Source organism: Actinomadura rubteroloni, from assembly GCF_002911665.1.
GTDB lineage: Bacteria > Actinomycetota > Actinomycetes > Streptosporangiales > Streptosporangiaceae > Spirillospora > Spirillospora rubteroloni.
In genome coordinates this window covers 1530911-1588341 of sequence record NZ_MTBP01000002.1, presented here as the reverse complement: position 1 = coordinate 1588341, position 57431 = coordinate 1530911, and the positions used below count along the sequence as shown (strand labels likewise).

At 73.8% G+C, this 57431-nt stretch carries 51 protein-coding genes and 1 riboswitch (2 of these 52 running past the window's edge); of the genes, 36 read left to right on the top strand and 15 right to left on the bottom strand.

Translation table 11 applies throughout. The features are described from left to right. Together BTM25_RS18720 and BTM25_RS18715 are read left to right on the top strand one after the other, a co-directional pair. A protein-coding gene (locus tag BTM25_RS18720; RefSeq protein ID WP_103564144.1) for a TetR/AcrR family transcriptional regulator crosses the window boundary here: on the top strand, positions 1-608 show its 3' portion. It extends 34 nt beyond the left edge of the window; the window shows 608 of its 642 coding nt (coding positions 35-642); its start codon lies beyond the left edge, outside the window; the stop codon is at positions 606-608. 20 nt (positions 609-628) lie between these two features. Continuing rightward, a complete protein-coding gene (locus tag BTM25_RS18715) occupies positions 629-1234 on the top strand; it encodes a DUF4245 domain-containing protein (RefSeq protein ID WP_235828475.1) in 606 nt (201 codons plus the stop codon). On the opposite strand, the gene BTM25_RS18710 is transcribed toward BTM25_RS18715, so the two are convergent. Both BTM25_RS18710 and xseA read right to left on the bottom strand, forming a co-directional pair. After that, positions 1231-1455, bottom strand: a complete 225-nt coding sequence (locus BTM25_RS18710; RefSeq protein WP_103564724.1) for an exodeoxyribonuclease VII small subunit — start codon at positions 1453-1455, stop codon at positions 1231-1233. The genes BTM25_RS18715 and BTM25_RS18710 overlap by 4 nt on opposite strands. A 10-nt stretch (positions 1456-1465) precedes the next feature. After that, positions 1466-2677, bottom strand: a complete 1212-nt coding sequence (xseA, locus tag BTM25_RS18705; RefSeq protein ID WP_103564142.1) for an exodeoxyribonuclease VII large subunit — start codon at positions 2675-2677, stop codon at positions 1466-1468. Between the two features lie 75 nt (positions 2678-2752). Here xseA and BTM25_RS18700 point away from each other — a divergent pair, with 75 nt between their 5' ends. Both BTM25_RS18700 and BTM25_RS18695 read left to right on the top strand, forming a co-directional pair. Beyond that, positions 2753-3169 carry a MarR family winged helix-turn-helix transcriptional regulator gene (locus BTM25_RS18700; protein WP_235828474.1) on the top strand — a complete coding sequence of 139 codons (417 nt, stop codon included), beginning with the start codon at positions 2753-2755 and terminating at the stop codon, positions 3167-3169. 13 nt (positions 3170-3182) lie between these two features. Continuing rightward, positions 3183-4394, top strand: coding sequence for an MFS transporter (locus BTM25_RS18695; protein ID WP_103564141.1), 1212 nt, complete (start codon positions 3183-3185; stop codon positions 4392-4394). On the opposite strand, the gene BTM25_RS18690 is transcribed toward BTM25_RS18695, so the two are convergent. Beyond that, positions 4378-5082 (bottom strand): hypothetical protein, encoded by a 705-nt coding sequence (locus tag BTM25_RS18690; protein WP_103564140.1) that lies wholly within the window; start codon positions 5080-5082, stop codon positions 4378-4380. The genes BTM25_RS18695 and BTM25_RS18690 overlap by 17 nt on opposite strands. A gap of 240 nt (positions 5083-5322) precedes the next feature. Between BTM25_RS18690 and BTM25_RS18685 the strand changes: the two genes are divergently transcribed. Further along, positions 5323-6303 (top strand): 4-hydroxy-3-methylbut-2-enyl diphosphate reductase, encoded by a 981-nt coding sequence (locus tag BTM25_RS18685; protein WP_103564139.1) that lies wholly within the window; start codon positions 5323-5325, stop codon positions 6301-6303. 4 nt (positions 6304-6307) lie between these two features. Here BTM25_RS18685 and BTM25_RS18680 read toward each other — a convergent pair whose 3' ends face one another. Then, complete coding sequence (locus tag BTM25_RS18680) at positions 6308-6823, bottom strand: DUF6542 domain-containing protein (protein WP_103564138.1); 516 nt, start codon at positions 6821-6823, stop codon at positions 6308-6310. A 56-nt stretch (positions 6824-6879) separates the two neighbouring features. After that, positions 6880-8157, bottom strand: a complete 1278-nt coding sequence (locus BTM25_RS18675) for a DNA recombination protein RmuC (protein ID WP_103564137.1) — start codon at positions 8155-8157, stop codon at positions 6880-6882. 137 nt (positions 8158-8294) lie between these two features. On the opposite strand from BTM25_RS18675, the gene BTM25_RS18670 reads away from it, so the two are divergent. The 11 genes from BTM25_RS18670 to BTM25_RS18620 all read left to right on the top strand — a co-directional run bounded on the left by BTM25_RS18670 (position 8295) and on the right by BTM25_RS18620 (position 24559). Continuing rightward, a complete protein-coding gene (locus BTM25_RS18670; protein WP_103564136.1) occupies positions 8295-9302 on the top strand; it encodes an alpha/beta hydrolase in 1008 nt (335 codons plus the stop codon). 32 nt (positions 9303-9334) lie between these two features. Further along, a complete protein-coding gene (ychF, locus tag BTM25_RS18665) occupies positions 9335-10426 on the top strand; it encodes a redox-regulated ATPase YchF (protein WP_103564135.1) in 1092 nt (363 codons plus the stop codon). Between the two features lie 438 nt (positions 10427-10864). Further along, a complete protein-coding gene (locus BTM25_RS18660) occupies positions 10865-11872 on the top strand; it encodes a conjugal transfer protein (protein ID WP_103564134.1) in 1008 nt (335 codons plus the stop codon). A gap of 162 nt (positions 11873-12034) precedes the next feature. Next, positions 12035-12298 carry a hypothetical protein gene (locus tag BTM25_RS18655; protein WP_235828543.1) on the top strand — a complete coding sequence of 88 codons (264 nt, stop codon included), beginning with the start codon at positions 12035-12037 and terminating at the stop codon, positions 12296-12298. Positions 12299-12380: 82 nt separating this feature from the next. Then, complete coding sequence (locus BTM25_RS18650) at positions 12381-16373, top strand: TcpE family conjugal transfer membrane protein (RefSeq protein WP_103564132.1); 3993 nt, start codon at positions 12381-12383, stop codon at positions 16371-16373. A 112-nt stretch (positions 16374-16485) separates the two neighbouring features. Then, positions 16486-18987 (top strand): ATP-binding protein, encoded by a 2502-nt coding sequence (locus tag BTM25_RS18645; RefSeq protein WP_103564131.1) that lies wholly within the window; start codon positions 16486-16488, stop codon positions 18985-18987. Further along, positions 18987-21380, top strand: coding sequence for a type IV secretion system protein (locus tag BTM25_RS30725; RefSeq protein WP_103564130.1), 2394 nt, complete (start codon positions 18987-18989; stop codon positions 21378-21380). The genes BTM25_RS18645 and BTM25_RS30725 overlap by 1 nt, the downstream gene beginning before the upstream one ends. Then, positions 21377-22006 (top strand): hypothetical protein, encoded by a 630-nt coding sequence (locus tag BTM25_RS18635; protein WP_103564129.1) that lies wholly within the window; start codon positions 21377-21379, stop codon positions 22004-22006. Before BTM25_RS30725 ends, BTM25_RS18635 begins: the two co-directional genes overlap by 4 nt. Then, positions 22003-23064 carry a C40 family peptidase gene (locus BTM25_RS18630; protein WP_103564128.1) on the top strand — a complete coding sequence of 354 codons (1062 nt, stop codon included), beginning with the start codon at positions 22003-22005 and terminating at the stop codon, positions 23062-23064. The genes BTM25_RS18635 and BTM25_RS18630 overlap by 4 nt, the downstream gene beginning before the upstream one ends. 86 nt (positions 23065-23150) lie before the next feature. Continuing rightward, on the top strand, positions 23151-23849 hold the full coding sequence (locus BTM25_RS18625) for a Mut7-C RNAse domain-containing protein (RefSeq protein WP_103564722.1): 699 nt from the start codon (positions 23151-23153) through the stop codon (positions 23847-23849). Between the two features lie 332 nt (positions 23850-24181). Beyond that, complete coding sequence (locus BTM25_RS18620) at positions 24182-24559, top strand: (deoxy)nucleoside triphosphate pyrophosphohydrolase (protein ID WP_103564127.1); 378 nt, start codon at positions 24182-24184, stop codon at positions 24557-24559. Here BTM25_RS18620 and BTM25_RS18615 read toward each other — a convergent pair. Beyond that, a complete protein-coding gene (locus BTM25_RS18615) occupies positions 24547-24981 on the bottom strand; it encodes a hypothetical protein (RefSeq protein ID WP_103564126.1) in 435 nt (144 codons plus the stop codon). The two genes, BTM25_RS18620 and BTM25_RS18615, sit on opposite strands and share 13 nt — an antisense overlap. A 114-nt stretch (positions 24982-25095) precedes the next feature. After that, a complete protein-coding gene (locus tag BTM25_RS18610; RefSeq protein WP_103564125.1) occupies positions 25096-26088 on the bottom strand; it encodes a C40 family peptidase in 993 nt (330 codons plus the stop codon). 7 nt (positions 26089-26095) lie between these two features. Further along, a riboswitch (cyclic di-AMP (ydaO/yuaA leader) is annotated at positions 26096-26233 on the bottom strand. 203 nt (positions 26234-26436) lie between these two features. Between BTM25_RS18610 and typA the strand changes: the two genes are divergently transcribed. Beyond that, positions 26437-28290 (top strand): translational GTPase TypA, encoded by a 1854-nt coding sequence (gene typA / locus BTM25_RS18605; protein WP_103564124.1) that lies wholly within the window; start codon positions 26437-26439, stop codon positions 28288-28290. A gap of 49 nt (positions 28291-28339) precedes the next feature. Here the strand turns inward: typA and BTM25_RS18600 are convergent, their stop codons facing one another. Next, the gene (locus tag BTM25_RS18600; protein WP_103564123.1) at positions 28340-29041 is read right to left on the bottom strand and encodes a hypothetical protein; all 702 of its coding nucleotides are present in this window, start codon (positions 29039-29041) and stop codon (positions 28340-28342) included. Between the two features lie 141 nt (positions 29042-29182). After that, entirely contained in the window at positions 29183-29593 is a 411-nt protein-coding gene (locus tag BTM25_RS30960; RefSeq protein WP_146059082.1) for an FHA domain-containing protein, read from the bottom strand. On the opposite strand from BTM25_RS30960, the gene BTM25_RS30955 reads away from it, so the two are divergent. Next, complete coding sequence (locus tag BTM25_RS30955) at positions 29507-30478, top strand: pentapeptide repeat-containing protein (protein ID WP_146059081.1); 972 nt, start codon at positions 29507-29509, stop codon at positions 30476-30478. The two genes, BTM25_RS30960 and BTM25_RS30955, sit on opposite strands and share 87 nt — an antisense overlap. Here the strand turns inward: BTM25_RS30955 and BTM25_RS18590 are convergent. From BTM25_RS18590 to BTM25_RS18570, 5 genes are read right to left on the bottom strand one after another with little or no spacing between them, the layout of a single operon-like run. Further along, on the bottom strand, positions 30382-31110 hold the full coding sequence (locus tag BTM25_RS18590; RefSeq protein WP_103564121.1) for a 4Fe-4S single cluster domain-containing protein: 729 nt from the start codon (positions 31108-31110) through the stop codon (positions 30382-30384). The two genes, BTM25_RS30955 and BTM25_RS18590, sit on opposite strands and share 97 nt — an antisense overlap. Beyond that, a complete protein-coding gene (locus BTM25_RS18585; protein WP_103564120.1) occupies positions 31107-32993 on the bottom strand; it encodes an AAA family ATPase in 1887 nt (628 codons plus the stop codon). The genes BTM25_RS18590 and BTM25_RS18585 overlap by 4 nt, the downstream gene beginning before the upstream one ends. Positions 32994-33003: 10 nt before the next feature. Further along, positions 33004-34113 carry a response regulator receiver protein gene (locus BTM25_RS18580; RefSeq protein WP_103564119.1) on the bottom strand — a complete coding sequence of 370 codons (1110 nt, stop codon included), beginning with the start codon at positions 34111-34113 and terminating at the stop codon, positions 33004-33006. Then, entirely contained in the window at positions 34110-36452 is a 2343-nt protein-coding gene (locus BTM25_RS18575) for a serine/threonine-protein kinase (protein WP_103564118.1), read from the bottom strand. Before BTM25_RS18575 ends, BTM25_RS18580 begins: the two co-directional genes overlap by 4 nt. A 2-nt stretch (positions 36453-36454) precedes the next feature. Beyond that, entirely contained in the window at positions 36455-36958 is a 504-nt protein-coding gene (locus BTM25_RS18570; protein ID WP_103564117.1) for a DUF4282 domain-containing protein, read from the bottom strand. Between the two features lie 766 nt (positions 36959-37724). On the opposite strand from BTM25_RS18570, the gene BTM25_RS18565 reads away from it, so the two are divergent. The 18 genes from BTM25_RS18565 (at position 37725) to BTM25_RS18480 (ending at position 56980) form a co-directional block, all read left to right on the top strand. Then, positions 37725-38825 carry a hypothetical protein gene (locus tag BTM25_RS18565; RefSeq protein ID WP_103564116.1) on the top strand — a complete coding sequence of 367 codons (1101 nt, stop codon included), beginning with the start codon at positions 37725-37727 and terminating at the stop codon, positions 38823-38825. Positions 38826-38850: 25 nt separating this feature from the next. Then, positions 38851-39567 (top strand): Flp pilus assembly protein CpaB, encoded by a 717-nt coding sequence (gene cpaB, locus BTM25_RS18560; protein WP_103564115.1) that lies wholly within the window; start codon positions 38851-38853, stop codon positions 39565-39567. 5 nt (positions 39568-39572) lie between these two features. Further along, positions 39573-41105: an AAA family ATPase gene (locus BTM25_RS18555; RefSeq protein ID WP_103564114.1), complete on the top strand. Its 1533-nt coding sequence runs from the start codon at positions 39573-39575 to the stop codon at positions 41103-41105. Positions 41106-41107: 2 nt separating this feature from the next. Then, positions 41108-41476 (top strand): TadE/TadG family type IV pilus assembly protein, encoded by a 369-nt coding sequence (locus BTM25_RS18550; protein WP_168212153.1) that lies wholly within the window; start codon positions 41108-41110, stop codon positions 41474-41476. A gap of 3 nt (positions 41477-41479) precedes the next feature. After that, positions 41480-42808 carry a CpaF family protein gene (locus tag BTM25_RS18545; protein WP_103564112.1) on the top strand — a complete coding sequence of 443 codons (1329 nt, stop codon included), beginning with the start codon at positions 41480-41482 and terminating at the stop codon, positions 42806-42808. Next, entirely contained in the window at positions 42805-43734 is a 930-nt protein-coding gene (locus BTM25_RS18540) for a type II secretion system F family protein (protein WP_103564111.1), read from the top strand. Before BTM25_RS18545 ends, BTM25_RS18540 begins: the two co-directional genes overlap by 4 nt. A 9-nt stretch (positions 43735-43743) precedes the next feature. Continuing rightward, positions 43744-44634: a type II secretion system F family protein gene (locus BTM25_RS18535; protein ID WP_235828473.1), complete on the top strand. Its 891-nt coding sequence runs from the start codon at positions 43744-43746 to the stop codon at positions 44632-44634. Beyond that, positions 44615-45841, top strand: a complete 1227-nt coding sequence (locus BTM25_RS18530; RefSeq protein ID WP_103564110.1) for a sensor histidine kinase — start codon at positions 44615-44617, stop codon at positions 45839-45841. The genes BTM25_RS18535 and BTM25_RS18530 overlap by 20 nt, the downstream gene beginning before the upstream one ends. Beyond that, complete coding sequence (locus tag BTM25_RS18525) at positions 45842-46510, top strand: response regulator (protein ID WP_103564109.1); 669 nt, start codon at positions 45842-45844, stop codon at positions 46508-46510. Positions 46511-46639: 129 nt separating this feature from the next. After that, on the top strand, positions 46640-46912 hold the full coding sequence (locus BTM25_RS18520) for a hypothetical protein (protein ID WP_103564108.1): 273 nt from the start codon (positions 46640-46642) through the stop codon (positions 46910-46912). A gap of 160 nt (positions 46913-47072) precedes the next feature. Next, on the top strand, positions 47073-48581 hold the full coding sequence (locus BTM25_RS18515) for an OmpA family protein (RefSeq protein ID WP_235828472.1): 1509 nt from the start codon (positions 47073-47075) through the stop codon (positions 48579-48581). 66 nt (positions 48582-48647) lie between these two features. Further along, positions 48648-50123, top strand: a complete 1476-nt coding sequence (locus BTM25_RS18510) for a hypothetical protein (protein ID WP_146059080.1) — start codon at positions 48648-48650, stop codon at positions 50121-50123. A 130-nt stretch (positions 50124-50253) separates the two neighbouring features. After that, positions 50254-51441: an NlpC/P60 family protein gene (locus BTM25_RS18505; protein WP_103564106.1), complete on the top strand. Its 1188-nt coding sequence runs from the start codon at positions 50254-50256 to the stop codon at positions 51439-51441. 69 nt (positions 51442-51510) lie between these two features. Then, positions 51511-52119 (top strand): hypothetical protein, encoded by a 609-nt coding sequence (locus BTM25_RS18500; RefSeq protein ID WP_103564105.1) that lies wholly within the window; start codon positions 51511-51513, stop codon positions 52117-52119. Positions 52120-52229: 110 nt separating this feature from the next. After that, positions 52230-53693, top strand: a complete 1464-nt coding sequence (locus tag BTM25_RS18495; protein ID WP_103564104.1) for a hypothetical protein — start codon at positions 52230-52232, stop codon at positions 53691-53693. Position 53694: 1 nt separating this feature from the next. After that, positions 53695-54195, top strand: a complete 501-nt coding sequence (locus tag BTM25_RS18490; RefSeq protein WP_103564103.1) for a hypothetical protein — start codon at positions 53695-53697, stop codon at positions 54193-54195. Then, entirely contained in the window at positions 54195-54590 is a 396-nt protein-coding gene (locus tag BTM25_RS18485; RefSeq protein WP_103564102.1) for a hypothetical protein, read from the top strand. The genes BTM25_RS18490 and BTM25_RS18485 overlap by 1 nt, the downstream gene beginning before the upstream one ends. A gap of 497 nt (positions 54591-55087) precedes the next feature. After that, a complete protein-coding gene (locus tag BTM25_RS18480) occupies positions 55088-56980 on the top strand; it encodes a substrate-binding domain-containing protein (protein WP_168212152.1) in 1893 nt (630 codons plus the stop codon). Positions 56981-57057: 77 nt separating this feature from the next. On the opposite strand, the gene BTM25_RS18475 is transcribed toward BTM25_RS18480, so the two are convergent. After that, positions 57058-57431, bottom strand: partial view of a TetR/AcrR family transcriptional regulator gene (locus BTM25_RS18475; protein WP_103564100.1) — the 3' portion only. 232 nt of this gene lie beyond the right edge of the window; only the last 374 of its 606 coding nucleotides appear in the window; the start codon falls outside the window, past its right edge; its stop codon occupies positions 57058-57060.

Here is a 57431-nt window from a genome sequence, read left to right as displayed (position 1 = left end):
TGGACGAGCCCGCGCAGCGCACCTCCGACCGGGGCGCCGCCACCCGGACCGCCCTGCTGAACGCGGCACGCGAGGTGTTCTGCGAGGCCGGCTTCGCGCAGGCCGCCGTCACCGACATCGTGGCACGCGCGGGCGCCAGCGTCGGCAGCCTCTACCACCACTTCAACGGCAAGGCCGACCTGTACCTCACGCTGTTCGACGAGTTCCAGGCGCGCCAGCAGGAGCGCACCCGCGAGGCGATCACGACCGTCCGGGACGCGGGCGAGACCGACCCCATGCGCCAGTTCCTCGCCGGGGCCAACGCCTACCTCGACGGGTCGCTCGCCGAACGCGACGTCGCGCGGCTGTTCATCTCCGGCGACGGCCCGCCCGGCTTCGACCGCGTCATGCGCAGGCGCCTCAACCGGTGGGCGCGCCGCAACGCCGCGCTGTTCCACACCGAGGACGGCGGCGTGGACGAGGCGCTCGTCATCGTCTTGACCGGCGCGATGGCGGGCGCGGTGTCGGAGGTCGTGCAGGGCGACGACGAGGACGCGTCCCGGCGGCTCGCCGACGAGATCATGGCGATCGTCGCGACGATCCGGAACCCGCGTACCGAGCAGCGCTGACCGTGCGCGATGCTGGAGACGTGAGCGACACGACCGAGAAGCCCGCCCCGGCCCCCGAACGGCCCGTCGTGGAGGTCAACCCCGGCGTCTACAAGCGGCTGACCACCGGGCTCGGCGGCTTCACGCTGGCGATGGCCTGCTGCCTGGTGCTCGTCGGGGCGATCTACCTGATCACGCCGCGCAGCGACAAGGAGGTGCTGCCGACCGTCGACTACTCCGGCCAGCTCCTCGCGATGCGCAGCGGCGCCCCGTTCACCCCGTACGCGCCGCAGGGGCTTCCCTCGGCGTGGCGGCCGACGAGTTCCCGCGTCAACGGGCTCGGCGTCCACGGCAAGCCCGTCGCGTGGCACCTCGGGTTCGTGACGCCGTCCGACGAGTACGCGGCGGTCGAGCAGAGCAACGAGAACGCGGGCGCGTACGTCCCGCGCATGACCAACAGCAAGACCCCGACGGGCTCGCGCACGGTCGCGGGCGCGACGTGGCAGACGTACTACCGCAAGGACAAGAAGGCGAACTCGCTCGCCCGGACGCTCCCCGGCGGCGTCAGCATCGTCGTCACCGGCACCGCCGGCCTGGACGAGCTGGCCGTCCTCGCCGCCGCGCTGAAGCCCCAGCCCCGCACCTAGAACGGCGCTTGGCCGGAGCTCTCGGGCTCGGGCGAGGCCATCGCGGCGGCCAGCCGGGCGCGGGCGCCCTCCAGCCACTCCTCGCAGATCGCCGCCAGGCGCTCGCCGCGCTCCCAGAGGCCGAGGGAGTCCTCCAGCGTCAGCCCGCCCGCCTCCAGCTTCCGGACGACGTCGGTGAGCTGGTCGCGCGCCTGCTCGTAGGTGAGTTTCTCGTCGGCCACGTGCCCCACCCTAGGGCGTGTCCGGCGCGACGGTGACCGCGATGCGCCCGTCCGCGAGCCGGACCAGCAGCCGGTCGCCCGCCGCCACGTCCGACGCGGCCCGGACGATCCCGTCGTCGTCGCGCTGCACGATCGCATAGCCCCGGCGCAGCGTCGCGGCGGGGGAGAGGGCCAGCAGGCGCGCCCGGGTGTGGGACAGTTCGTCGGACGCGCGGTGCAGCGCCCCGTCCAGGCACCGCCGCGTCCGGTCGCGCAGCGCCGCGACCTGCTCGGACTGCCGCTCGATCTCCCGCACCGGGTCGGCCAGCGCGGGCCGCGACCGCATCCCGCGCAGCCATGCCGTCTCCCGCTCCAGCCCGCCCGCGATGACCCGGCGGCCCCGGTCGCGGAGCTGGCGGACGAGCTGGATCTGCTCGCGCACGTCCGGGACCGTCCGCTTGGCCGCGTCGGTCGGGGTGGACGCCCGGACGTCCGCGACGAGGTCCAGCAGCGGGCTGTCCTGCTCGTGCCCGATCGCGCTGACCACCGGCGTCCGCGCCGCCGCGACCGCGCGGACCAGGGCCTCGTCGGAGAACGCCAGCAGATCCTCCATCGAGCCGCCGCCCCGCGCGATGACGATCACCTCGATCTCGGGGTCGGCGTCCAGCTCGCGCAGCGCCTCCAGGACCTCCCGGACGGCGTGCGTCCCCTGGACGGCCGTGTTCCGCACCGCGAACGCCACGGCCGGCCAGCGCCGCCGCGCGTTGCGCAGGACGTCGTGCTCGGCGTCGGAGTCGCGCCCGCAGATGAGCCCGATCTTGCCCGGCAGGAACGGCAGCGGCCGTTTGCGCTCCGGACGGAACAGTCCCTCGGCCGCGAGCACCTGCTTGAGCCGTTCCAGCCGGGCCAGCAGCTCGCCGACGCCGACCGGCCGCACCTCGATCGCGCTGAGCGAGAACGTCCCCCGGTTGATCCAGAAGTCCGGCTTGGCGTGGACGACGACGCGCGCCCCGTCCGCCACCGCCGGGCCCGCCGCCTCGAACACCGCGCGCGGCCCGACGACCCGGACGGACATGTTCGCGACCGGGTCCCGCAAGGTCACGTAGACCGTCCCGCCCCGGGCGTTGAGGTCGGTGATCTGGCCTTCGACCCAGATGCGGCCGAGCCGTCCGATCCAGCCGCCGACCGCCTGGAGGACCGTCCGGACGGGCACCGGCGACTCCGCCGTCGTCTCCATCGCCATGCGCCCCACCCTAGGTCGTTTGGAAAGTTAGTCGAGCTAAGTTAGTATGGCTAAGTAAATGACGAGGAGAGGCCCGTGACCGACCGCGAGATCGCCGAGACCCTCAACCGGCGCCTGCGCGACATGGTGCTCACGCTCCGGCGCATCACCGCCGACCAGGAGATCACCAGCCAGCAGACGTCGGTGCTCGGGTCCCTGGCGGACGGTCCGCGCCGGATGACCGATCTGGCCGCCGAGCACGGCGTCCGCCTCCCGACCATGACCGCGCAGGTCAACCGGCTCGAACGCGACGGCCGGGTCGTCCGGGGCCGCGACGGCGCCGACGCCCGCGTCGTCACCGTCGAGCTGACCCCCCGCGGCCGGGACGGCCTGCGCGACGCCCGCGAGCGGCGCGTCGCCCTCCTCGCCGAGCGCGTCGCGGCCCTCTCCGCCGCCGACCGGGACGCCCTCGCGGCGGCCCTGCCCGCGCTCGGCCGCCTGTTCACCCCCTGAAAGGACGGTTTCCATGCACGTCCAGTCGTCCCTGCTGCGCCAGCCGCTGTCGGTGTGGGCCACCGCGTTCGCGGCCGTCGTCGCGTTCATGGGCATCGGCCTGGTCGATCCCATCCTCCCGGCGATCGCCAAGAACCTGGAAGCGTCGCCCAACCAGGTGTCGCTGCTGTTCACCAGCTACTTCCTGATCACGGCCGTCGCGATGCTCGTCACCGGCTGGGTGTCCAGCCGCATCGGCGGCAAGCGGACGCTGCTGATCGGGCTCGCGCTCGTCGTCGTGTTCGCCGCGCTCGCCGGGACGTCCGACACGGTCGGCCAGCTCGTCGGCTTCCGCGCGGGCTGGGGCCTCGGCAACGCGCTGTTCGTCGCCACCGCGCTCGCGGTGATCGTCGGCGCGGCCAGCGGCGGCGCCGAGTCGGCGATCATCCTCTACGAGGCCGCGCTCGGGCTCGGGATCTCGCTCGGCCCGCTCGCCGGCGCCCTGCTCGGCGACATGAACTGGCGGTACCCGTTCTTCGGCACCGCCGCGCTCATGGCGATCGGCTTCCTGCTGATCACGACGCTGCTGCGCCGGATGCCGCGCCCGGCGGAGAAGACGTCGCTGACGGCGCCGATCCGCGCGCTGCGGCACGGCGGGCTGTCCACGACGGCCTTCAGCGCCCTGTTCTACAACTATGCGTTCTTCACGGTGCTGGCGTTCACGCCGTTCGTCCTGGACATGGACGCGCACGGCATCGGCCTGGTCTTCTTCGGCTGGGGCGTGCTGGTGGCGCTGTCGTCGGTGTTCGTCGCGCCCCGGCTCCAGCGGCGGCTTGGAACGATCCATGTCATGTACGCGGCGCTCGTCCTGCTCGCCGTGTTCCAGCTCGGGCTCGCCGTCTTCGGGCACGGCGGGATCGTCGCCTGCACGATCCTGTCCGGGATCCCGATCGGCATGAACAACACCGCGTACACCGAGGCCGCGATGGAGGTGTCCGACAGCCCCCGGCCCGTCGCGTCGGCCGGGTACAACTTCGTCCGCTGGCTCGGCGGCGCCGTCGCGCCCTACGCCGCGACCAAGCTCGCCGAGCACCTGAACGCCTCGGTGCCCTACGTGGTGGGCGCGACGTGCTGTGCGGCGGCGATCGGTGTCCTGGCCGTCCGGCGGCACCACCTGACGGCGCTGGAACGCGTGGACGTGGACCACGCGTTCCGCGACGTCCCGGCCGTCAGCCCTGGCCGTTGAGCTTGATGATCCGGTTCTCGTACATGCGGACGACGTCCGGCCGGGCCGCGTGCGTGCGCTCGTACTCGCGCAGCAGCTTCACCTGCTCCACCGACAGGCCGCGCAGCCGGGCGCGGAGCTGCGGGATCGTCGCCGCATCGTAGTCGGGCACCGGCAGGTCGGCGGAGGCGATGCCCCGGCCCGACTCCTCGACGGCGGCCGGCGGCGCGGGCTCCACCTCGGCGGACGGGGCGGGCTCCACCTCCGTCCCCGGCTCGGGAACCGGGCTCGGCGACGGCGTCGGCTTGGGAGCCGGACGCGGCGCGGCCTCGTTCCCCGGTTCCGGGGCGGGCTTGGCGGCGGGCGCGGCGCCGGGCTTGCCGACGGCGATCTCCCGCTCGTCGGGGCGGGGCGCCGGACGGCGGGCCGGGGCGGGCTCGCTCTCGTCCTCGCCGCCGCGCACCCGCTGCGTCACCTGCCCGACGACCTTCCCGGCCGTGTGCTGCACGTCCCCGCGCAGCCGGCCGAGCACCGGGCGGACGCCGCCGCCCTCGGTGATCTCCTTGTAGTCCTGCGTGACACGGTCGCTGAGGAGCAGGGCGCGGCCGACGCCGAACATCGCCAGCCGGACCGCGTGCAGGGGCAGGTCACGGAACTGCTCGCCCACGGTGTCGCGCACCTGCTTGATGCGACGCGGCGATCTCGTCATCGGTCTTCCCTCCTCGCCGTCCCGTCGGTACCGGGCTGTACGGACGACGTCATCTCTCCGTCCACAACTCTGCCTCATCGGCGGGAGCATGGTCACCCCGGGTCAACGGGTTTCTGGCCGGACTGTACGTGCGCTGGGTCACATATGCGGGCTTCACCTGTGCTTTGCCCGCGTCGCGCGGCGGGTCCGGGACGGCGTCGCCCGCACGGGCGCCGCAGGGCGTTCCGTACGATGGGGGGCATGACCTCCACGACCGAGCGCCGTGTCCTTCTCGCCAAGCCGCGCGGCTACTGCGCCGGCGTCGACCGGGCCGTCCAGACGGTCGAGGTCGCGCTGGAGAAGTACGGCGCGCCGATCTACGTCCGCAAGCAGATCGTCCACAACGTCCACGTCGTCCGGACGCTGGAGGAGCAGGGCGCGATCTTCGTGGACGAGACCGAGGAGGTCCCCGAGGGTGCCATCGTCGTGTTCTCCGCGCACGGGGTCGCGCCGGTCGTCCACGAGGAGGCCGCCGGGCTGAGCCTGCGCACGATCGACGCGACGTGCCCGCTCGTCACCAAGGTCCACAAGGAGGCCGTCCGGTTCGCCGAGCAGGACTACGACATCCTGCTCATCGGGCACGAGGGCCACGAGGAGGTCATCGGGACGACCGGCGAGGCGCCCGACCACATCCACCTGGTGGACGGCCCCGGCGACGTCGCCAACGTCCAGGTCCGCGACCCCGACAAGGTGGCGTGGCTGTCGCAGACCACGCTGTCGGTCAGCGAGACCATCGCGACCGTCGAGAAGCTGCGCGAGCGGTTCCCGAACCTGCTCGACCCGCCGTCCGACGACATCTGCTACGCCACCCAGAACCGGCAGGTCGCGGTGAAGGAGATGGCGGCGCAGGCCCAGTTCGTCATCGTGGTGGGCTCGCGGAACTCGTCCAACTCGGTGCGGCTGGTCGAGGTCGCCAAGGAGCACGGCGCCGACGACGCCCGCCTGGTGGACTACGCCGACCAGATCGACCCGGCCTGGCTGGAGGGCGTCACCACGGTCGGCGTGACGAGCGGCGCGTCCGTGCCGGACGAGTTGGTCCAGGACGTCCTGGCCTGGCTGCGCGACCGCGGCTTCGGGACGGTCGAGGAGGTCGAGCCCGTCCAGGAGCACGTGCGGTTCTCGCTGCCCAAGGAGCTGCGCCGCGACCTGCGCGCCCCGCTCCCGATCGTCTCGACGGGCTGACCGCTCAGTCGACCTCGGCGTGGTGGGACGGCGGCTCGCGGCGGCGGGAGTCGTCCCAGCGCACCGGGTCGGCGTTCTCCTCCTCGTGGAACAGCCGCAGCCCGGCCAGCCGCTTGCGCAGCTCGCGGAACTGGAGCAGCAGGCCGCGCGGCACCCCGACGGCGAGGACGAGCACCGTCCCGGCGAACAGCCACGGCGCCGTCGCCGCCAGCGCGGTCAGCAGCGCCACCGCGATCGCGCGCAGCGGCGCGTCCTCGCCCGCGTTCAGCACGACCGCCGCCGTCGCCGTCGCCGCGAGGAACACCACGGGCGGGCTCACCGCCAGCGTCAGCAGGTCCGCCGGACGCGTCAGCAGCGCCGCCAGCGCGCAGCCCAGCAGGAAGCCGAGGCCCGCGAGCAGGCCCGTCCCGTCGGCGAGCAGCGCGCCGGCCAGCGCCGCCGCGTAGATCGCCACGATGCCGCCGCGCCCGGTGAGCGCGACCGCCCGGCGCGCGGGACTCCCGCCGTCGCTCGCCCGCACGCGTCCTCCTCCGGTCGCCCCGGAGTCGCCGGAGGCGCGGTCCGCCGTCGGTGCCGTCATCCTCGATTCTCCCGCCGATCGCCTTGCTCGGGAATGGTCCGTCCGGTGGAGACCGCCGGGTCCCCGGTCAGCTCGGCGGCCGACAGGGCGCGCGGGGCGTCCTCGACCGGTGCGGGGCCGTCCAGGGGGGCGTCCACCACGCCGAGGTCGTTGAGGCGCCGCGCGGTGACGAGCACCCGCGTCTCCAGCGAGCCGACCGTCCGGTTGTAGGACTTGATGGCGGTGGTGAGGCCGCGTCCCAGCTCGTCCATGCTGCGGCCCATCGCGCCCAGCCGGTCGTACAGTTCGCGGCCCAGCTCGAACACCGCGCGGGCGTTGCGGGACAGCGCGGCCTGCTGCCACGCGTAGGACGCCGTCCGCAGCATCGTGATGAGCGTCGTCGGCGTCGCGAGGTGGACGCGGCGGCGCAGCGCGTACTCCAGCAGCCCGGGGTCGCGGTCCAGCGCGGGCGCCAGGAACGCCTCGCCGGGGACGAACAGCACGACGAACTCCGGCGTCGGGCTGAACGCCCGCCAGTACTCCTTGGCGGCGAGCCGGTCGACGTGGTCGCGGATGTGGCGGGCGTGGGCGTCGAGGCGGTCGCGCTCGCGGGCGGGGTCGTCGGACGCGGCGGCGTCCAGGTAGGCGGCCAGCGACACCTTGGAGTCGACCACGATGTTCTTGCCGCCCGCCAGCCGGACGACCAGGTCGGGGCGGACGACGCCGTCGGCGGTCCGCGCGCTCGCCTGCTCGTCGAAGTCGCAGTGGTGCGCCATCCCGGCCAGCTCGACGACGCGGCGGAGCTGGAGTTCGCCCCACCGGCCGCGCGCCTCGGGGCGTTGCAGCGCCCGGACGAGCGTCCGGGTCTCCCCGCGCAGTTCCTCGGAGCTGCGGCGGACGAACTCGACCTGCTTGGCCAGCATCGCGTGGGACTCGCGGCGGCCCGTCTCGACCTCGCGCAACTGCTCCTCGACGCGGGCGAGCGTGTCGCGCAGCGGCGCCACCAGGTGCTCGACGGCCGTGCGGCGCCGGTCCAGGTCGCCCGCCGCCTCGGCCCCGGCCGCCTTCAGCCGCGTGTCGGCCAGCTCCAGGAACCGCTGGTTGCTCGCGTCCAGGGCCTTGGCCGACAGCGCCTCGAAGCGCTCGGCCAGCCGCTCCTCGGCGTAGGCGAGCTTCTCCTCGGCGCTGCGGGCGCGGGCGATCAACGGCCCCTGGCGCCCGGTCGCGACGGCGTAGCCGAGCGCCGTGCCGAAGGCGGCCCCGACGAGCAGCGCGACGAACAGCCCGACATCCATCCGCTCATCGTGACAGCGGGCGCGGGACGGGACGGACGCGACGCGCCGGGATGTGACGGAGGCGGTTCATGAGACCTGGCGTCCAATTGGCTCGCATAGAGTACAGAATGCCGTTCAGTTTCTCGGTTGGAGGCGCCATGGCCGTCACGTCGTCCCGGATCCGTCCCGTCGCGACCACGCCCGCCCAGCGGCGCGTCGCGCGGACGCTCGCGCTGGAGCCGGGCATGCCGCCCACGGCCCGCGCCCGCGCCGCCGCCCGCGCGATCCGCGTCGGGCTGCGCACGGTCTGGGAGTACGGGCCGCCCGGCGACGCCGGGATGCTGCTCGTCCAGCGCGCCACCGCGCTCGCCGCCTGGTTCCAGCTCGTCCCGCGCGGCGTGACGTTCACCCCGCAGGACTTCGGGCGCGGCGCGAGCGAGTGGGTGCGGGCCGGGGCGCCGGACGAGCGCAAGGTCCTGCTCTACCTGCACGGTGGCGGCTACTTCTTCGGCGGCCCGCGCCTGTACCGGCCGTTCGCGTGGCGGCTCGCGGCGGCGACGGCCCGGCCCGTCCTCATGCTCGACTACCGGCTCGCGCCCCGGCACACGCCCGCCGACGCGCTCGACGACGCCCTCGGCGCGTACGAGCACCTGCTCGACCAGGGGTATGCGGCGTCCGACATCGTCGTCGGCGGCGACTCGGCGGGCGGGCACCTCGCGCTCGCCCTGCTGCTCGCGCTCCGCGACCGGGACCGCCGGCTGTCCGGCGCCGCGTTCTTCATCTCGCCGTGGGCGGATCTGCTGTGCGAGGCGGAGTCCCACCGCGGCAACGCCCGCACCGACGCGCTCATCCCGGCCGCGCGCCTGGCGTCGGCCGGACGGTCCTACTGCGAGGCGCACGGCGGCGTCGCCGACAGCCCGCTGCTGGCGCCCGGCCGCGCCGACCTGACGGGCCTGCCGCCGTCCCTGTTCATGGCCAGCACGACCGAGATCCTGCGCGACGACGCCCGCACCGCCGTGTCGCGCGCCCGCGCCGCCGGGGTCGACGTCGTCCACCAGGAGTGGGACGGGCTGGTGCACGTCTTCCCGGTCTTCGCCGACTACATCCCGGAGGGCAAGGCCGCCTTCCGCCACATCGCCGAGTTCCTGCGGGGCGCGGGGGCCTGAGCCTCGCCCGGCGGACCCTAAACTGGTCCGCCGTGAGCCTCTCCATCGGAATCGTCGGACTGCCCAACGTCGGCAAGTCCACGCTGTTCAACGCGCTGACCAAGAACGACGCGCTGGCCGCGAACTACCCGTTCGCGACCATCGAGCCCAACGTCGGCGTCGTCGGCGTGCCCGACCCCCGGCTGGACGGCCTGGCGAAGCTGTTCGACTCGCAGAAGATCCTTCCGGCGACGATGGAGTTCGTGGACATCGCGGGCATCGTCAAGGGCGCGTCCGAGGGGCAGGGGCTCGGCAACAAGTTCCTCGCCAACATCCGCGAGACGGCCGCGATCTGCCAGGTCATCCGCGTGTTCGACGACCCCGACGTCACCCATGTCGACGGCGACGTGGCGCCCTCGCGCGACATCGAGACGATCAACACCGAGCTGATCCTCGCCGACCTCCAGACCATCGACCGCGCCCTGCCGCGTCTGGAGAAGGAGGCGCGCACCAAGAAGGACAAGGACCAGCTCGCCGTCGTGGACGCGGTCGTCGCGGCGCGCAAGCTGCTGGACGGCGGGACGACCCTGTTCGCGGGCGCCGCCGACGCCGGGATCGACCTCGCGCTGCTGCGCGAGCTGCACCTGCTCACCGCCAAGCCCTTCCTCTACGTCTTCAACCTGGACGAGGACGAGCTGACCGACGACGCCGTGCGGGCGCGGCTGCGCGACCTCGTCCACCCCGCCGAGGCGATCTTCCTGGACGCCAAGATCGAGGCGGAGCTGATCGAGCTGCCCGACGCCGAGGCGCTGGAGCTGCTGCAGAGCCTCGGGCAGGAGGAGTCGGGGCTGTCGCAGCTCGTCCGGGTGGGGTTCGCGACGCTGGGCCTGCAGACCTACCTGACGGCCGGGCCGAAGGAGGCGCGGGCCTGGACGATCCGCACGGGCGCCACGGCCCCCGAGGCGGCGGGCGTGATCCACACCGACTTCCAGCGCGGCTTCATCAAGGCCGAGATCGTGTCCTACGACGACCTGGTCGAGGCCGGGTCGATGGCGGCGGCGCGGACGGCGGGCAAGGTCCGCATGGAGGGCAAGGAGTACGTGATGCGCGACGGCGACGTGGTCGAGTTCCGCTTCAACGTCTAGCGGTCGTTGCGGCCGTGCCTTGAATCCGGTTTCGGTTTCCGGTTTTCGTGCCGTCCGGAAATGGCGCTGACCTGCGTCGATGCCATTCCGGGGCGGTATACGGCTTGTCCGGAATGTCCTCTAGAGGGCTCGGTGTTCGGTTGCGGCGGCGCGCCGTCCCGGCCGGGGCGCGGGCGCTCCGCGCCGTTCGTCTCCGGACCGCCCCGGCACGTCGTTCGGAGTCCGGGGAAGGGGTTCGTCACCGTTTGGCACTCCTCCCTGTTCAGAGCGGAATCGAATGCGTTATCCACAACCGCGCGGCGGGGCTGTGCTTTGCCGCGATGCGCTGGAAGAATTGACGTTCGTGGTTAGTCTGGCCCGAGATGGGGTCGGACGAACCGTTCCAACGGAAGCGGGCATCGGGGACGCGCCGGCCCGGGGCGAGGTGCGAGCGGAGGCATGATGGCGCGCAGGTCGGCCGTGCGGGACGGCCGCAGGACCGCCGAGGCGGACGAGTCCCGGACGGACGGGTTCGACCCGTCCGACGGCGTCTTCGATCCGCCCGAACCGCGCCGGGACCGGAACCGGGGCGGCCGGTGGGGCGGCTCGGGCGGCCGGTGGTGGGTGTGGCTCGGCCGCGCCGTGCTGTGGGCGCTGATCATCGTCATCGTGGTGAACGGGGTCCGGGCGCCGTTCGAGCGGTTCACCGCGTCCGACACGCCGTCGGCCGAGCGCACGGCCGCGCCCGGCAAGGGCACGGGCTTCCCGGCGAGCGCGGCGGGCGCGTTCGCGCTCCAGTTCGCGGGCGTCTACCTGAACTACGACCAGAAGTCCGGGCCCGCCCGCGAGGCGCAGTTGCGCGGCTTCCTGCCGGACGGCGGCGACGGGCAGTTCGGGTGGAACGGGATCGGGAAGCTGCAGGTCCAGTCCGTCCAGGTCGCCGGGGTGGACTCGCGCGACGCCCACAACGGCACCGTCACCCTGCTGGCGCGCAGCCAGGACAAGTGGTTCCGGCTCGCCGTGCCCGTCTACGCCGCGAGCGCCGACGCGATGGTCGTGTCCGCCCGGCCCGCGCTGCTGCCGCCGCCCGCCCGCGCCGCGCTGCCGGCCGGCGGCGTCCGCGACCGCGACACCGCCCTGGAGGACGAGCTGACGCCCGTCCTCGCCAAGTTCTTCCCCGCCTACGCCCAGAGCGACCAGGCGTCCCTGTCGCGGTTCGCGGCCGGGCCCGCCCTCACCGGGCTCAACGGCTCGGTCACGTTCGTGCAGGTCCGGGGCGTCATCGCGCCCAAGGGCCAGCCGGGGGAGCGCGTCGTCACCGCGACCGTGGCCTGGCAGGTCCCGGCGACCGGCGGCGGCGCGGGCGGCGGCGAGCTGGAGCAGGACTACCGGCTCGACATGATCAAGAAATCCGGCAACTGGTACGTCCGGGACGTCCGGGGCGTGACCGAACCGAGCACGCCGTGACCGCGCCCGCGACCCGCCCCCCGGCCGGTCCGCGCCGCGCTGAGCGGCGCGATTCCCGTCACCGGGCGCCGGTCCGGCACCATAAGGCACGTCCCCCGCGGGGCACCGTCCTCCCGACCACCGGCGACCCAGGAAGGTAGGCAGTCGATGCTGCACCACATCATGGCGTCGATTCCCCATGAGGTTCTGGCGGAGCCGAACGACGAACTGAAGACCGACCAGCTCGCCGACTGGCTGCGGGGCATCTTCGGCCCGCTGTTCCTCGTCATCGTCTCGATCGTCGCGATCTTCTTCCTCTTCACCCGGGAGATCACGCGGTTCGTCCAGTTCATCGTCCTCGCGATCGGCATCGGAGTGGTCTTCTATGTGCCCAACATCATCGAGACGACGGCCAAGGCGATCGCCAAGGCCCTCGGTGTCGACTGACCCGAGCTGACCGGCGGGGTCCCGGCGGGCGGGACGCGGCCGGACGGCCGGACCCGGCGGGCACAGTGAGGGGAGAAGACGCGTGGACCTGCCCACGTACACGAGCATCTGGCGCATCGAGCGCCGGATCTACAAGCTGTACGACCTGCGGCTCCCGATGCCGTTGCCGCTGGTCCAGATCGGCGTCTTCATCGGTGTGTTCGTCCCGTGGATCGTGCTGCTCACCGTCATCGGGATCCCGTTCCACCAGCCGTGGCACGTTCTCTACATCGTCCCGCCCGGCGTCCTGACCTGGCTCGCGACGCGTCCGGTCATCGAGGGCAAGCGGCTCACCGAACTGCTGCTGTCGCAGACGCGGTTCCTCGCCGAGCCGCGCACCTGGTGCCGTCTGACGCCGATCCGGGAGCCGCGCGAGGTCGTCATCGTCGCGCGCGTGTGGAGCCGCCCCGACCTGCCCGCGCAGGCCGTCGCGCCCGAACGCGCGGCCGTCAAGGAACGCCGCCGGTCCCGCCGCCGGACGACGGTCGAAGAGGCGCCCGAAGCCCCCGCGCTCGTGCCCGCCGCCGCCGGCACATCCGGCCCGCCGCCCCTGCCGCGCAGCGCGCCGCGCCCGGTCGTTTTCACCGAACCGGAGCCGCCCGCGCTCGAACCCGCCGAGCCGGAGCCCGTCCAGCGGCCCACGCCCGCGGCCGCCGCGCAGCAGCGTCGTCCGTCCGCGCCGAAGCCGTGGCGGCGGACCGACCGCGACATCTCCCACGAGGACGACGTACCGTCGCCCGCCTCGCACTCCGCGCCGCCAGCGCCGCCCGCGCCGGAGCCGCAGCCCGTCCGCGAGACCGAGACGGAGACCCGAAGCGGCACGCCCGCGCGCCCGTCCGGCCCGACGGGCAAGCGCGCGTTCGCGTCCGGAGTGCGCCGTCCGGGCGGCCACCCCGAGTTCTGGAAGGCGGCGGACCCGGGCGACGACGAGGACCCCGCGCGGCGCGCCCCCGAACCCTTGACGAACGAAGACCGCCGCCCGGCCGAGCCCGTCCAACGCCCACGCCCCGGCCTGGCCCGCAACCCCGCCGCGCCGGATCGCCAACCCTCGCCCGTCCCCGAGCCCCCCGTCCCCACCGCCCGCCGCCCACTCCCGCCCGAGCCGCCCGTTCCGGGCGAGCAGCGCCCGCTCGCGTCCGAGTCGTCGGGGCACGGTGGGCGGAGCTCGGCCGTGTCCGAACCGCCCGTTCCGGGCGAACAGCGTTCGGCCGCGCCTCAGTCGCCCATGCCGGGAGAGGGGCGCCCACTCGCGTCCGAGCCGCCCGTCCCGAGCGGGCAGCGCCCGCTCGCGTCCGCGCACGGTGGGCGGAGCTCGGCCGTGTCTGAGTCGCCCGTTCCGGGCGAGGGGCGCCCGGCCGTGCCTGAACCGCCGGTGCCGGGCGAGGAGCGCCCGCTCGTGTCCGAGTCGTCCGGACACGGTGGGCGGCGCTCGGCCGTGTCTGAGCCGCCCGTTCCGGGCGAGGGGCGTTCGGCTGCGCCCGAACCGCCGATGCCGGGGGAGGGACGCCCGGTCGCGTCTGAGTCGCCCGTTTCGGGCGGGCAGCGCTCGGCCTTGCCTGAGTCGCCTGTCTCGGGGGAGCGGCAGCCGGGCGTGTCTGAGTCGCCTGTGCCGGGTGAGGAGCGTCCTGACGGGGCGGAGGCGGGCGGGCCGGGGGACGAGTGGCGTCCTGCTCGGGCTGAGTCGCCTGTGCCGGTCGCGCGTGCGGAGGAACCTGTCGCTTCGCCTGGATCTCTGGAAAGCGCCGGTGGTCGGGTGGACGAGCCGGAGGTCGCGGCTTCAAGCGATGGGGACGAGCCGTCCAGTGCTTGGGCGGGTCGGGTGCGGCTTCCCCGGCCTACGCGTCCGGACATTCCGCAGCAGCCGCTGCCGCCGCCCGCGCCTGCGCCCGCGGAGGAGCTGGCGTTCAACGGCGAGCCCGGCGACGTCGTCGTCGCGGGTCAGCGCAAACCCGGGTCGGGGCGGAAGAAGCCGCCGGCGACGCGTCCGGACATTCCGCAGGTGCGACGGTCCGTCCCGCCGCAGCCGCCGGTCACGCGGCCGGACATCCCGCAGGTGCCCGGGGCGTTCGGCGGTGCCCGCACGCCCGCTGAGCCGTCCGCGCCGCTGGAGCCCTCCGCCGGTCCGGGCCCGGCGCGGCGTGAGCCGCCGCGGCCGTGGTCTGACGGGCTCTCGCGGCCCCGCCCGGCGCCCGCCGGGCCGCCGCAGGCGGCCGAGGACGACGACCCGCGCGTGTGGCCGCCCGGGCAGCGCGGCCCGCAGAGTCCGGGCCGTCCGGCCGCTCAGCAGCCGTCCGCGCCGCAGGGGCCGGGGACGCAGTACGGGCCGCAGGCCCCCGGGCAGGAGCCGGGGACGCAGTACGGTCCGGTGCCGCAGCCGTCCGCGCCGCAGCGCGCAGGGGAGCGGCGGCCCGAGCCGCCGCAGCCCCCGGCGACGCGTCCGGGGCAGCAGCCCGCGCCCGCGTCGAGCAGCGCGCCGCAGGCCGGTGCTCAGCGGCCTCCGCAGGACGACGGAGGGCGCTCCGGGCCGCAGCAAGGCCGTTCGCGGCCGGGCCAGGTGCAGCGGGGCGGAGGCCAGCAGAGCGGTGCGCCGCAGAGCGGGATGCCGCAGAGCGGTGTGCCCCAGGCGGGCGCGCAGCAGCCAGCGGAGGCCGGTGCTCAGCAGAGCGGGACTCAGCAGAGCGGTATCCCGCAGGTAGGCGCGCAGCAGCCCGCGCAGGCAGGGACGCGCCAAGGCGGCCCGCAGCAGGGCGGCCCGCAGCAGGACGGCCCGCAGCAGGACGGGACGCACCAGGGCGGGACTCAGCACGGCGGGACCCAGCACGGCGGGACGCGCCAGGGCGGGGCGCAGCAGGGTGCGCAGCGGCCTGGGCGGGGTGGGGCGCCGCAGGACGTGTCCGGGCAGGGCGGGGAGCCGTTGGAGGTTCCGCCGCCGTTGCCCTCGGTACCGATGCCGCAGCCGCCGCAGGAGCGGCGGGAGGCGCCGTCCGGGCCGCCGGGGCGGTGGGACGCGGACGGGGACCAGGAGGCCGGGGACGGGCAGGCGCCGCCGCGTGAGGGGCGGTCCGGGCCGGTGTCGCCGGTGCGGAGCCGGCCGTTGCCGCCGCCGCCCGAGCCGCCCGCGTCCGAGCCCGCGATCACGCCGCCGGGGCCCGAGCACGAGGTCACGCCGGGCGGGCTGCGGCGGCTCGTCCAGGCCGTCGGCGGCGGGCACGGCGAGGCCGACGCCGAGTACCAGCAGCGCATCCAGCAGACGTTCCACGGGACCCGGCACATCGTCGTGCTCGGGTGCACCGGCGGCGCGGGGCAGACGGTCACGTCGCTGATGCTCGGGCACACGTTCGCGCACCACAACGGCGAGCCGATCGTCGCGGTGGACGTCAACCCCGGGCCCGGCGCGCTCGCCCGCCGCACTCGCAGCGAGACCAACGAGACGCTGACCGGCCTGATCGCGCACGCCGACCAGGTGGGGAGCCTCACCGCGATGCGGCGGTACACGTCCCAGGCCAAGTCCGGCCTCGACGTCATCGCGGCGGGCAAGAACCCGTTGCAGGCGCTGGACGACCGCGACTACGCCACCGCGATCCGCACCATCGACCGCTTCTACTCGGTGACGCTGCTGGACGCGGCGGCCGCCGTCGTCGCGCGCGTCCTCCCGCACGCCGACCAGATCGTGCTGGTCGCGCCCGCCAGCGCCGACGCGCCCCGCGCCGTCGCGATGACGTTCGAGTGGCTGGACGGGCACGGATACGCCGAGTTGCGCTCCCGGGCCGTCACCGTCATCAACGGGGTCAGCCGGCGCAGCATGGGCGACGTCGAGCACGCCGAGTCGGTGGCGCGCGGACGCTGCCGGGCGCTCGTCCGGATCCCGTGGGACGATCACCTCAGCATGGACCGCGCGCCGAGGAACGAGCTGAAGTCGTTGCGCGCCCCGACGCGCCGCGCCTATCTTGCCCTCGCCGGCGTGGTCGCCGGCGGGTTCAGCGTCGTGCCCGAGCGTTACCAGGAGCTGCAGCAGGAGCAGGAGGCCACGCGATGACCGCCCCCCCACGCCCGCCTCGTCCCGGATGGTACGAGCCGGGACGGAGCGGTAGAGATACGTTGCGCGTCCGATATGGGAATGTGGCGTCCGCGCGCGACGGGGCGGCCCGATGAGCCGGGCGGCCAAGGCCCGGTCGAGCCGACTCGCCGTACGCTACTTCGACGACCGCGTCCTGCTCACCGACACCGCCGCGTGGGTCTACTTCCGGCTGCCGACCGTGTCGTACGAGTTCACGACGGGCGAGGAACGCGAAGCCCTCGCCACCAACATCACGATCGCGCTCGCCGGGATCCGGATGCAGGACGCCGAGATCCATCTGCGGATCGCGCACCGCACCTACCCGGCGGCCGAGTGGGCGCTCGCGCTGGACCGCACGTCCGACGGCGGGCCGGGCTGGCGCGAGTACCTGGAGGAGTCCTACGCGCACGTGTGGGCGAAGGACTTCTGGACGAAGGAGGTCTACCTCGGCGTCCGGCTCGGGCCGCGCGGGATGGGCGCCCAGCTCGGCGGCGGCGTGATCCCGCAGCTCCTCGGCCTCTACAAGCGGAGCGAGAACGTCCTCGGCATCGAGGACGACGCGATCGACGCCAAGGAGATCGCCCGCTGGCGCGACCAGGCCGAACGCGTCGGCCGGGCGCTCGGCGGGTCCGCGCTGTACGCCAGGCACGCGACGTCCACCGAGGTCGCGTGGCTGTTCCAGCACGCGGTGACGGCGTCGCTCGCCGATCCGCCGCCGTCGGCCGTCCCGCGCCGGACGTGGGGCAAGGGCGAGATCGAGGCGCTGGTCGAGGGCGCCATCCACAACGGCCGCTCCTACTTGCGCGTCGAGCAGCCGAACTTCACCGGCGCGGGCGGCGGCGCGACCGCGCAGTCGTACGTCGCGTACCTGTCGTTCGCCCGGTTCCCCGAGCTGATGCCGTTCCCGGACGGCGAGCCGTGGATGCACTACGCCGACGCGCTGCCGTTCCCGGTGGAGATCAGCTCGCGGATGAAGCTCGTCCCGCCCGCCAAGGCGTCCAAGGACGTGTCGCGCAAGCTCGCGCACGCCCGCGACATGGACCAGCACATCCGGGAGGCCGGGCAGGAGGCGCCGATCGCGCTCGCCGAGCAGATCGAGGCCGCCCGGATGCTGGAGCACGGCATCACCAAGGAACGCCTGCCGTTCGTGTACGGGTGGCACCGGCTCATCGTGTCCGCGCCCACCGAGGACCTGCTCGCCCAGCGCGTGGACGCCGTCGTCGAGCACTACCGCGACATCGGCATCGACGTCGTCAACTCCACCGGCGACCAGTTCTCGCTGTTCTGCGAGTCGCTGCCCGGCGACCGGATCCGGCTGAACGCCTACGTCCAGCGCCAGCACCTGCGGACGATCGCGGGCGGGATGCCGGTCGCGACCGTCGACCTCGGGGACCGTCCCGACGACGCGGCCGAGGGCTGGATCGGCCCGTACGTGGGGGAGACGCTGGGGCGGGCGCGGTCGATCGTCCACTTCGACCCGCTGGTCGCGGCGGCGCGGAACCGTCCGACGGCCGTCGCGATCACCGGGGAGCCCGGCGGCGGCAAGACCACGCTCGCGCTGCTGCTGCTCTACCAGATGGCGCTGCGCGGCGTGACGATCGCCGCGATCGACCCCAAGGGCGACGCCGAATCGCTCGTCCGGCTGCTCCAGGCGCGCGGACGCCGGGCGCGCATCCTGCCGCTCGGCTCGGCCGCGCCCGGCCTGCTCGACCCATTCTCGTTCGGCGACGACCTCGCGGCGCGCAAGACGATGGCGACCGAGACGCTGCGGCTGCTGCTGCCGCGCATGTCGGAGGAGCGCGAGTCGGCGATGATCCAGGCCGTCGGCGCCGTCGCCAACGCCGAACGGCCCTCCCTCGGCCGCGTCGTGGACTACCTGGAGGCCGCGGCGGACCCGGCGTCCAAGAACCTCGGCGCGGTGCTGCGGTCGATGTCGGAGATGCGGCTCGCGCGGCTGTGCTTCGACCCGTCCGGCGGGGAACGGATCGACACCGCGGGCTGGACGACCGTGTTCACGCTCGGCGGCCTCACCCTCCCCGACGTCGCGATCGGCCGCGAGGACTACTCCTACGAGCAGCGGCTGTCGGTCGCGCTCATGTACCTGGTGTCGCAGTTCGCCCGGCGGCTCATGCACGGGCTGGACCGGCGGCTGCCCAAGGCGATCTTCCTGGACGAGGCGTGGGCGATCACCTCGACGCCCGAGGGGGCCAAGCTCGTCCCCGAGGTCTCCCGGATGGGGCGGTCGCGCAACACCGCGCTGATCCTCGTCTCGCAGAACGCGGGCGACCTGTTGAACGAGCAGGTGACGAACTGTCTGTCCTCGGTGTTCTCCTTCCGCTCGTCCGAACGGGTGGAGGTGGGGAACGTGATGTCTCTGCTGGGGGTGGAGGCGTCCGACGAGCACAAGACCGTGCTGCGCAACCTCGGGAACGGCGAGTGCGTGTTCCGCGACCTGGACGGACGGGCCGGGCGGATCGGCGTCGACCTGATCTCGGCGGAGCTGCGGCGCTGGCTGGACACCAACCCGACCCGGTCCCATCCCGGACCGGCCGATCTGACGACCGCGGGGGCCGACGTCGAGGAGGTCCACTGATGAACCGGCCCCATGCCGCGCTCGCCGGCGCGGCGGCTCTCGCGCGCCGCGCGGGCCGCGGCCCGGCGGGCTTCCAGACGTCGCCCGGCGCCGGCCTGGACCCGCGCCGCATCGACCGAGCCCGCCGTCCGGCCCGCCGCCGTCCGCGCACCCGCCGGTCGGCGCTGCTGCTCACGCTGATGGCGCTGTTCCTGCTGAGCCCGCTCACGCCCGCGTCCGCGTCGATCCCGCTGCCCAGCGTGGGGGACGCGTGCCGTCCGGCGGACAATCCGTCGCCGGAGCAGTACGGGTCGGGGACGGACGGGCTGATCAAGCCGCCCGACTACCCGAACGCGAAGCTGCAGAAGACGCCCGCCCAGAACCTTACGTACTACGACCGGTACGGGACGGCCGGGCAGAGCTGGTACGCGGTCGACATGGGCTGCTCGGACGCGATGGCGATGATGGGCAACGCCCTCGCCAACACGACGTTCACGCTCGTCCGCGCCATCGACCGGACGACGATCAGCGTCTACCAGGCGGCGGCGTCGGAGTCGCTGCTCGGCTGGCTCAAGGGCACGATCGACGACGTCATCAGCAGCATCGGCAAGACGTTCAACACCCGCTACTGGTCCTGGGTCGTGATCGTCGGCGCGATCACGCTGGCGTGGTGGGGGCTCGTCCGGCGGCGCGCGAGCAAGGTCGTGGAGGGCGTCGTCTGGATGGTCGCGGCGATGGTCGCGCTGATCTGGCTCGTCTCCCGTCCGGCGGACTTCACGACGCTCGGGACGAAGGTGTCGGAGGCGACGAGCGCGGCGTTCAACGCGGCGCTACCGCAGAGCAGTACCAAGGGCGGGACGTGCGTTCCGACACCGGACGGTAAACCGGACCCGTCCACGTCCGCGAACACCGATCCGACGACCCGCAACGCCAACGGCCTGTGGGTGGCGCTGGTGTGCAAGCCGTGGCTGATGGGCGAGTTCGGGACGACCGATCCGAACGCCGCGATCGTCAAGGACAACGCGGACAAACTGCTCTGGTCGCAGGCCGTGGACCTCCCCGAGACCTACGGCGGGCAGAAGGTCGACCTGGCGAAGAAGGCGGACGCGTACAAGGACGTCACCAAGAACATCAAGGATCAGCACGCCGGCGCCTACCCGCTGTTCCAGGGCAAGAACTGGACGAGCCGGCTCGCCGTGGCGTTCGGCGCGCTGTTCGCCGCGCTGGTCGCGGGGCTGCTGATCCTCGTCATCGCGATCGCGCTGATCGTCGTGAAGATCTCGTTCCTGCTGCTGCTGGTGGCCGGGCCGATCTTCCTCGGCATCGGCATCCAACCGGGCATCGGCCGCGTCATAGCCATGCGCTGGCTGGAACTGCTGCTGTCGATGCTGCTCAAACAGGCGGCGCTGATCGGTGTGCTCGCGCTGCTGCTGTGGGCGTACGGGCTGATCCTCGGCGAGACGCTGCCGTGGGGCCTGCAGATCCTGCTCATCGCGCTGGTGACGTTCGCGGCGTTCGTGTACCGCAAGCCGTTCCAGCACCTGTTCTCGGCGGTCGGGTACTCGGCGGTCGGCGGGCGGGAGAAGAGCGAGGCGCTGCTCGACCGGTCGGCGTCCGAGGCGCGCAAGAACACGGCCGGCGTGGTGACGGCGGTGGTGCCGGGCGCGGCCGGATACCGGCTCGGCCGGGCCGGGAAGCGGGACGGCGCCGTCGAGCCCGCCACGACGGACGCGGCGGACCGGCGGACCGGCGTCGCGGCGGCCGGCGCGGGCGACCCGCAGTCGCCGGACGCCGCGCCCGTGCTCGCCGCCAAGCCGAAGGGCGGCGCGGCGGGGCAGGGGCGTCCGCGCAAGTCGGCGCCGCCGCTCAACCTGCCGTCCCGCGCGACGACCGCGCCGGACGGGGGCGGCACGACGGCGCCGCGCACGACCGGCGGCGGGACGAACGGCAGCGGCGGCGGGATCGGCGGGATCGTGACCGGCGGACGGTCGTCCGGCGCGGGCGGCGGATCCGGCGACGGCGGCTCGGGCGGGTCGGGGAGCGGTTCGCCGCGCCCGCCGTCCTGGGGACGCGGCGGCGGCGACGGGAACTCCGGCGGTGGCGGCAAGAGCGGCTCCGGGAGCGGCGGCGGCGGTCGCGGCGGGCGCAACGGCTCGTCCCCGGCGCGCGGCGGCGGCAAGGACCCGGCCTCCGGCGTCCCCCGGCAGCGCGGCGGCTCCGGCGGCGGCAAGAGCGGCGGCGGCTCGGGTGGCGGCAACAGCGGCCGCAACGGTGGCGGGAACAGTGGTGGCTCGGGCGGCGGTAACGGTGCCGCTCCGCCACCGTTGTGGGCGTCGCGGCGGACGGGCGGGGGCGGTGACGGTGCGCCGCCGATGCCGTTCTGGCTGCGTCCGGTCGACGGCGACGAGCCATGAACCTGAACGACCGGCAGCGCAGGATGCTGTTCGGCGGGCTGGTGGTCGTCCTGGCGGCGATCGGCGTGTACCTGACGGTCGCGCCGTCCGGCCACGACGACGAGGCCGAGCCCCGGCCGACGGTGTCGTCGGCGCCGACGGGCCCCGCGTCGCCGCCGCCCGGGATCTCCGGGACGGTCGGGTCGGGCCCGTTCGACATCTACCGGCTGCTGCCGTTCTCCCAGCAGGAGTTCGGCACGGCCGCCGACGCCGCGCAGCGGTTCGTCGCCGCGTACGGCACGTACCGCTATGACGAGCCCGCCGACGCCTACCTGCGGCGCCTGGCCGGGCTCGTCACCGACGACCTCGGGAACCAGCTCCGGCAGGGCGCCGCGTCGCCCGGCCTCCAGCAGGAGCGGACGGCGCACAAGGTCGTCGCGACGAGCGGCGCCACCCTGGACCGCATCAACGACATCGGCGATAACTCGCTCATCTTCCTGGTGACGGCGAAGCAGGAGGTCACCCGCGACGGCCACACGGCGCGGACCAGCCAGCAGTACGCCGTGACGGTCTCCCGCGACGGCGACGCGCTCAGGGTCTACGCGTTCGAGCCCGCGGGCACCGGGCAGCAGGGGGACACCGGATGAGCCGGCGGCGGCTCGCGGTGACGGCGGCGCTCGTCGCGGTCGCCGGACTGTTCTCGGCGCTCCTGGTCGTCCCGACGCTGTTCGGCGCGAGCCAGTTCCTGTTCGGCGGGAGCGGCGCGGGCAGCGGCGACTGCACCGACACCTCGTCCGCCGGCGCGCAGCCCGCCGCCGCGACGGAGGCCCGCGCGATCCCCGCCAACTATCTCGACCTGTACAAGAAGGCGGGCCGGGAGTACGGGCTGCCGTGGAACCTGCTCGCAGGGATCGGAAAGGTCGAGACCGACCACGGCCAGTCGCGGTCGCCGGGCGTGTCGTCCGGAGAGAACTACGCGGGCGCGGGCGGCCCGATGCAGTTCCTGAAGCCGACGTTCGACGAGTTCGCGGTGGACGGCGACAAGGACGGCAAGAAAGACCGCTACAACCCTGCCGACGCCATTCCCACGGCCGCCAAATACCTCAAGCACAACGGCGCCCCCACCCGGACCCGCACGGCCGTGTTCATGTACAACCACTCGTGGGACTACGTGAACCTCGTCCTTTCCTGGGCGAAGAAGTACGCGAACGGGAACTACACGCCCGTCCAGTCCGGCGGCGTGGACTGCAAGGACGACGACCTGCCGCCCGAGGCCACCGCGCTCGTCCAGCGCATCCTGGCGTTCGCGCTGGCGCAGCGCGGCAAGCGGTACATCTTCGGCGCGACCGGCCCGGACGCGTGGGACTGCTCCAGCCTCATCCAGGCCGCCTACCGCAGCGTCGGGCTGAGCATTCCCCGGACGACGTTCGAGCAGTGGCCGTTCGGCGTGAAGGTCAAGAAGGGCGAGGAACAACCCGGCGACCTGGTGTTCTTCAATTCCGGACCGGGCACGTCGTCCGACAATCCCGGGCACGTCGGAATGGTACTGCGCAAGGGCATGATGGTCGTGGCGAGCTGCTCGACGTGCAGCCCGAACATCGGCGTGAAGTCCTACCGCAGGCCGGACTGGGTCGGGGCGACGCGTCCCCTGGCCCGCAAGGACTTCCAGCAGAAGGTCACCCAGTTCGTCGCGCAGGGCGGCTGAAAACCAGGACGGACCGCGCGGCGCCGCATGGCATCCTGGGCGCCGTGGCCGAAGAGATCACGGTGTCGGTGTCGGGCGCGCTGCTGATGTTCCTGCCGTCGTCGCGGCGGGCCGCCGAGACGCGGCTCGCGCACGACGGGACCGCGTCGCTGGGACACGTGGTGGAGGCGCTGGGCGTGCCGCTGCCGGAGGTCGGGGAACTGGTCGTGGACGGCGTCCCGGCAAGTGGGAGACACCGGCCCGCGCCCGGCACACGCGTCGAGGTGCGTCCGGTGGCGCGTCCGCAACGTGTGCCACTGGCCGAGGGTGAGGACGCGCCGAGCTTCCTGCTGGACGTCCACCTCGGCACGCTCGCCCGCCGGATGCGCCTGCTAGGGCTGGACACGGCCTACGACAACGACTGCGACGACCCGTCGCTCGTCCGGTGGGCGAGCGCCGAGCGCCGCGTGCTGCTGACACAGGACCGGGGCCTGCTGCGCCGCCGGGCGCTGTGGTTCGGCGCGTACGTGCGCGGCTCGCGCCCCGACGACCAGCTCGACGACGTCCTGGACCGGTTCGCGCCCATCCTGCGCCCATGGACGCGCTGCACAGCCTGCAACGGCCCCCTCGTCCCGGTGGACGCGGCGGACGTCGCGGACGCGCTCGAGGAGGGCACCCGCCGCACCCAGACCGCCTACGGCCGCTGCGCGGCCTGCGGTCGGATCTACTGGCGCGGCGCCCACGGCGAGCACCTCGCCGCGATAGTCGCCCGAGCCGAACGCATCGTCGCCACCCGAACCCCGTGACTGCACCCCCCACGCCCACGCGCCCCACGCCCCCACGGGTGCCACGGGTCTGGTGTCTTCAAGTGTTACGCGTCACATGTTCCTGCGCGCCCGGTGGGTCGCGTGTTGCCACGCGTTCTCACGCGGGCGAGCGCCAGCGAGTCCGCGGGAGAACGCGAGCGCGCAGGCTGCACCGCAGCGAGCTCTGCGAGCGAGGATGCTGCGTGCGCGCCCGGCGGGGGGTTCCAGGGGGGTCGCTCCCCCTGGGCGAAGGAGCCGCTCCCCCTGGGCAGACGAGCTGCTGCCCCTGGGGGACACGACATGATGGCGGCGAGGAAAGTGGGTGACGCGGGGTGATAGTGGTCGGTGCGGCGATCATCGCGGACGGGCGGTTGCTGGCGGCGCAGCGGGCGGAGCCGCCCGCGCTGGCGGGCGGCTGGGAGTTCCCGGGCGGCAAGGTCGATCCGGGGGAGAGCGACGAGCAGGCGCTCGTGCGCGAGTGCCGGGAGGAGCTGGGCGTCGGCGTCGTGCTCGGCGACCGGGTCGGCGGGGACTGGCCGCTCGTGCTCGGCGGCGTCCTGCGGGTCTGGACGGCGCGGCTGGAGGACGGCGAGCCGCGCGCCCTGGAGCACCGGGAGCTGCGCTGGCTCACCGCCGGCGAGCTGCACGACGTCCCGTGGCTGCCGGGCGACCGGCCGATCGTCGACCTGCTCGCCCCCTACTTGGACTGAAGGCGGGGCGCGAGGGCCGCGGTGATCGCCGCGGTCAGCGCCTCGTCGTGGGACAGGCCCTGGGAGAGCTGTGCGCCGAACAGGCTCCCGAGGTCGGTCGGCAGCAGCTTGAGCAACTTGAGCAGCTTGGCGGCGATGTCCTGGAGCTGCGCGGACGTGAGCTTCTGGACGTCCGCGACGAGCTTCTGCAGCCCGTTCATGTAGTCCCCGGCGAGGATCAGCCGCGCGTCGGCCTGGATGTTCGCGGGGAACGCGGTGAGGACGAGCGCGAGCAACTGGTCCGCGGAGGGCAGCGGCGCGGCCTGGACGGCGATCCGTCCGGCGGGCGGCGGTACGGCGCCCGCCGGGGCGGCGACGGCCGCGACCGGCAGCAGGGCGGCGGCGGCCGTGGCCGCGACGAGGACGGGCTTGCGGAACCTCACCGGAACTCCTTCGGGCGGAGGGACGAACACCGGTGCGCCGGAACGGCGTTCACGGACTGCGCCGGAGCGTACTCCCCACCCGGGGCGTTGCGGAATAGATCCCGACAAAGAGGACTAGCCGATGCGGTTGGCCCCCGCGAAGTCGGACCGGTCCGAGAGCTCCGAGATCTTGACGACGTCGCCGGTCGACGGCGCGTGCAGGAACTTCCCGCCGCCGAGGTAGATCCCCATGTGGTGGAGGTTGGACCCGAAGTAGACGAGGTCGCCGGACTGGAGCGAGCCCCGGCTCACCTTCGTCCCCAGCTCGAAGAGGTCCCCGGTGTAGTGCGGCAGTCCCGGCTTGCCGACCTGCGCGTAAGCCCACACGACGAGCCCGGAGCAGTCGAAGGTGCTCGGCCCGGCGGCGCCCCACACGTACGGGCGGCCGATCTTGGTCAGCGCCTTGCGGGCCATCCGCGCGGGCAGGCCCGAGCCGGTGACGGTCGCCGACAGCCCGGTGTGCGGGTCCTTGACGTGCGTGGTGGTGAGCTTGTCGAGCTGCTTCTGCACTTCCGCGATCTTGTTGCGGGCGGTGGTGCGGGCGTTCTCGACCTGCTTCTTGGCCTGCGCGACCTGCGCGGTGCGCTGCTCGGCGGCCAGCTTGGCCTTGTTGGCCTTGTCGATCTCCGCCTGGACGGACGCGACGACCGTCGCCTGGTTCTGGGCGAGGTAGGCGGTGTCGGACAGGCCGTCCGCGCCGCCGGAGCCGAACAGGACGTCCGGTCCGCCGCTCATGTAGTTCGCGGCGGCGAGCGCGGCGAGCTGCCGGCGGGCGGGCGCGACCTTGGCCTCCAGGTCCGCCGAGATGCGGGCGGCGGCGGCCTCGGCGCGCTGCGCGCGGTCCAGGTCGACGCGGGCCTTGTTGAACTTCTCGGTGAGGATCTCGGCCTGGGTGTTGAGGTCGTCGAGCTGCTTGCGCAGCTCCTTCTCGGTGGGCTTGGGAGCCGCGAGGACGGTCAGCGGCGACGCGGCGTGCGCGACGGCCGGTCCGGTGAGCCCGAGGCCGACGAGCGCGGCCACCGCGACTGCGGGCGCCGTCCAGCGGCGCCGCCGGGAATCCGGTGCCAAAACCGGTCTCTCCTCTCCTCGCCGCCTGCCGGGTTAGCTGACGGGTTCGGGCCGGAGAAGCCCTACGACGCCGTGCGTCGATTCACCCCGAGAAGCCCGGTTGGGTCCCCGGCTCCCCCTCCGGGGGACTCGGCGGATCCGGACGCGGCCCCGAGAGCAGGGGCGAGGGAACGCCCGGATGACGAAAGACCTTACAAAGAATGCGCATAGATGACCAATTGGCCGCCGGGGCCGGGTCGCGACGCCGAGTCGGAAAGGGCGCCGCGCGGGCCGAGTAGACTGGTAGTGGCCGCTCGTCCGCGGCGTCACGAAATCCCCACGCCCAACCCTCACCCAAGGCGAGCCTGCATGCCCTTCTCCACGCGCGACGACCTCCGCAACGTCGCCATCGTCGCCCATGTCGACCACGGCAAGACGACGCTGGTCGACGCCATGCTCTGGCAGTCCGGAGCGTTCCGGGAGAACCAGGACGTGAACGACCGCGTCATGGACTCCGACGACCTGGAGCGCGAGAAGGGCATCACGATCCTCGCGAAGAACACGGCCGTCCTGCACAACGGGATGACGATCAACATCATCGACACCCCGGGCCACGCCGACTTCGGCGGCGAGGTCGAGCGCGGCCTGTCGATGGTGGACGGCGTCGTCCTGCTGGTGGACGCCAGCGAGGGCCCGCTGCCGCAGACCCGGTTCGTGCTGCGCAAGGCGCTGGAGGCCAAGCTTCCGGTGATCCTGGTCGTCAACAAGACCGACCGGCCGGACGCCCGCATCGACGAGGTCGTGGACGAGACCTACGAGCTGTTCATGGACCTCGACGCCGCCGAGGACCAGATCGAGTTCCCGATCGTCTACGCCTCGGGCCGCGCGGGCCGCGCGTCGCTGGACAAGCCCGGCGACGGCGAGATGCCCGCCGCCGAGGACCTGGAGCCGCTGTTCCAGGTGATCAAGGAGACGATCCCGGCGCCGTCCTACGTCCCGGACGCGCCGCTCCAGGCGCACGTGACGAACCTGGACGCGTCCAGCTACCTCGGCCGGATCGCGCTCTGCCGCGTCCACGCCGGCGTGATCAAGAAGGGCCAGCAGGTCGCGTGGTGCCGCCACGACGGCAGCGTCGAGAAGGTCCGGATCACCGAGCTGCTGATGACCGAGGCGCTGACCCGCAAGCCCGCCGACGAGGCGGGCCCCGGCGACATCATCGCGATCGCGGGCATCCCGGAGATCATGATCGGCGACACGATCGCCGACCCCGACGACCCGCGCCCGCTGCCGCTCATCACGGTGGACGAGCCCGCGATCTCCATGACCATCGGCACGAACACGAGCCCGATGTCCGGCCGCGAGAAGGGCACCAAGGTCACCGCCCGCATGGTGAAGGACCGCCTGGACCGCGAGCTGGTCGGCAATGTGTCGATCAAGGTGCTGCCGACCGAGCGTCCCGACGCCTGGGAGGTGCAGGGCCGCGGCGAGCTGGCGCTGGCGATCCTGGTCGAGAACATGCGCCGCGAGGGCTACGAGCTGACGGTCGGCAAGCCGCAGGTCGTCGCGCGGACCATCGACGGCAAGAAGCACGAGCCGGTCGAGCGTCTCACCGTGGACATCCCCGAGGAGCACCTCGGCGCGGTCACCCAGCTCATGGCGGTCCGCAAGGGCCGGATGGAGCAGATGACCAACCACGGCACCGGCTGGATCCGGATGGAGTTCCTGGTGCCGGCCCGCGGCCTCATCGGGTTCCGCACCGAGTTCCTCACCGAGACGCGCGGCACCGGCATGGCGCACCACGTCTTCGAGAGCTACGAGCCGTGGTTCGGCGAGCTGCGCATGCGTCCGGCGGGGTCGCTGGTCGCCGACCGGTCCGGCGTGGCGACCGCGTACGCGATCACGAACCTGCAGGAGCGCGGCACCTTCTTCGTCGGGCCGACCACCGAGGTGTACGAGGGCATGATCGTCGGCGTGAACTCCCGCGCCGACGACATGGACGTCAACATCACCAAGGAGAAGAAGCTCACGAACATGCGCTCGTCCACCGGCGACGAGCTGGAGCGCCTCACCCCGCCGACGATCCTCAGCCTGGAGGAGGCGCTGGAGTTCTGCCGCGAGGACGAGTGCGTCGAGGTCACGCCGACCGCCGTCCGCATCCGCAAGGTCGTGCTGTCGGCCAAGGACCGCGAGCGGACCCGCGCCCGCACCAAGCGCGCGGTCTGACGTCCGTCCGATCGGCCCCCGGCGTTGCGCGCCGGGGGCCGTCGTCGTCTCAGCGGACGTTGACGAACGTCTCGACGGTCGGCACCTCGGTGTAGTGCGTCCGGTCGCCGTAGTACTGGAACGTGAAGTAGGTGTCGCGCGCGACGCGGAACCGGGCCTTGAACACGCCCTTGCCGTTCGTCTTCGGACGCGCGTACCAGTACCACGTCTTCCTGCCGCGCATCCGGCCGATGATGTAGACGCGCTGGTTCTTGAGCGGCGTCCAGGACGTCCCGGACTTCTGGAGCAGCGTGCCGCCGAACGTGACCCGCGAGCCCTTGCGGATCTTGTGCCGGGACGCCGACCAGCCCCGGACGCGCGTGTCGGCGCGCGTGTCGCGGGCCTCGCCGCTGAGCGCGGCGCCCACGGTGTCGTCCCCGGCGAACCGGGCGCGGTAGTAGCCGTGCGGGTAGGCGATGAAGTCGTAGGACGCGGTGAACGAGCCATCGGCCTTCGTCACGGGCGCTTTCGGCAGCGACACGATGTGCCAGGCGCCGTGGGACGCGTCCGCCGCCTCCAGCACCAGGTGCTTCCCGGCGACCGGGGCGCCCGGCGCGGCCAGCCAGCCGGAGATCCGGAGCGTTCCGAGGGCCGTCGTGGCGACGGTGAAACCGGTGATGACGCTCGGTGCGGCGACGGTCCCGGCACGGGCGACACCGGCGGGGGCGAGCAGCGTGACCGTCGCGACGGACACGACGAGAATGCGGCGCATGCGTGGTTCTCCGTCAGGAAACGGCCCGCCGTGCCCCCCGATGGACAGGACGTGCCGTTGTGACCCGACGGTAGCGCGTCGTGATCACGAAAAAGCAACGACGGACGGCCCGGCGGCGGGCCGTCCGTCGTCGCGCGCGCCTCAGGTGAGCTGGACGGTGCCGGTCACGTCGGCGGCCAGCCGGAGCTGGTCCCCGTCGCGCAGCGGCGCCTCCACGCCGCGCGGCAGCCGCTCGCCGTTGACGAACGTGCCGTTGGTCGAGCCCTCGTCGCGCACCCACGCCGTGCCGGACGGGTCCAGCCAGACAGTCGAGTGCCGCCGGGACACGTTGTCGTACTGGGTGAAGGTGTTCGCCACGGGGGACTGGCCCGCGTCGCGGCCGAGCACGAGGTGCTGCCCGGCGGCCACCTTCACGTCCCCGCTCGGGAACTGGACGCGCAGCGTCGGCGCGGCCTGCGGCGCCCCGTGCGGCTTGGACGTCAGCGGACGCAGGCACGACTCGCACTGCGCGGCGGCCGGGTTGGTCAGCACCGCCTCGCAGTACGGGCACATGGCCGCGGTGCTGTCGGGAACGCGTCCGCCGCGCTGCGGGCCGGGGCCGTAACCCTGGTCGGGACGGCCGTACTGCTGCTGGCCGCCGCCCTGCTGCTGCGGGGGGTAGCCCTGCTGCTGGTAGCCGCCGCCCTGGCCGTACTGCTGGCCACCCTGCTGCTGGCCCTGCTGGTCGTACGGGTCGTAGCCCGGACGTCCCTGCTGCTCGTACGGGCTCTGCGGGCCGGGGTTCTGGCTCGGCGGCGCGCCCCAGCCGTCCGCGGGCTGCGGCGCCTGCTGCCGGGGGTCGGGCTGCTGCTGCTGGGGCGGCGAGGACCACGGGTCCTGCTGCTGCGGCGCCTGGTGCTGCGGCGGCGGCGCGCCCCACGGGTCCTGCGGCTGCTGCTGCTGCTGAGGCGGCTGGCTCCACGGGTCCTGCTGCGGCGGGCCAGGCTGCGGGGGGCCGGGCTGCGGGGCGCCGCCGTACCGCTGGTCGCCGTACTGCTGGTCCCCGTACTGCTGCTGGTAGGACGGCTGCCCCTGCTGCGGGGCGCCGTGCTGCGGCGCGCCGTGCTGGGGAGAGCCGTGCTGCGGCGCTCCATGCTGCGGTGCACCGTGCTGAGGGGCACCGTGTTGCGGGGCACCGTGTTGCGGGGCGCCGTGCTGCGGCGGGCCGCCGCGCGGCGGCCCCTGGTCCTCATAGCCGCCCGGACGGCGGCCCCCGCCGCCCCCGGCGCGCGCCAGGTTCGCCCCGCAGCTCAGGCAGAGCAGATCACCCGGCTGGAACGGTTCGTCGCAGACGGGACAGTTCAAGGTCGCCATGACACCACCCCCGCGCGCACCCCGGCGCGCTCCAGTGTCGTCGAGAGGTGCTCGAGGTCACCCCTGCGCGGGATCCCGATGTAGTACACCCGCCTTCCCTCCGGCCCCTCTTCCATAGAAACCTGCATCCGGGGCGGCCCGGCCTCCTGCCGCACGTCGCCGGTGTCGTCCGGCTCGTCCGGCACCGCGTAGCGCCGCCGTCCGAGGGGGGACAGCGGGACGATCCGCTGGTTGGCCGACCCCCTCCAGAGTAGGGACCGCCGGCCGGTGCCTCCGCCCGGCGGATTGAGCCGATCGACGTACGGGCCCGCGACCACGGCGTCGCAAAGGTCCAGGATCTCCCGCGTCTTGGCCGAACGTGAAAGACGACTGTAGACATATCCGCTGTAGACCAATATGTCCAACGGCATGGTCTCATGTGAGCGCGCGTCCCGCCACGCACGGATTCCCCGGAGCAGCGCGGCGAGCCCGGCCGGCTGCTGGAACGGTTCGCCGCCCGAGATCGTCACGCCGTCCAGCGGGCCGGGGAGTGACGCGAGCCATCCCACGATCGCCTCGACCGGGACTTCGCGGGACGGATCGGACTCCCACGTGTCCCGCGACAGGCAGCCGTGGCAGTGCAGCGTGCAGCCCTGCGTCCAGATGCCCGCGCGGGTGCCGGGGCCGAGCGTCGTGACGGGGTAGTGGGCCTTGGCGAGCTGGAGCGTCCCGCTCACGCGAGGTCCACGTGGACGATGCCGCCCTCGCGCCGCAGGCCCGCCACGGTGATCTGCTCGTCGTCGCCCAGCTCCCGGTCGAACAGCGCGCGGGCGAGCGGGTTCACGAACGACGACTCCAGCGCCATCCCGATGCCCCGGCCGCCCTTCTCCAGCTCGGCCGTGCACCAGGACCGCAGCGTGGTCATCGCGTCCCCGCGCACGGTCAGCATGAGCCGGTGCTCCTCGGCGACGCGGCGGCAGATGTTCCCGAACTGGAGGTCGAAGATCTTGTCGGCGGCGTCCGGGCCGATGAAGTCGAACACGACGACGTTGTCGCCGAACCGGTTGAGCAGCTCCGGCCGGTTCAGGACGGTCGTGAAGTGGTCCGCGACGGCCGCCTTGATCCGCTGCTCGATGTCCTCGTACGGCATGCCGGGGTGGATGTTCTGCTCGCGCTGCCCGCCCTGCGCGGACGGCACGTACATCCCGAGGTTCGAGGTGAAGATCAGGATCGACTCGGAGAAGTGGACGGTGTTGCCCCGGCCGTCGGTGAGCCGCCCGTCCTCCAGGATCTGGAGGAACTTGTCGAGAATCCGGGGATGGCCCTTCTCGATCTCGTCGAAGAGGATCACCCGGAACGGGTCCTCGCGGACCGCGTTGGTCAGCTCGCCGCCCGCCTCGTGCCCGACGTAGCCCGGCGGCGCCCCGATCAGCCGGTCGCCCGAGCCCTCGCCGGAGAACTCGCTCATGTCGAAGCGCAGGTAGGCCGACTCGTCCCCGAACACCAGCTCGGTGATCGCCTTGGCCAGCTCGGTCTTGCCGACGCCCGTCGGGCCGGCGAAGAACAGCACGCCGCGCGGACGGCTGCCCGACCGCGTCGCCTGCGCGCCCGACAGGCCGAGCACCGCCCGCTTGAGGATGTCCAGCGTCTTCGTGACGGCCTGCGGCTGCCCGATGACCCGTTCCGGGACGCGCTTCTCGCCCTCCAGCACCCGCCGCCGCAGATGCCCCCGGCTCCACGGGTTGTCGAGCACGCCGAGCTTGTAGGTGCGGACGGCGTCGGGCAGGTCGGCGAGGTCGACGTTGCGCTCCTTCGCCAGCCGGGTGACCTCGATCATCGACTGGAGCGTCAGGCCGTCGGCCTGCTCGGCGAACGCGTCGCACGTCGCGGCGGCGGACGGGTCGGTGTCGACGTCCGTCACGCCGAACGCGCGGGCCAGCAGCCGCGCCGTCTCCTGCCGGTCCCCGAGGTGGGGGCGCGGGATCGTGATCTCGCGGATCGTCTCGTTGCCCGCCGTCAGCCACGGCGGCAGGTCGCCCGGCCGCTCCACCAGCCACAGCACCGGGTTGTAGAGCGGCTTCGGGCGCGGGCCCGCGACCCGCACCGGCAGCGCCGACCGCGACAGCTTCGCGCAGAACCGGAAGAAGTCGCGCTCGGCGGGCTCCATCTCGGTCGGCGTCCGCGCGATCCGCGACGCCGAGTCCAGCAGGAACGCGGCCCGGACTTTCTCGGACGGCCGCGCCACCGCCGCCAGGTACTTCTGGAGCCCTTCGAGCGACGGCTTCTCGTTCGTCTTCAGCTTGCCGAGCAGTTGCTCGGCGGCGCGCTGGGCCTCGTCGCCGATCCCGTCGCCCGCCTCCGGGAGGACCTGCACGCCGTCCACCGGGTCGTAGACGACCAGGCAACTGAACCCGCTGGAGCGCAGCGACTCCCACAGCAGCTCGCGCAGCGGCAGCAGCCGGGCCGGCCCGGCCACGTCGGCGGCGGGCGCGAGGAAGCTGTCGTAGAGGTTGCCGGACAGGACGTACTGGGAGTGCACCGAGAGCGTCGCGTCCAGTTCGCGCACGAACGGCGGCCAGCCGGGCAGCCTTCCGCCCAACGTCGGTGAATCTGCGCTCATCGCCTGCCCCTCACAGTTCGCGGCGCTCGCGGCCGCGTTCCCGCCGCCCGCCCCGCGTCCCAGTCTGCCGTGCCGGGTCGCCCACCGGCAGCTCGTGGACCCCCGGATCCAGCCGCCAGGTCACCTCCGAGGCCACGCCGGACGCCGCGAGCCGCGTCCTGGCCCGCTCGAAAGCGGCGCACCACTCCTCCTCGCGCTCGGCGTCCAGGCGGCGGTCGTCGGCGCTGCGCGCCGCCCGTCCCCGGACCATCGCGGCGCGCACCCGGCCCGCGTCCTCGACGCGCATCTTGACGCTGTGGTCGGGCCAGTCGCCGCGTGTGAGCAGCAGCGCGCCGTCGCTGGCCGTGAGCGTCTCGAACCCGTCGTGGACCTCATAGCCCAGCTCCTCGAACGCGGTAGTGATCGCCTCGAGGACGTAGCCGCGCTCGGCGGCGGCCTGCTCGGCGGCCTCGGCCCGCTCGGCGCGGCGCTTCTCGTCGGCGCGGCGCTCGCGGGTCCGCGCGTTCGCGTCCCGGACGCGCAGCCGGACCTCGGTGAGGGCCGTGTCGGCGTCCTCGGCGGTCGTGGCGGCGGCGAGCAGGCGGGCGGCGGCGGCGACCGCGTCCCGGTCGGGGCCGGCCGCGTCGGGCAGCAGCCGCGCGAGGACGCGCTCCAGGGCGTCGCGGGCGTCGGGCGCGGCGGGACGCTCGGGGACGGCGACCCGGTCGGGCAGCGCGAACACCTGCTCGCCGACGCGGGCGGCCAGGGCTCCGGCCAGGCGCGCCTCGGCCGTGTCCAGCGCCCGGTCCGTCGCGGCGCACCAGGCCGTCAGCTCGGCGACGGTCTCCTCGCCCGGCGTCAGCGGCGCGGGGAGCGGGACGTCGGCGTCCAGCTCCGCGCGGGTCCGCGCCAGTTCCTCGGCGCGGGCGTTGCGGGCCAGCACCTCGCGGACGGCGCGCTCGTAGGTCTCGGCCTCGGCCAGCGCCGCCGCGCGCGCCTCGGCCCGTCCGGCGGCGAGGGCGGCCAGGAGTTGCGCGCCCCGTCCGGCGGCCTCCCCGCCCCGCCCGAGCACGCGGTTCATGCCCAGGGTGAGGACGACCGCCGCGTCCAGCACGATGTCGGCCTCGACGCCGCTGCTCATCGGTTCCCTCCCTCGCCGGCGCGTCCGCGCCGCCACCGGTCCACCCGCACGCCCGCCGCGACGCCGTGCGCCACGACCGCCAGCACCATGATCAAGATCCACAGCAGTCCCGCCACCGGGGTGATCGCCGCCGCCAGCAGGACCAGCAGCAGCACCGGGACGATCGCCGCCAGGAGAAGGACGCCGCAGCCGCGCGGTCCGTTCCGCCGTGCCGCGCCCGACACCGTCGCCGACGCCCGCGACAGGCCCCGGCCGCCGACGCCGAGCACCCGCGACAGCACCGCCCACGGGCCGAGCGGCAGGTAGTCGCCCGCCTGGCGCCGCGCGACGGCCACCTCGATCCCGCACTGCGCGAGGGCGGCGAGGACGGACGCGAAGGCGAGCACGCCGAACCCGACCGAACTCCCGCTCCGGTGCAGGCCGACCGACGAGGTTCCGCCGTCGTCGCCGCCCGCGACCACCGAGATCAGCGCGCTGACGGCCAGCCAGACCAGCAGCAGCGGGACCGACCAGGCGACGGCGCGGAGCGTGGCGTTGGCGCGTCCTTCGAGGCGTTCGCGCTCCTGCTCGGCTCGCCGCGCGTCCAGCGCCGCGCGGTGGCGTTCGGCGGCGGCTGCTTCGCGCGCCCGCGCTTCGACCTCCAGCACGGCCTCCGGGGCCGCGCGCACGACCGCGAACTGGCGCAGCGGGTCGTCGCCGGCGCCGTCGGCGATCCAGCGGAACCACGGGACGTCCGCGCGGACCGCCGCCCGCGCCCGTCCCGCCGCCCGCGCGATGTCGCGCCGCGTCTCGGCCGGACGGGCGGCGAGGGCCAGCAGCGTCAGCAGCACCACCGGGGGGTCGTCGGCCGGCGCGCCCGCCTCCGGGAGCCGTCCGGCCAGGCTCGGCGGGGCCGACTCCTGGCCGCGCAGCCAGCGCGCGAGGTCGTTCCATGCCGCGACGTGGTGATGCCATTGCTCATGCACGGCCACCAAGTCATGGCCTTCGGGTGAGGCCGCGAGGACGGGCAGCAGGTCCCTGTCCCACAGCGCGCGGCCGATCCGGCAGGCCGTCCGGTGGTCGGGCTGCGCCGGATCGCCCGCCAGCGCCGCCAGGCCCGGCAGGTCCCCGGCCGTCACCCGGCGGCCGAGGAAGTACGGCGGCAGGTCCGGGTCGAGCCAGCGGACGAGGTGCAGCAGCTTCTCGTCCGGCGGCAGCCCGGCCGTGAGGTACCGGTCGACGAGCGTGATCGTGCCGTCGTCGGGGACCTCGGCCAGCCAGTCGCGCAGCGTCCGCCACGCCTCGCCCGCCTCGCCCCGGCCGAAGAAGTGCGGCGCGGCCTCGTCCCAGCGCTCCACGAGCACGCGCGCGAACTCGCGGCGGTCGTCGTGGCGGCGGCCCGCGAACGGGACGCCCCGGCCGGGCGGGACGGTGCCGCGCGCCGGGGCGGCGACGGGCGGGGACGCGCCGGCCAGCCACGCCCTGACCTGCTCCGATCCCCACCGGCCGCGCGGGTCGCGGGTCAGCAGGCCCTGGCACAGCAGCCGCAGGCGCGGGTCGGCGACATCGTCGGCCGGGACGGCGCGCGTCGCGAGATGGTCGACCACGGCGGTCTCGCTGAGGCCCGCGAACGGGGGCCGTCCGGTGGCCAGCTCGCGGACGATCACGCCGAGCGACCACCAGTCCCGGGCCGGCGACACCTGGCCCGACAGCGACTCGGGGGCGGCGTAGACGAGCGTCCGCGACGACGACGCGAACATCACGCTCTGCTCCAGCACCCGGCTGAGGCCGAAGTCGGCGATCACCACGTCCACCGGGTCGGAGCCCCGGACCAGCACGTTCTCCGGCTTCAGGTCGCGGTGGACGACGCCCGCGCCGTGCAGGGCGTCCAGGCCCGCCGCGAGCTGTTCCACGATCGCGCTCACCGTGGCCGGGGGCAGCGGGGCGTCCATCAGCGCGCGGAGGTTGCCGGCCTCGGCGTACTCGGCGATCTCGTAGTCGCGCCCCTCGGCGGTGCCCGTCTCCAGGACGCGCAGGACGTGCGGGGACGCCAGCAGCGGCAGCTTCTCCCACACCTCGCGGTCGGCGTGATAGCCGCGGCGGAACAGCTTGACCACGTACTCGGCGTCCGTGCCGTCCCGGACGAGGACGAGGTCGGACTCCGCGCCCTGCACCGGCAGCTCGGCCACCAGCCTGAACCGCTCCGCGAGCGGGCCCGGCAGCCGCAGCAGCGGGCCGTCCGCCGCCGCGGGGCCGTCGCGGCGGGTGCCGGACGGGTCGCGCGGACCGGGGACGTCCCGGCGCGTCATGCCCGGTTCGCGGCGCGTGGCGTGCGGGGGAGCGTCGTCGAAGTCGGCCACCGCTAGATCTTGTCCTTGATGACGCGCAGGTACTCGGCGATCTTGAACCGCACCACGACCGCCTCCAGGAATAGCCTGGCCAGGAGCATCTCGAAGAGCCAGACGACCGGCCCGGCGCACATGACGAGGAGGCCGACGAGCCAGCCGTTGCGGAGCTGCGAGATCCAGATCCCCGCCCCCACCACCATCAGCGCGGACAGGGTGATCAGCATCAGCGCCAGGATGTAGAAGACCTTCACCAGCTTCGGGGTGACCAGGTAGTCGAAGTTCGCGTCGAACAGCGCGCCGATCAGGCCCTTCTCGGCGGGCGGCGGCGCGGCGGGCTGGAAGCGCTCGGGCGCCGGGAAGGCCCCCGAGGCCCGGCCGGGCGGCGGGGGCGGCGGGCCCGCGGGCCCGGGCTGCGGCGGACGCGGCGGCTGGTGCGGGTGCCGGGGCGGCGGCGGGCCGTAGTTCGCACCCGGCCCCTGCGCGGACGGGTGCTGACCGGGCTCCGGGTGTTGCGTCATCGCCGACTCCTGCGCTCGTTCCTGGCCGATGCCCCGACTCTAGAACGTCCGGCGCCTCCGGATCCCCGTGCGGCGAGGGGTTCGCGGCCCGGCGGGCCCGGGTCCGGCCCGGGTCCGGGGATGGGTCCGAAGATGGGTCCTGGGGCCCGGACGGCGGGCCGCGCGGGTTGGTTGACTGCGCACGTCCGGGGCGGGCGTCCGGTCCCGCCGGGGCGCGGAGCACTGACGGGGGTCCCATGATTCGGAGCCGGGCCGCACGAGCCGGCCGGTACTCGGTTTCGTGGGGACGCGCCGATTCTCTGGGCCGCCCGACGCGCACCGCACCGGTTTTCGGACAAGAACCCACGGGCCTATTGATCGGGCCGAAGTGGAGCATCCGGAACGATCTTGGTGGCCTTTTTCCGGCCGCGCATGTTTCGCCCGCATTAAATACTCGTGATCAACGGGTGCCGCACTCCGATCCGTCAGGACGCGCCCGGCTCCGCCCATGCCCCCAGGGCGACTCCAGCGTCCGTTGTTTCCGGGAGATGCACGAAACGGACGCGATCTTGTGGCGAGCCCGTCGGCGCAGGTTGCCCTCTCGAAGCGATGTCGATGATTCGCCTTCCTAAGTCGGGTCGCCGGTGAAAAAATGGTTACTTGATCACACATGGGCGAGATGGTTACGGTCTTCGCGCCCGTCGACGTCGATCAGAGGACGGCGGGGGCGTCGCCTGACGAGAAGGAAGGAAGTCCCGGTGAGGTTCGTGAACGATCCGGAGCACCGGTGACCGAGATAGTGCTGGTCGGGAATGTCCCCAGCTCGGGCATTCTGCAGGCGGACACGGCGGTGCGGTTCGATCCGCCGCCCGACGCCGACGCCCCGGCCGCGTTCATCGACCTCATGGCCGCCGCGCTCGCCCGCACGGACGCCGTGGTCGTCGTCCACGCCGCCTGGCGCGCGGACGAGGCGGCGCGCCTGCTGCGCCTGGCGCGCGGCGCGCTCGACACCGACCGCGTCGCCGGGATCGGTCTGAACCTGCCGCCGCTCGCGCTGTCGGTGGTCGCCGACCAGCTCGCGTTCGTGTCCCCCTACGTCCGGCCCGGCCAGCTCGCGAGCATGGCGGACGGCCTCGCCCGCGCCGTCTACGCGGGCGCCTGGGTGAACAGCGTCACGCACCTGGCCCACGTCCGGACGGGCTTCGGCAAGCACGTCGCGTCCTACCTGCCGCGCGGCGGGTTCTCGGTCGCGGCGTGGCCGCACGAGAACGTCCACCGGATCACCTCGGGACGCCCGGTGCAGGACATCACGGACCGTCCGCTCGACCCGGTGCTGCTGCTCGTCGCGAGCGGCGACGGCGACACCGAATGGGTCCACCGGCACCTCCAGCCGGCGCTCGGGGCCGTCCAGACGACGCCGGTCGCCGCCCAGCCGCTCGCCGCCGAGTTCTGGGGGACGCGCCGGTGCGTCGAGTTCGTCGCGCTCAGCGGGCACCCGCAAGCCCTGCAAGGCATCCTCACCGCCACCGTCTGCCACCCCTGCGGCTGGTGCGGCGAACCGACCGCACTGCGCGAATGCCCCTTCTGCCACATGACCCGGCCCACGACCTCCACCGACCCGCAGGACGCCCGTCCCGAGGACGAAGCGCACGGCGGGCCGGACGACACCGGCGCCGATCCGCCGGCCCGTCCCGACCTCCCGGTCGTGGCGCGGACGGTGCCCGAGCCCGCCGCGGTGCGGGCGGCGCCCGCGCCCCTGCCGGTCCCCGGGCCGGTCGCGACCACCACGATCAACCCCCCGCCGTCCCACGACCCGGGCGCGGACGCGTTCGACGGCGAGCCCGGGCGCACCGGCACCGTCGCGTTCCGCTCCCGGCCGGAGCACTGACGCGCCGGATGAGAAACGGAGTCCCATGAACCCCCGCCAGCGACGCGGCGTGCTGCTGATGATCCTCGCCGGCATCGGCTCGATCGTAGTTTTCGTGAGCGTCGTGGGATATGTCGGCGACGTGCGCGCGGAGGTCGGCGTCAAGACCGACGTGCTGCAGCTCAAGCAGGCCGTCCCCGCGTACACCGAGGTGCGGCCGGACATGGTGCAGCGGGTGCAGGTGCCGCGCAAGTGGACGCCGCAGACGATGGTCGCCGACACCGGCCAGCTTCAAGGGAAGGTCGCGGCGGCCGACCTCCCGGCGGGCTCCTACGTCCAGCAGGGGATGCTCGTCCCCGCGCCCGACCTGCAGCCCGGCCAGCGCGAGATCGCCATCATGATCAACGCGGAGACGGGCGTGGCGGGCAAGGTCCAGGAGGGCATGCTCGTGGACATCTACGCCACGTACGTGACGATCGACGACAACAACGACAACAAGCAGGCGTCCTGCGCGGCGCGGATCGTGAAGTCGGCGAAGATCATCCAGATCGGGACCGTCACGACGCAGCGCGACGACAAGAACGCGCAGCAGACGTCCAACGTCGTCCCGATCACGTTCGCGCTGAGCGCGGCCGACAGCCTCAAGCTCACCCGCGAGGAGAGCTTCGCCGACAAGATCCGGCTGGCGCTGATCGGCGGGTCCGGGCTCACCCCGGACGACGTGCGGCTCGCCCCGGTCTGCCAGACGGTCCCGGCGCGGTGACGGCGATGGCGCAGCGGGTGATCCTCGGGATCGGCGACCGGACGGTCGCGGCGGCGCTCGGCGGTCAGTTCCACGAGTTGCCCGACGTCGAGATCGTCGGTGTGGAGGGCACGTCGGGCGAGCTGATCGGCGCGGTCGGCGCGGTGCCGCGCGTGGACGTGGTGCTCGTCCACGAGGACATCGGGCCGCTCCCGGCGCTGGACCTGATCCGCGAGCTGGTGGTGCGGCATCCGCAGCTCGCGGTGATCCTGGTCGCGGGGGAGGCGACGGCGGAGATCTTCGCGGCGGCGATGGGGTCGGGGGCGCGCGGCGTCATCACCGACGACCCGACGCTGTCGGAGCTGCAGAGCCGCGTGGAGCAGGCGGCGGAGTGGTCGGCGACGATGCGCCGGCACTTCCAGGGCGGGGCGGACGTCCCGGCGTCCGGACGGCTCGGCACGCTGCTCACGCTCTGCGGGGCCAAGGGCGGCACGGGCACGACGACGGTCGCGATCCACCTGGCGGTCGCGCTGGCGTCCGCCGACCGGACGGTCTGCCTGGTCGACCTGGACCTCCAGACCGGCGACATTCCGGGCTATCTGGACGTCCAGCACCGGCACAGCGTCGCCGACCTCGCGGCGGCGGCCGACGGCCTGGACAGCGCGGTGGTCGCCGAGGCGCTGTTCGTCCACCCGGCGGGCCCGCACCTGCTGCTGTCGCCGCCGCACGGCGAGGACAGCGAGGAGATCTCGGCGCGGGCCGTCCGGCAGATCCTCACGGCGCTGCGCACCCGCTACGACATCGTGATCGTGGACGCGGGCAGCCAGGCCACCGAGGCGAACGCGATGGCGGTCGAGCTGGCCGACACGGTGGTCGTCACCGCGACGCCGGACGTCCCGGCGCTGCGCGGCGCCAAGCGGATCACGCAGCTCTGGACGCGGCTCCAGATCCGCCGCGAGCAGGACGTCCAGGTCCTGCTCACCCGGCACGACCGGCGCAACGAGATCCAGCCGGACCTGGCGCGCAAGATGGTCGGGGCGCCGCTGATGAAGGCGACCGTCCCGGCGAACTTCCGCGCGCTGGAGGAGGCCGCGAACACCGGGTCGCCGGCGCTGGTGAAGAACGGCGACTTCCGCAAGGCGATCGGGAAGGTCGCGGCGGAGGCGGGCCTGCTGGACGCCCCGGCCGAGCGGCGCGGGGACTCCGGCGCCGCGCTGGTGGAGTTCGCCGGGATCCTTCCGCTCATCGGGATCGTCGTGCTGCTCATCTGGCAGACGGTCCTGGTCGGGCTGACGTCCATGTACTCCAGCCACGCGTCCAACGAGGCGGCGCGGGCGGTCGCGGTGCTCGGCTACGACCGTCCGGACGAGCGCGCGGAGGTGCGCGAGCGCGCGGTGGCGCGCATCGCGGGCGCGTGGAAGGACGAGCGGCACCTGCGCATCAGCGTCGTGGACGGCTACGCCAGGGTCACCATCGACTCCCCGGTCGTGCTGCCGGGCTGGCGGACGCCGTTCGGCATCACGACGTCCGCCCGGGTCGTGGACGAGACCGGGGAGTGACGGTGCGGCGGATCAGGGACGACGCGGGCGCGGTGGCGACCGAGTTCGCCGGGGTGTTCCCGATCGCGCTGGTCATGATCCTCGTCGCGTTCCAGGCGTACATGGCGTCGACGACCGTCGAGCGGGTGGAGAACGCGGCGCGCACGGGCGCCCGGGAGGCGAGCAAGGAGATGAACCCGGGCCGGTGCGCGGAGTTCGCGCGGGCGGCGCTGCCGGACTGGCTCAACGAGCACGCCGTCAGCGCCGCCGCGACGACGGCGGGCGGCACCGACGCGGTGTCCTGCACCGTCCGCGCGCAGGTGCCGCTGCTGTGGAAGGGCGTGCCGCTGGACTTCGGCGTCACCCGCACCGTCACCATGCCGCTGGGATAGCCGATGGCACTCAAGGACCGACTCGACGACGACCGCTCGTCCGCCGACCGGACGAGCCCGAACACCGTCGGGCAGTGGCGCGCCCGGCTGCTGGACGAGATCAACCTCGAAGAACTGGCCGCGCTGAACCCCGCGCAGCGCCGCGCCCGGCTGGAGAAGGTGACGGGCGTCCTCATCGCCCGCGAGGGCCCGGTGCTCGGCGCGGGCGAGCGGGCCAACCTCATCCGCCGCGTCGTGGACGAGGCGCTCGGGCTCGGCGTGCTGGAACCGCTGCTCGCCGACCCGACCGTCACCGAGATCATGGTGAACGGCCCGGACGCGGTGTTCGTCGAGCGCGCCGGCCGCGTGCAGCGGCTGGAGAACGGGTTCGCCAGCGAGGACCAGCTCTACCAGACCATCGACCGCATCGTCGCGCAGGTCAACCGGCGCGTGGACGAGTCCAGCCCGATGGTGGACGCGCGGCTCCCGACCGGCGAGCGCGTCAACGTGATCATCCCGCCGCTGTCGCTCGTCGGCCCGGTGCTGACCATCCGCCGTTTCCCGCGCGCCTACACGATCGAGGAGCTGACGGCGCTCGGCTCGATGGACCAGGCGACGGGGATGCTGCTGGCGTCGTTCGTCCGGGCGCGGCTGAACGTGGTGATCTCGGGCGGCACCGGTACGGGCAAGACGACGATGCTGAACGCGCTGTCGGCGTTCGTCCCCGACTGGGAGCGCATCGTCACGATCGAGGACTCGGCGGAACTCCAGCTCAAGCAGGAGCACGTGATCCCGCTGGAGTCGCGTCCGCCCAACATTGAGGGCAAGGGGCAGATTACGATCCGCGACCTGGTCCGCAACGCGCTGCGGATGCGGCCCGACCGCATCATCGTCGGCGAGGTGCGCGGCGGCGAGACGCTCGACATGCTCCAGGCGATGAACACCGGCCACGACGGGTCGCTGGTGACCGTCCACGCCAACTCCACCGAGGACACGATCTACCGGTTGCAGACGCTCGCGAGCATGAGCGACGTCAAGCTGCCGTTCGAGGCCGTCAAGGACCAGATCAACAGCGCGGTGGACGTCGTGGTGCAGCTCGGCCGGGGCCCGGACGGCAGCCGCCGGATCACCGAGGTCGCCGTCGTCGTGTCGCGCAACCGCGAGACGGTCGCGCTGCGCCGCGTCCTGCACTTCGCGTCCGAGCCGATCGGCCCCGACCGGGTGGTGCGCGGCGCGTTCGTCGCGCACCCGGTGCCCGCCCGGATCGCGACGCGCCTCTTCCACGCGGGCGAGTCCGTCCCGCCCGCCTTCGGCGTCGGCGACGACCCCGACGAACTCCGGGAGATCTCATGAGCGTGCCGCTTCCGGTCATCTTGGTGGTGCTGGCCGTGACGCTGGCCGTCGGGGTCTGGGCGGTCGGGGATCTGGCGGCCGGGCTGGAGCAGCGGCGGCGGCTCGCGGCGCGGGCGTCGTTCGGCGAGCAGAGCCCGGTGGACGGGCTGTTCGACCGGATGGACGTCCGGCTGCGGCGCACCGACCTCGGGCGGGCGCTCGCGCTGCGGCTCGCCGCGTCCGGGCTGAGGCTGCGCGTCTCGACGTTCCTGATGCTGCTGGTCGCCACGGCCGTGTTCGCGGTGATCCTGATCGGGAAGTGGATGGCGCCGCTGTTCGGCGTGGCCGCCGCGGCGGGCGTCGCGTGGGCGTTCTTCGCCTTCCTGCGGCGGCGCGAGGACCGGCGCAAGGAGGCGTTCATCGCGCAGCTCCCCGACCTCGCGCGGGTGCTGTCCAACGCCACCAACGCGGGCCTCGCGCTGCGCACCGCGATCGAGATCGCCGCCGACGAGCTGGACGACCCCGCCCGCACCGAGCTGCGGCGCACCGCCGACGCGCTGCGGCTCGGCCAGTCGCTGGAGGACGCGCTGCGGGACCTCGCGCAGCGGCTGCCGTCCAGGGAGCTGGGCGTGCTCGTGAGCACGCTGGTGGTGTCGTCGCGCGCGGGCGGTTCGCTGGTCACGGCGCTGCGGACGATCGCCGCGACGCTGGAGGAGCGCAAGGAGACCCGCCGCGAGATCAAGACGATCATGGGCGAGGCGGTCGTCAGCAACTGGGCGATCGGCGTCCTCGGCATCGGCTCGGTCGTCATGATCAACCTGTTCCAGCCGGGCGCGCTGCGCGCGATGAGCGCGAGCCTCGTCGGCCAGATCATGCTCGGCGTCGCGGCCGTCCTGTTCGTGCTCAGCCTGGTCGTCATCGGCCGCATCACCCGGATCGACGTGTAGGGGCGCCCTGTGATCGTTCTCGGTTTCGGCCTGGCGGCGATGGCCTGCGTGGCGCTGCTGGTCTGGGGGTACGCGCTGGTGAGCGCGGGCGAGCGGGTCGCCGAGTCGGCGGTGGCGGCGGCGCCCAAGCCCGCGAAGAAGGCCGACGCCTTCATCCTCAACACGCTCGCGGACATCGTCGGACGCCCGTTCACCGGCCTCGCGATGGAACTGCTCGCGCCCTGGCGCGCGAGCATCCGCAAGCGCATCGACGCGGCCGGACGGCCCGGCGGCATGACCGTGGAGAGCTACGCCCGGACGACGGCCGGCTACGTCGTCATCTTCGCGGGCGTCGCGCTGCTGATGGTCGCGATCGGGCAGTACGCGTTCGCGTTCGTCGTCCTGCTCGGCGCGCTCCAGAACGAGGGCCTGCTGCGCGGCCGGATGAACGCGCGGCAGAACGACATCCAGAAGTCGCTGCCGGACTTCCTGGACGTCCTCGCCGTGACGGTCTCGGCGGGCCTCAGCTTCCGCGTCGCGCTGACCCGCGTCGCGGGCAGCATGCCGGGGGCGCTGGCCGACGAGTTCATGATCGCCCTGCGGCAGATGGAGCTGGGGACGTCCCGCCGCGAGGCGTTCGACGACCTACGCAGCCGCAACAGCTCCGAGGCGCTGGCGTCGTTCGTCACCGCGCTGCTCCAGGCCGAGGAGTTGGGCGCCCCTTTGCAGACGGCGCTGATGGACATCAGCTCCGACATGCGCCGCGAGTCGTCGCAGTGGGCCAAGCGCAAGGCGCAGCGCACGACGCCGCAGATCACGGCGGTCACGACGGCGCTGTCGCTGCCGGCGGTCATGCTGGTCGTCCTCGGGGGGATGTTCTTCGGAACGGGAGCGAGCCTCGGTGGATTCTTCGGGAACTGAACGCGGCGACCGCGCGCCGGACGGGCTGCCCGAGCGGGTCGGGGCCGCCTTCAGCCTGCTCATGCAGGTGCGGATGCTCATCGCGGCGATCACGCTGCTGCTGATCCCGCGCGTGCGGCTCGTCCCGCAGACGTTCGTGCTGGTCACGTGCGTGGTGCTGCTGTCGTGGCTCGCGGCGAACTACTGGGAGCTGCTCGTCCCGTGGCTGCTGCGGCACCCGATCCTCATGGCGGCCGATCTGTGCGTGTCGTTCGCGGTCCTCGGGATCGGCGGGACGTCCGGGCCGTTCTTCCTGTCGACCGTCATCACCGGCGCCGTCGCGGGGCTGCTGTACCGGTGGCGGGGCGTGGCGGGGGTGAGCGCGGCGCAGATCGTCCTGTACTACGCGACGTTCGCGTTCTCGCCCGCGAACGAGCCGGCCGTCGCCGACAGCTTCCAGGCGCTCGTCGGCCAGCCCTGCTTCTACCCGCTCGCCGGTTTCGCCGGGACGGCCTTACACCGCCTCTTCGACGACCAGGAGCGCCTGGCGGCGGCCCGGCGGCGCGCCGAGGTCGCCGCCGCCGCCGCCGAGGAGCGCGCCCGGCTCGCCCGCGAGATGCACGACTCGCTCGCCAAGACGCTGCGCGGCATCGCGCTGTCGGCGGCGGCGCTGCCCGGCTGGGTCGAGCGCGACCCCGGCCGGGGGATCGAGGAGGCCGCGCGGATCGCCGCCGCCACCGAGATCGCGTCCCGCGAGGCCCGGCACCTGCTCACCGACCTGCGGGCGCAGGCCGTCCAGCGGTCGCTGCCGCAGGCCGTCGCGGAGATCGCCGGGGCGTGGTCGCGCGAGCACGGCGTCCCGGTCGTCCTGGACCTCGCGCCGGACGCCGACCTGCCGCCCCTGGCCCGCTACGAGGCGGTCGCGATCCTGTCGGAGGCGCTGGCGAACGTCGCGCGGCACGCGGGCGCGGGCTCGGTGCGGGTCCGCTCGTTCGTGGACGAGGACGACGGCGTCGTCCTGGAGATCGCCGACGACGGCCGGGGGTTCGCGCCGCCCGGCCTGCCCGCGCTCGCCCGCGCGGGCCACTACGGCGTCGTCGGGCTGCACGAGCGCGCCGCGCGGGTGGGCGGCGCGGCGGCGGTGCGGTCCGCCCCCGGCGCGGGGACGACCGTGACCGTCCGGCTGCCCCTGGAAGAACCCGTCGAACATCCGGTCGAGGTGAGCTGAATGGACGTCCCGAGGATCCTGGTGGTCGACGACAACCTCGTCGTGCGGTCGGGCCTGGTGTCGCTGCTGGAGTCGTCCGGCTTCGAGATCGCCGGGGAGGCGGGCGACGGGCGGACGGCGCTGGAGGCGGCCGAGCGGCTCCGCCCCGACCTGGTGCTGCTCGACGTGCAGATGCCGCTGATGGACGGCGTCGAGGCCGTCCGGACGCTCAGCACGTTCACCCGCGTCATCATGCTGACCTACACCGAGGACCAGCAGGTGATCCGGCGGGCGATCGAGGGCGGGGCGATGGGCTACCTCGTCCACGGCACGTTCTCCGCCGAGGAACTGACCGCCGCCGTGCGGGGGGCGATCAGCGGCGTGCACGCGCTGTCGCCGGTCGCGCTGACGGCGCTGGTCGGGATCCCCGCGCGGACCGCGCCCGCCGAACCGGAACCGCCGCCCGTCCCGCCAGACCGGGACCGGTTCGGGCTGTCGGCGCGGGAGGCCGAGGTCATGCGGCTGATCGTGCAGGGGCACTCCAACGGCGCGATCGCGGCCCGGCTGTTCCTCGCCGAGAAGACCGTGAAGAACCACGTGAACCGGATCTACGCCAAGCTCGGCGTGACGTCGCGGGCGTCGGCGATCGCGTCCTGGCTCGGGACCGACGGCGGCGGGGCCGGCCGGTGACGGGGACCCAACGCGATTTGGGTCCGGGCGGCGCCGGTGATTGGGCCGCCGGGCCCTGGGAGGGCAGTTCCCGGATCCCTACCGTTGACCACGACAACGCGGTGGGATCACGAGTCCGGGAGTCCAGAAATGAACCTCTCACCTCTTTACGCGACACTTCACCTGTTCGTTCTCGGTCGGATCGACTGGGCCGCCGACAAGCACCGGGAACTGGCGGACGCGCGGCGGAGCGACGAGGGCGCGAGCCTCATCGAGTACGCGGCGCTGATCGTTCTCGCGGCGGCGATCGTGGCCGCGCTGTACGCGGCGGGAATCGTCGACAAGCTGAGCACGGCGGTCGGCAGCGCGCTGGACAAGATCTTCAGCGGTGGCGGCGGCAGCAGCAGCGGCGGCAACGGCTAAGCGCCGGGCTCCCGTCCTGCGGTGATTCGCCGCAACCGCATACGGGGTCGAAACGGCAAGGGGATACCGTGCGCAGCGGTATCCTCTTGCCGTTTTCGCATGGCGTCTCCCGGCCGGGGAACGTGAAAATGCCGCATGTTGAGAAGGGCGTTCTTCCGCGATGACGAAACTGGCTCCCCGACGCTCGACGGCGTGCGCCGCCGCTTTCACGGCGCTCGTCCTGACCCTGTCCGGCTGCGGCGGGGACGCGAAGAAGCCGGAGGCACGGCCGACCCCGGGGACGTCCGGCGGGGGGACGGCCGCGACCGTCCTGCAGACCCGGCCGTTCGCGCACAACGACGGCCCCGCGCACGTCGAGCTGCTGGCGCTGCGGCCGAGCGCGAACGGCACCGTCACGGCGCGGCTGCGGCTCGTCAACGACGGCAGGGGCACGATGACGCTCGCCGGGCCGCTCGCCGACCGGGGGAGCGGGAACAAGGTCGCCGGGATCCTCGGCATGGGCGGCGTCGCGCTGCTGGACGGCGCCGCGATGAAGATGTACTACCCGCTCAGCACCGCCGACGGCACCTGCCTGTGCACCAAGGTGGACATGCAGGAGATCGGGCCCGGACGCAGCCTGGACCTCTACGCCGTCTACCCCGCGCCGCAGGCGGCGACCGTGAGCGTGTTCGTCCCGCTCGCGCCGCCGTTCACCGGCGTCAAGGTCGGCAGCGGCAGCGCGCCCGCGACGCCGGGGCAGGCGGATCCGGGATCGGCGCAGCTCGGGAAACCGGTCGTCCGGACGCTCACCGGGACGGCCGAGGGCGCCGAGGAGTCCATCGACCAGGACGGCAACGACACGCGCGTCCGGCTCTCCACCGACGTCCTGTTCGCCCTGAACAAGGCCGATCTGTCGCCGCGCGCGGACGCCACGCTGCGCAAGGTCGCCCAGCAGATCGACGCGTCGCGCGGCACCGAGGTGAAGATCGACGGCTACACCGACAACTCGGGCAACGACGCGATCAACGATCCGCTGTCGCGGGCGCGTGCCGAGGCCGTGCAGAACCGGCTGAAGTCGCTGGTCACGCGGCAGGGCGTCACGTTCGCCGCCGCCGGGCACGGCTCGGCCGACCCGGTCGCCGACAACGGGTCCGACGAGGGACGGCGCAAGAACCGGCGCGTCGCGGTGACGTTCGCCCGGCCGCCCGCGCCCGCGGCGAGCGCCCCGCCGGCGCCGTCCGGGACGCCCGTCGCGTCCGCGCGGCCGTCCTTCACCGGCCCGAACAGCCTGATCATGAAGGCCAACAACCTGACGTTCACCGTGGACTCGCTGCGCCGCGATTCGGGCGGCCTGGCCGTCCTGACCTGGTCGATCACCAACGAGTCGGGCGAGCAGCAGTACCTGGCCGGGCTCGGCAAGTACTCCTCGCTCCAGTACTCCGCGCCCGGCACGACCGGCGCCCGGCTGCTCGACCCGGCCGGGAAGATGCGGTACTGGCCCGTCATGGACAGCGCGGCCACCTGCCTCTGCACGCAGACGGCCATCCGGTTCAACGCCTACCTGGACCCGCACGAGACCGTCACGCTCACCGACGTCTACGCGACGCCGCCGGAGGTCCGGAGCGTGGACGTCGAACTGCCGTGGTTCGAGTTCGCGGTGCCGGTGAAGGGCGTCGCCGTCAGCGGCTGAAACTGGGTCCGCAAGTGGGCCTTCGGGCCCTGTCCGGCCGTCCCGGGCGTCCGTACCGTGAGCGGCATGCGGCCTCTCCTGCAGAATGCGCCCGACGCCCTTCCGCAGGCGCCGGACGCGCCGCAGCCTAAGCGGCGCGGTCTCGGCCGTCCGGGAATGGCGGCGGTGTTCACGGCCGCCTGGATCGTGTTCGGCGCCGCGCTCGGTATCCATCCGCTGAAGGACAATTCCTTCTTCTGGCACCTGCGCACGGGCCATTGGATCATCGACCACGGCTTCCCGCGCGGCGACATCTATTCCTATACGGTTCCCGGACGGCCCTGGGTCGTCCAGTCCTGGCTCGCCGAAGTGCTGTACGGTGGCCTGGACGACCTTTTCGGGCCGATCGGCGTCCGCGTTTTCGGGGCCGTTCTCAGCGCGGCCATCGCCGGGCTCGCCTTCCGGTTGGCGATGCGGCTCGCCCGCGACCACGTCACGGCCGTCTTCCTCGGAATTCCCGCCATTCTCGGCTCGGCGATGCTGTGGTCGGAACGGCCGCTCGCGATCGGCGTCCTCACCCTTCTGCTGCTCGTCAGCCTGGTCGAATTGCCAGAATCGCGGCTCGGGCGGCGTCCGCTCGTCGCGATCCCGGTCCTGCTGTACGTGTGGGCGAACGTCCACGGCACGTGGGCCATCGGGTTCGGCTACCTCGGGCTGCACCTCGCCGGGCGGTGGCTGGACGGGCATTCGTTCTGGCGCGGCCGGGAGCGGCGGATCGCGCAGGGCGCCGGGATCGCGTTCGCGGCCTGCTTCGCCACGCCGTACGGCGTCGCGAATGTCCTGTTCCCGTTCCGCCTGCTCGGGTTGAGCGACGTGCTGTCGGGCGTGGGGGAGTGGATGTCGCCGTCCGTCCGCAGCCCGCAGGGGCTCCTGTTCGCGGTGTGGATCGTGGTGCTGATCGGGGTCCTCGCGCGGACGCGGCCGTCGCGGCGGGACGTGGCCGTCACCGTCCCGTTCGTCCTGCTCGGGCTGTGGGCGCAGCGCAACATCGCGGTCGCGCCGATCGCCACGCTGCCGATCGCCGCGCGGCTGGCGGCCCGTCCGGTGCCCCGCCCGGACCTCGGACGGGCGTTCAACCTGCTGCTCGTCGCGGGCGTCGTCGCGGCGGGCGCGCTGTGGACGGGCGTCGTCGCGGCCCGTCCGGACTTCGACGTCCGCGAGTACCCCGTCGCCGCGCTGCGCGCCCTGGACGAGCGCGGGCAACTCGGGCAGCGCCTCTTCACCACCGACGTGTGGGCCGGGTACACGATGCTCACCTACGGCCCCGACCGGCAGAAGGTCTTCGCGGACGACCGCTACGACATGTACCCGCGCCGCCTGTCGCAGCGGTACGCCGACGTCGCGGCCGTCGCGCCGCGCTGGGCGGAGATCCTGGACGCCTACCGGGTGACCGTCGTGGTGTGGCCGCGCGACGCGCCGCTGACCCAGGCGCTCGTCCGCGACGCGCACTGGCGGCGCACCTACCTGGACGGGACGGCCGCCGTGTTCGTCCGCGCGGGCTAGAGCGTGCGACCCGCCGCAAGGAGCCGGTCAAAGGACGGCCGTGCTAGGTCCCTGGGCCCTGTCGGCACGCCGTGGCGGCGGTTTATCGTCCTGCCGGGACAGTCATGATCGACGGTATGGGGACCACGTGATGCTGGACCGGCTCAAGGCGCGCCGGGGTCCGGGCGATCGCGGCGCCGCCACGACGGTCATCGTCGTCGGAGCGGCGCTCGCGCTGATCGCCGGCCTGCTGGCGTTCAGCCGCATCGCGCACGCCGACGACCTGCGCACCCGGGCGCAGACCGGCGCGGACGCGGCCGTGCTCGGCGCCCTCGCCCCGCTGCGCGACGCGGGCGTCGGCATGGCGCTCCAGGGCATCGACCCGGCCGGCGCGGGCTACTGGATGGTCGCGGGCACGGCCGACGGGTACGCCCGGACGTACGCCGAGAAGAACGACGCGCGTCTCGTCGGGACGGTCGCGCTCAGCGGCGCGGCGGGCGACACGGCCCGCGCGGACGTCCGGACGGCCGACTGCCAGCTCAAGCACGAGAACGAGCTGACGGCGAAGGAGAAGGACGACCTCCGCCACCACCGGAACCTGTGCACCGAGACGTCCGGGAAGCAGGGAATCGGACGGTTCGGCACGGCCCGCGCCTACGCGACGCTCCACACCCCGGAGTGCGCGTACCTGCCCGACCCGTCCCCGACGGGCGCGACGGGGCCGGTCAGCGGACGGCTGGTGTGCGACGGCGTCCAAACGTTCCCGCACGGCGACCGCGCCCGGGTCGAGCGACTGTTCAAGATCCGCCTGGTGGACCGGGCCGACCCGGTCGCCTACAGCGGGGTGCCGGACGGGCTCGGCGGCGCCCCGGGCGACCAGGTCGTGTCCGAGTGCGCCACGTCCGGCAAGAAGCCCGCGGACGAGCTGCCGTTCGGCGAGCGCGTCGTCGCGTGGGCGATGTGCTGGGTCGGCAAGGTCTGGTACTCGTGGGGCGGCGGTACGTACAGCGGCCCGTCGCGCGGGATCGGTACCGGGGCGAACACCGTCGGGTTCGATTGCAGCGGGCTGACGCTGTACTCGGTGTACCAGGCGTCGCACGGGAAGCTCGCGCTGGCGCACTACACCGGCAACCAGGTGCAGGACCCGCGCGGACGGCGGATCACCCCGTCGCCGTCCGAGCTGCGGGCGGGCGACCTCGTCTTCTACGGCGACCTGCCGACGCACCACGTCGCGATCTACGCGGGCGGCGGGAAGATGGTCGAGGCGCAGCAGACCGGGACGCTGGTGATGGTCTCGAACTACCGGCAGGCGCAGTACGCGATGCGGTTCGACGGCTGACGCGCTGGGTCCCCCGGACGGGACCGCGGGCCCTTGGGCGGACGCGGGCCGGCGCGTACGGTGACCCGCATGCGTGCGGTGCTCGGCGGATGGACGGCGGCGGTCCTCGTGTTCGCGCTGGGCTTCGGCGCGCTCCTGGTGTTCGGCCCGGACGACAGCGGCGACGACCTCGACCAGATCATGCGCGTCCACCTGCCGTGGATCGTGGCGAACTTCCTCGCGGCGTGGGCGGCGGGCGCGTACCTGCGGCGGTCGGCGGGCGTCGTCGCGCGCGTCGGGCTCGTCCTGGTCGTGCCCGGCGCGGCGACCGCGTGCGGTGTCGCCGCGGGCGTGCCGCGCGCGTTCTCGGCGTTCGGCGTCGTGCTGCACGTCATCGAGGCGCTGTTCGGCGTCGCGGTCGGGCTCGCGATGGCGCGCGGGCTGGCCAGGGACGCGCCGGAGGACCGTCCGCCCGCCGCGCTGGAGAAGGGCTGGGAGGGCTTCTACGGGCAGGCCGTCCCGCCCGAGCGGGCGCCGTGGCTCCAGCCGCCGGGCGCGACCGATCCGCTGGCCGTCCCGCCGCGCGACGAGCGGGTCTGGCCGCCGCCGCGCCCGCCGAGCACGCCGTTCGCGCCGCCCGGGGAGCCGCCGCGCGGCGACGAGCCCGGCCCGCCGCCCGCCTTCGGCGCCGGGACCTGACGCGCGGAGCGGTTGGGCCCGGAGTTGGGTCCGTGGGCCCTCGCCGGACGCGGATCGGCGGCCTACCGTCCTGCGCCAGGACGGATGCTCGGCGCTGAGGAGCGGTCGCGATGAGGTCGAAGCGGCGCGGGAGGTCCGACCGCGGCGCGAGCGGGCTGGAGTGGGCGGCGCTGCTGGTCGTCGGCGCGACGATCTTCGCGGTGCTGCTGGCGCTCGCGATCCCCGAGGAGATCGGCCGGGTCGTCCCGCCCGCGCTGTGCCGCATCTTCGGCGGGCACTGCCAGACGCCGCCCAAGGCGAAAGACAGCGATTTCAAGCCGAAGACGTGCGAGCGGTCGGCGTCCGAGCAGAAGTACGGCGGGACGATCAAGATCGCGATCGTGAAGGTCGGCAAGGAATGGTCGTTCCTGCGCCAGGAGATGGCGGACGGGACGGTGCGCCTCACGGTCGTCCCGAACGGCGACACGGTCGGCCTGGAGGTCGGCGCGGGCGGAAAGATCAGCCTGGGGAAGAACGTGAAGTTGGGCGCGGAGATCACGGTCGCCGGGAGCATCAAGGTCGGCGTCGGCGACACCTACGTCTTCAAGAACGGCGCGGAGGCCGACAAGTTCCAGGGCGACATCAAGGAACTGGCCACCCGTGACACGGCGAAAAGCGTTGCGGAGAACGTCATTCCGGGGATGAACAATCCGATCACGGGCTGGGTCGTGGACAAGGTCGACGATCTCACCGGCCGTCCCCACATCAAGGACCCCGAGATCACCACGACGACGATCAGCTACAAGGAGTCGGTCGAGGGGTCGCTCGGCCTGTACCTGCCGCAGATAGGGCCGAAGGGCGACGGCTCCGACGACTGGAACCTCAACATCAACACCGGCCTGAAAGGCAAGGTGGAGTACGGCGAGGACGTCGCGGTGACGCAGGACAACACCGATCCGTCGAATCCGAGGACGTCGTACTTCGTCGGCATGTCCGGGACGCTCAGCGGGTCCGGCGAGGTGCTCGGCGCGGGCGGCGAGGGCGAGCTGAAATGGACCGGCGGTGAGCGCCTCGTGTTCGACAAGGACGGAAAGCTGATCGCCGTGACGTTCCAGACGACGTTCGAGAAGGGCGGCAGGTCGAACGGGAAGATCGGCGGCAACTACCAGGACGGCAAGGGGAACGGAAAGGACAAGGACGGCGCCAAGACCGTCGAGACGGTCACCCAGACCGTCCCGCTGGACAACGACGCCGACCGGGCCGCGATGGCGCGCTGGCTCCAGGAGAATCCGACGCACATGCCGCTCAGCCTGCTCAAGTACATGGGCGGGGACGACGATGTCGTCCGCACGGACCCGGGGCCGAACGCGAGCGTCTTCGACCGGCTCCTGTACCAGAAGGGGCAGGTCCTGAAACAGACGACCGAGAACACCAACGACAGTTTCGAGATCGGCGCCGAGGCCAAACTGGGGCTCGTGCTCGGCGCCGAGTACTCCCAGTCCAGCTCGACGAACCGGACGACCGGAGCGGAATATCTCGGCGCACCCCGCAGCGGCCGGCGGGAGTTCGTCCCCTACACCGAATGCGTGGGCTGACATGCGAACGTTCACGGCGGCGCTGCTGGCCGTCCTGTGCGGCGCGGCGGGCTGCGGCGGCGACTCCCGGCTCGTCGCGGCGCGGACCGCGCACGTGCGGTTCGGCTACCCGAAGGGCTGGCAGCGGCAGGCGGGCGGCGCGTTCACGGCGGTGCGGGTCGAGAACGGACGGACGGTCGCGCGGCTCACCGTCCTCGAACGGCCCGTCGCGGCGACGACGGCGGCGCTCGCCGTCGCCGCGCTCCAGGCGGGCCGCCTCATCGGCCGCGACTACCGGCGCGGCCCGGTGCAGACGGTTCACGTCGCGCACGCCGACAGCGCGAGCCGCCTGTCGTACAGCTACCTCTCCGACGACCGGCCCCGGCGACCGACCGAGGGAACGGACGTCGTGGCGGTGCGGAACCGAGCCGTCTACGTCGTGCGCGTCACCGCCGTCCGGGGGGAGCTGCCCGCCGCCGACGTCGACGCGATCGTGAAGTCCGTCGCGCTGAAGGGGGACTGATGCGAGTCGTACTGGCGCTCGCCGCCGCGCTGGGGACCGTCGTCGCCGGGCTCGTCCTGGACGCCGCGCTCGTGCTGCTCGCCGGAGCGCACGTCACCACGTGGCCGTCCTCGGTCGCGACCGTGCTGCTCGTCCATGTGCCGTGGACGGTCGCGCTGGGCCTCGCGGTCGTGGTCGCGGACGCCGTCCACCGCGGGCGAGGCCCGGCGCACGCGGTCGCGCTGTTCGGCGTCCCGGCCCTGGCCGCGGCGCTGAGCGTCGTCGCGGGCGCCGGTTCGCACGCCCTGGCGGGCGGCCTGGTCGCCGCCGTCGAGGCCGCCGCCGGAGCCGCGCTCGCCGCCCTGGCCGTCCGCCGCCTCCGCCCGTCCGACGCGGGCTACCTCCCGGCCCGCTGAATTGGGCCGGGGCCCGGGACCCGGGACTCATGCGGCCCCCCGGCGGCCCGGGTTTCATGGACCGCGCGGACGAGCCCAGGCCCGCGCGGGCCCGCCCCCCTCGTCCGCGCGGGCGGCCCCGGCCGTCCGCCCGGCTGCGGGACCCCGTGAAGGCGGCCACCATGCGCTCAACTCCCGACGACGAGAGCACACGCACCGTTCCGTCCCCGGCTCCCGACCCGGGCCTCCCCACCCTCCCCTACGCCCTGAACCCCCCACGAACCCCCGAACCCCCCATCCCGCCGGGCCCACGGACAGCCGAGGCCGCGCCGCCCCTCGCACCGAACACGTCGGCGGCGGAGCCCGCGCCACCGCTCCCGACCCCGCCGCCGGAGGCACCGCCGCCCGCGGCGGACGCCCTGCCCGCGCTGCCGCTGGCGGTGGGTTCCCCGACGGGAGAGACTGCGCCGGTACTGCCCGCGCCGCCGTTCGCAGCGAGTCCGCCGACGGCCGACGCCGTGCCCGCGCTGCCGCTGGCGGCGGGTTCGCCGCCGGAGGCGCCGCTGCCCGCGGCGGACGCCGTGCCCGCGCGGCCGACGGGGAACGCCGTCCCGGTTCTGCCTGCGCTGCCGTTCGCAGCGGGTTCGGCGGCGGACGGCGTGCCCGCGCTGCCGTTCGCGGCGGCCTCCCCGGCGACCGACGTCGCGCCCGTGCTGCCTGCGTCGCCGCTCGCGGCGGGGCCTGCGGCGGTGGTCGCGGTGCCGGCGCCGCCGCGGGAGGTGCCGGTGGCGCCGGGGCCGAGGCGGGACGCGTGGCGGGGGCGGCAGGCGCGCGGGGGCGGACGGCCGCCGAACTGGACGCTGGTGACGTTGGCCGTCGTGCTCGTCGTCGTGGGCGTGGGGGCGCTGCGGGCCGGGGTGGGCGGCAGGTGCGACGGCGCGACGCGGGTGACCGTCGCGGCTGATCCGGCGGTCGCCTCGGCCGTCACCGCCGCCGGGCGGCGGCTGGACGGTGACGACAACTGTCTCGACGTCCGGGTGGACGCCGTCGTGTCCGACGCCATGGCGGGCGACGCGGCGGGCAGCACGCGCGCCGACGTCTACATCCCCGACTCCTCGCTGTGGCTCGCCCTGAACGTCGCCGCGAAGGGACGGACGGTCGGCTCGGCGGCGCGGTCCCCGGTCGTCCTCGCGCGGCGTCCGGGCGTCGCGCCCGTCACGGACTGGACGGACCTGCGGCCGGCGCGGGACGGGACGGCGCCCGTGCTGCGCGTCCTGGACCCGATGCGCGACGCGTCCGGCCTGGCCGCGCTGCTGCTCACCCGCCGCGCGGTCGGCGCGACGCCCGCCGAACCGGGCGCGTTCAGTGAGATCATGCGCGGCGGCGTGGTCGCCGACGACGCCGAGTCGGCGTTCCGGGGCCTGGACGCGGGGTCGGTCGTCGCCGTCTCCGAGCAGGCGGTGTGGCGGCGGGTCCGCCAGGGCGGCGGCGTGTCCGCCGTGATCCCGGCCGACGCGGTGTCCCTCGACTTCCCGGTGATCGTCGCCGACGACCGCAAAGCCTCAGCCGCCCGTGCACTGCTCGCCGCGCTGCGGACGCCCGAAGGGAAGGCGCAGCTCGCGCGGATCGGGCTGCGGCCCGCCGACGGCGCCCCGGCGCGCGGCGTCTCCGACGTGCTCGGGCTCGGCGCGGCCCCGGCCGGGAACGGCGCGGGCGACGCCCCGACGGTCGTCCAGACGCTGGAGATGTGGCGGAAGATGCGGCTCGGCACGCGGATGCTGACCGTCCTGGACGTCTCGGGATCCATGACGCAGCAGGTCAAGGGCACCAGGCGCGCCCGGATGGACGTCACGTCCGGCGAGCTGGAGCAGGGCCTCGCGCTCCTGCCCGACGACGCCGAGGTCGGCCTGTGGGCGTTCGCGACGGCGCTGGACGGCGAGAAGCCCTACCGGGAGGTCGTCCCGCTGCGGCGGCTCGGGTCCGTCCAGGCGGGCGGGACGCAGCGCGCGGGCCTCCAGCAGGCGCTGACGTCGCTGCGCCCGAAGAAGGACGGCGACACGGGCCTCTACGACTCGGTGCTCGCGGCGGTCCGGGCCGTGCGCGCCGGGTACCGCGACGACATGACGAACGTCGTCCTCGTCCTCACCGACGGGCGCAACGACTACCGGCGCGGCCTCACCGAGGACGCGCTGCTGCGGGCGCTGCGCAAGGAGAACGACAAGGCGCGTCCGGTGCAGGTGGTCGGCCTGGCGTTCGGCCCGGACACCGACCTGGCGTCGCTGCGCCGGATCGCGGCGGCGACGGGCGGCCTCGCGCAGCAGGTCCGCGACCCGCGCGAGATCCGCGAGCTGTTCCGCCGGTCCGCCGCGCTGAAGATCTGCGACGACCCCGCGCGCTGCCCGGCGGGCTGAGCCGTCACCCGGCGAGGCGCGCGAGGATCCGCGGCACCAGCGAGGTCCGCTTCATCCACGAGGTCCGCTCCCGGCCGTCACCCGGCGAGGCGCGCGAGGATCCGCAGCACCTCTTCGCGGACGTCCCGCGCCTCGGCGGCGTCCTCGGCGAGCGCGATCTCCCGGCCCGCCTCGCCGATCACGGTCGTCAGGACGAGGCTGAGCACCTGCGGCGCCGGGCCGTCCCCGTGCCCGGCGAGCAGCTTGGTGTTCTGCCCGACCCAGTGCTGCGCGCGCTTGCGGCGCAGCAGCGCGAACCCCGACGGCCCCTCGCCGACCTGGAACAGCCGCGCCGCGTCCCGCCGCTCCCAGCACGCGGCGAGGTAGGCGCGGGCGCCCGCGAGGAACAGCGCGATCGGGTCGTCCGCGCCGTCGGTCCGGGCCGCCGCGACGGCGTGCGCCGCCGCGTCCT

Coding starts and splice junctions, on each gene's coding strand:
- xseA (WP_103564142.1), bottom strand. CDS start 2,677: ATGGCGATGGAGACGACGGCGGAGTCGCCGGTGCCCGTCCGGACGGTC.
- BTM25_RS18695 (WP_103564141.1), top strand. CDS start 3,183: ATGCACGTCCAGTCGTCCCTGCTGCGCCAGCCGCTGTCGGTGTGGGCC.
- BTM25_RS18690 (WP_103564140.1), bottom strand. CDS start 5,082: ATGACGAGATCGCCGCGTCGCATCAAGCAGGTGCGCGACACCGTGGGC.
- BTM25_RS18685 (WP_103564139.1), top strand. CDS start 5,323: ATGACCTCCACGACCGAGCGCCGTGTCCTTCTCGCCAAGCCGCGCGGC.
- BTM25_RS18675 (WP_103564137.1), bottom strand. CDS start 8,157: ATGGATGTCGGGCTGTTCGTCGCGCTGCTCGTCGGGGCCGCCTTCGGC.
- BTM25_RS18670 (WP_103564136.1), top strand. CDS start 8,295: ATGGCCGTCACGTCGTCCCGGATCCGTCCCGTCGCGACCACGCCCGCC.
- BTM25_RS18660 (WP_103564134.1), top strand. CDS start 10,865: ATGATGGCGCGCAGGTCGGCCGTGCGGGACGGCCGCAGGACCGCCGAG.
- BTM25_RS18655 (WP_235828543.1), top strand. CDS start 12,035: ATGGCGTCGATTCCCCATGAGGTTCTGGCGGAGCCGAACGACGAACTG.
- BTM25_RS18645 (WP_103564131.1), top strand. CDS start 16,486: ATGAGCCGGGCGGCCAAGGCCCGGTCGAGCCGACTCGCCGTACGCTAC.
- BTM25_RS30725 (WP_103564130.1), top strand. CDS start 18,987: ATGAACCGGCCCCATGCCGCGCTCGCCGGCGCGGCGGCTCTCGCGCGC.
- BTM25_RS18635 (WP_103564129.1), top strand. CDS start 21,377: ATGAACCTGAACGACCGGCAGCGCAGGATGCTGTTCGGCGGGCTGGTG.
- BTM25_RS18630 (WP_103564128.1), top strand. CDS start 22,003: ATGAGCCGGCGGCGGCTCGCGGTGACGGCGGCGCTCGTCGCGGTCGCC.
- BTM25_RS18625 (WP_103564722.1), top strand. CDS start 23,151: ATGTTCCTGCCGTCGTCGCGGCGGGCCGCCGAGACGCGGCTCGCGCAC.
- typA (WP_103564124.1), top strand. CDS start 26,437: ATGCCCTTCTCCACGCGCGACGACCTCCGCAACGTCGCCATCGTCGCC.
- BTM25_RS18600 (WP_103564123.1), bottom strand. CDS start 29,041: ATGCGCCGCATTCTCGTCGTGTCCGTCGCGACGGTCACGCTGCTCGCC.
- BTM25_RS30960 (WP_146059082.1), bottom strand. CDS start 29,593: ATGTGCCCGTACTGCGAGGCGGTGCTGACCAACCCGGCCGCCGCGCAG.
- BTM25_RS18585 (WP_103564120.1), bottom strand. CDS start 32,993: ATGAGCGCAGATTCACCGACGTTGGGCGGAAGGCTGCCCGGCTGGCCG.
- BTM25_RS18580 (WP_103564119.1), bottom strand. CDS start 34,113: ATGAGCAGCGGCGTCGAGGCCGACATCGTGCTGGACGCGGCGGTCGTC.
- BTM25_RS18570 (WP_103564117.1), bottom strand. CDS start 36,958: ATGACGCAACACCCGGAGCCCGGTCAGCACCCGTCCGCGCAGGGGCCG.
- cpaB (WP_103564115.1), top strand. CDS start 38,851: ATGAACCCCCGCCAGCGACGCGGCGTGCTGCTGATGATCCTCGCCGGC.
- BTM25_RS18555 (WP_103564114.1), top strand. CDS start 39,573: ATGGCGCAGCGGGTGATCCTCGGGATCGGCGACCGGACGGTCGCGGCG.
- BTM25_RS18545 (WP_103564112.1), top strand. CDS start 41,480: ATGGCACTCAAGGACCGACTCGACGACGACCGCTCGTCCGCCGACCGG.
- BTM25_RS18540 (WP_103564111.1), top strand. CDS start 42,805: ATGAGCGTGCCGCTTCCGGTCATCTTGGTGGTGCTGGCCGTGACGCTG.
- BTM25_RS18525 (WP_103564109.1), top strand. CDS start 45,842: ATGGACGTCCCGAGGATCCTGGTGGTCGACGACAACCTCGTCGTGCGG.
- BTM25_RS18520 (WP_103564108.1), top strand. CDS start 46,640: ATGAACCTCTCACCTCTTTACGCGACACTTCACCTGTTCGTTCTCGGT.
- BTM25_RS18515 (WP_235828472.1), top strand. CDS start 47,073: ATGACGAAACTGGCTCCCCGACGCTCGACGGCGTGCGCCGCCGCTTTC.
- BTM25_RS18510 (WP_146059080.1), top strand. CDS start 48,648: ATGCGGCCTCTCCTGCAGAATGCGCCCGACGCCCTTCCGCAGGCGCCG.
- BTM25_RS18505 (WP_103564106.1), top strand. CDS start 50,254: ATGCTGGACCGGCTCAAGGCGCGCCGGGGTCCGGGCGATCGCGGCGCC.
- BTM25_RS18500 (WP_103564105.1), top strand. CDS start 51,511: ATGCGTGCGGTGCTCGGCGGATGGACGGCGGCGGTCCTCGTGTTCGCG.
- BTM25_RS18495 (WP_103564104.1), top strand. CDS start 52,230: ATGAGGTCGAAGCGGCGCGGGAGGTCCGACCGCGGCGCGAGCGGGCTG.
- BTM25_RS18490 (WP_103564103.1), top strand. CDS start 53,695: ATGCGAACGTTCACGGCGGCGCTGCTGGCCGTCCTGTGCGGCGCGGCG.
- BTM25_RS18485 (WP_103564102.1), top strand. CDS start 54,195: ATGCGAGTCGTACTGGCGCTCGCCGCCGCGCTGGGGACCGTCGTCGCC.